The following is a 57,671-nucleotide window of genomic DNA, read 5'->3' as shown; positions in this document are numbered from 1 at the left end:
GCGCAGCACGCCGTCGATCAGCCGCAGGCACGTCTTGTAGTCGTCCAGGTTGTGGCGTTCCTCGCGGGCCAGCAGCTTGTCGATGAAGTTGACCACGCCGACCGACTCGTCCATCAGGAACGCCAGCGGGAACTGCCGGTCCCGTTCGGAGCGGCTGAGCTTGTGGTAGAAGTCGGTGAGGAAGCGCCGGTTCTCCGCGAGCTGGAACGGCAGCACCTGCGTGACCAGCCGTTCCAGCAGGCGCAGTTCCCAGCGGTCGAAGCTGATCGGCACGGCGCAGCCGTGGGTGAAGAACCGCGACCACTCCTGGCCGTTGTCGCCGCGGTGGCGCTGCGGGTTCACCGGGTCGAGCACGGACCGACCGTCCACGGTGAACCGGTACCGGTGCACCTGGCCCTTGCCGACCCGCACGGTGACCGCCCACAGGCCCGTCGGCTCGTCCAGGAACCGCACCCGGCGCAGCGGCAACGGGGTGTGCAGGTCGCCGAACGTCCCGACCACGCCCACCTCACCCGCCTGGTCGTCGCGGTGCACGAACGTGACGTCGTTGAAGCGGTAGGACGTCTCCGCCGACGCGCCGTCCCAGTGCGTGTCGACCACCGGCAGGTGGAACGGCTCGGCCACTTCCCCGGTGTCGCGGGCCAGGAAGCGCGTGGTGTGGTTGAGCACGTACTGGTCGTCTCGGGCAACCTGCACGACGGGCATGGCCTTCACCCACTTGATGAGCACGCGGGCCGCGAGAGCCGGCCCGGTCGCGAATGGACGCTGCGGGTCAATTCCCCCGCACACCCGGGACGTCGTGTCGGGTGGGGAGCGGGTTAGCGCGCCACGGCCGGATTCAGCGCTACGGGTGAATCCCGCGCTTCCGCCGTAACGAATTTCTTTCACGTCGACGGAGGGCCGGCCGTTCTTGTCGGTGCCCTCCGCCATGATGTCGGTCGACCGGATCTTGGGGGGAAGGAGTACCGCGGTGCGGACGCTGATGAGCGGGGCGGCCAGGGTGGACTACGGGCAGCTCTACGTGGAGAGCGGCGAGCAGTCGTCGGACCTGGGCGAGTGCTTCGGCGGCCAGGTCAACGGGCTGTGCGGCGGCGCGGTCCCCGGCACGTTGTTCCTGATGGCCGGCACGAACGTCGGCGAGGTCCACTTCACCGTGGAGCTGCACGACCAGCCGCCACCGGTGGGTGCCGAGTGGGAGGACGTGGTCGAGGTGTCCTTCCGGCCTTCGGGACCGGTGGCCCTCTACGTCTGGGCGCACGAGGACTTCTGGTCGTTGGACGAGTTGGAGCCGATCGACTACCGGGTCCGCTACTGCGCGGTGGGGATGGACGAGGCGCGCGAGGTGGATTCCTCGACGTCGTCGCGCGACCGCTACGTACTGCAGTTCTGGCCGGCACCGCCCGAGCCCGACCGGATCGTCCGGCAGACCAGCGAGCACGCCGCCTACTGGCACGCGTACGCCCGCAAACAGCCCCCACCTCCCACGCCGGAGGAGAAGGCCGAAGCCGAACGCCTGGCGCGCGAGAAGCGGGAACGGGCCGCCGCGCAAGCACGCCTGGAAGCGGAGGAACGCGAGTGGGGCGGCCGGCTGCCCGGCGAACGGCTGAGACAACTTCGCGGCTCGGCGCTGAACCTGGCGCCGCTGGACCGACCGCTGGTGGACGCGCTCGCCGAGGCCGAGCCGACCGTGCAGCGACAGGTGGCGCGTTGGGCGATCAGGCGTGCGTTCACCGAAGGGGGCCTGGCCGACATCGACTGGATCGCACCCGCCCTGGCCGCGATGGACCGCGGCGAGCCCCTGCCACCGCCGTTCGAGGACGACCGCCGGCCCTGGGACCTCCTGTTCGCCGACGAACGGGTCCCCCAGACGGTCGTGACCACCCTGAACGGGGTACACGACAACTTCAGCCAACAGGCCATGGCCCTGCCCGCGATCTTCGCCGAACTGGAGCAGGACCCACTGGTGGCCGCCTTCGACGCGGTGTGGTCGGCTGTCGCGACCTACGGCCGTGGTCGACACGGCGAGCTGTTAGCCGAACTCCGCTCGGCCTTTCCCGTGCTCGGGTGACGTACGTACGTCGAGATGCGTACAGCGGACACGTAACGAGGTCGATGCGACCGGGTCGCGTGGGTTTCTAGCTTGGCTGTCGTGCGAAACCTGCTGACACCGTTGTCGTTGATCGTCTCGACCCTCTACGTCTGGGTGGCCATGGTCGCCTTCGGCGGGATCCTGGTCGAGACGATCGTCATCTACCCCAACGTGTTCCACGACCCGCCGACGTCACTGGCGCGGTCGGTGGAGTTCTTCGAGGTCACCGGGCCGGCCGACCTGTTCCCGCCGATGGGCGCGCTGACCGTGGCGCTGGCCGTGGGCAGCGTGGCGCTGCTGTGGCGGGTCCGGGCGGCACGGCCGTGGGTGCTGGCGAGCCTGGTGTCGCTGGTCGTCGGGGAGTTCCTGTTCTCGGTGGTCTACTTCTGGCCGCGCAACGAGATCATGTTCGACCAGGGGATCGCGGTGCACTCGGCGGAGGTGCTGCGGCAGGCGGCGGTGGAGTTCGAGACCGGGCACTGGGTGCGGTTGGCCATGAGCGGTGTGACGGCCGTGCTCGCGTTCACCGCCTACCAGCGTTCGCGCCGGACCGGCGGCGGGTCGGTGGTCGAGCGCGGCTCGGCCGGATAGTCGGCTCGGTGGTTTCTTCCGGCTCGGTGGTTGAGTTCGGCTCGATTTGACATGGGGCCCCTTACGGGCACTCCAGGCAGGCCAAAGCCGGGCAGGCCTGGCGGATAAAGCGCCCGCCAAGCCTGTCCGGCTTCGACCAGCCTAAAGCACCCGAACCCCACGTAAAATCGGGCCTCTGCGGTTGGGCTGCGGGTCCGTTGGGGTGTCGCTCGATTGGGCGATAGATGCAACCTTTGACAACCCAAATCGCATTTCTCACGTTAGCCGGAGAAAACGGCCGGCCCGGCGGCGGGGAGGCGTGGGCGAGGTGGCTGGGGTGCGTGAACAGGTAGCGATTGGGGGCATCGGTGGAGTCGGGTGGGCGGGCGGTGGTGGTCGACACGGCGCTGGCGGTGCTCGTGACGGTGGTGGTCGGCGCGACGATCGCCGCCAACATCGGCGACACGGCATCACCGCACCCGGCGGCCTACGCGTTGGCGCTGGTGCTGGGCGGGGCGATGGTCGTCCGGCGGCGGTGGCCGGTCGGCACGCTGGTGGCCACCATCGCCGTGCTGTTGGCCTACTACACGTCGTCGTTCCCGCCGGTCGGGTTGGCCGTGCCCGTCGCGGCGGCGTTGTACTCGGCGGCCGAGCTGGGGCGGGTGCGGTGGGCCGTCGGCGCCTCGGCGGTGCTGCTGGTGATCTCCACCGCCGTCCGGGCGCGGGAAGGCGACGACCTGGCCTTCCTGCTGGGCTACGAGTTCGTCGGCTCGGCGGCGCTCATGGCCAGTGTCATCGCGCTGGGTGACGCGGTGCGGTCTCGGAGGCGATGGCGGGCGGAGTTGCGCAGGCAGGCGCAGGTGGCCGAGCTGGAACGCGAGCGTGAGGCCGCGCGGCGGGTCGAGCGGGAACGGGTGCGGGTGGCGCGCGATCTGCACGACCTGCTGGCGCACACGGTGTCGGTGATCTCGCTGCACGCCGACGTGGCGCGTGAGGCGCTGGTGGACGACGACCGGGAAACCGCCCAGCGGTCGCTGGTGGCGGTCCGCGCGGCGTGCGGTGACGTCGTACGTGAGCTTCGGGCAACCGTGCGCGCGCTGCGTTCGCCGGACGACCACGACCCCGTACCCGGGCTCGACCGGTTGGACGACCTGGTCGCCTCGACCCGTGCGGCCGGGTTGGACGTGCGGGTGGAGGTCACCGGCCCGCGCACCCCGCTGCCCGCCGTGGCCGACGCCGCCGCGTACCGGGTCGTGCAGGAGTCGTTGAGCAACGTGCTGAGGCACGCCGACGCCCGGGTCGTCCACATAGGATTGCGGTACGCCGGGGACGGGCTGCGCCTGTCGATCCGCGACGACGGCCGGGGCGGTGGCCGGTCGGGCGGTGGGCCGTCGAGCGGGGGGTGGGGCATCGTCGGCATGCGTGAACGGCTCGCGCTGCTCGGTGGCACGTTGCGCACGGACAGCCCGGCCTGCGGCGGTTTCGTGGTCGAGGCGGAGTTCCCGCGGGTGGAGGTGTCGTGATCAGGGTGGTGTTGGTGGACGACCAGCCGCTGGTCCGGGAAGGTCTGCGTGCGCTGTTGGGCCGGGCAGAGGACATCACCGTGGTCGGCGAGGCGGCCGATGCCGCGGGCGGGGTGGCGCTGGTCCGCCGGGAGCGGCCCGACGTGGTGCTGATGGACATCCGCATGCCAGGCGGTGACGGCATCGGGGCCACCCGCCGGATCGTCGCCGACCCGGACCTGCGGCACGTCCACGTCGTCGTGCTGACCACGTTCGACACCGACGAGCACCTGTTCGACGCGGTGCGCGCCGGTGCGGCGGGTTTCCTGCTCAAGGACACGTCACCGGACGACCTGCGCAACGCGGTCCGGGTGGTGGCCGGCGGTGACGCGCTGCTGTCCCCCGCCGTGACGCGGCGCGTGATGCGGGCGGCGGCGGCCCGTCCCGCGCCCCGGTCCGCCGACCGGCTCGCCGTGCTGACCCCGCGGGAACGGGAGGTGCTGGCCGAGGTGGGCACGGGTCGGTCCAACGCGGAGATCGCCGAGCGGCTGGTCATCAGCGCGGCGACGGCGCGCACGCACGTCGGCCGCCTGCTGACCAAGCTCGACGCCCGCGACCGCGCCCAACTGGTCGTGATCGCCTACGAGACGGGCCTGGTCTCCACCGGCCACGCGTGACCGGGCGGCGGCGTCCACCGAGTGCGCCCGGCCCGGCTTCGGCTACAAACTGGACCGGGAGGTGGTGGTCCGGTGAGGACCCGAACGGCCGCGATCGTCGTCTGCTGCGCCGCCGCGCTCGTGGCGAGCCTGCTGCTCTTGCGCCGATCCGGCCCGGACGCGCCACCGCCCTCCGAGGCCACCGCCGAACCGCAGGTGGACGTCGGCGTCACCGTCAGCGGTCGCGATGCCGGCGAGGGCTGGTTCCTGATGGCCTCCGAGGAGGTCGCCCACCGGACCCCGCCCGACGACGTCGCCGACTGCCGCGCCCTGCACGCCTGGGCGTTGGGCGAGGGCGCGCTGCCGGTCGGCGACACCACGCACACCATCACGTTCTCGGCGAACCGGCGCGCCACGATCGAGAGCACCTACGTGCGGGTCGTCCCCGATCCGACGCCCTATCCGGCCGCCGGCGGCGCACCCGTCGTCCGCCTCCGGTGCCTGCCTGAAGCCGACGCCACGCCACCGTTCCCCGGCCCCGAAGACGTCGACTTCCGCGTCAACGGCGACGCCCGGCCGCGGACCTTCGGCGAACAGCACCACGTCGGCCCCGGCAGCGACGCCGGGTTCGACGTCGTGGTCGACCTGACCGGCACCACCGGCCCGTTCGCCTACCGGGTCGAGGTCGGCATCGCGGAGGGCGGCGCGTTCCGCATGCTCCCGGTGAACGGCGGCGACGACGTGTTCTTCGCGACCGAGGACGGCGGCGGCATGGGCTACTGGCCCGCGACGACCACGTGGACGATGAGCCCCACCCGCACCAGCACCCGCTGCCCGGCGGTGTCCGACCCCGGGCCGGACCAGCAGGTCGGGTGCGTGAACTGACGCCGTAACGAGGTGTCGGCGTCCGACGACTTCCTGCACTGGGCACGCATCACGCGTGGCGCCGTGCTGGAGGTGGGCCATGGCTCTGTTCCCGAAGTACTCCGTCTACCACTCCGCCGTCCTCGACGCCGATCCCGACGAGGTGTGGGCGCAGGTGCGGGACATGATGGTGCTGCTCGACATCGTCTTCGGCGAGGGCGTCGAGAACGCGCACTGGACCGACGGCGGCTCGGCGAAGAAGGTGCCGTCGCGGTTCGAGTTCACCCTGCTGCCCAACCACGACCTGGCCCGCGAGGAGGTCGTCGGCCGCTCGGAGACCGACCGGTCGCTCACCTACCGCTCAGTCGACCAGGTGTTGTTCATCGTCGACTACCTGGCCACGTACCGGGTCCGGCCGGTGACGAACGAACCCGGCCGCAGCTTCATCGACTGGCAGCGGGAGTTCCGCGTGGTCGCGGGTGCGCCCGCCGGGTTCCTGGACGACCTCGAAGCCCTCTTCGCGCAGGAGATCGCGACCCTGAAGGCGCACTTCGCGGCGTGAGCGGGCCGGGACGGAGCGGGTCACGGCCGCCGGGATGACACGTCGGTTCGTTCGCGCCACAATCGGCGATCGTCGGTTCGGCACAGGGGGTGACGTGGTGGAGTTCGAGGAGCACGTCAGGGCACTGCTGGTGGCGCCGACCTTCTGGCACCTGGCCACGGTGAACGCGGACGGCGCGCCGCAGGTCACGCCGATGTGGGTGGACCTCGACGGCGACCACGTCGTGTTCAACACCGCGATCGGCCGGGTGAAGGAGGAGAACCTGCGCCGCGACCCCCGGCTGTCGCTGTCGTGCACGAACCCCGACAACCCGTACGACCGGGTCGAGATCCGGGGCCGGGCGGTCCGGTTCGTCGTGGGCGACGAGGCGGAACGCGGCATGGACCGGCTGGCGAAGAAGTACGTCGGCACCGAGCGCTACGAGTGGCGGATCCCCGGCGAACGGCGGGTGATGGTGCTGGTCGAGCCGACCCGTGTGCGGCACGTCGTCGGTGTCGAGCCGTTCCGGCCGGGGATCCTGCCGCCGAACTGAACCGTCCCAGCCACGGTCCGTCACGCACGCGCTAGCCTTCCGGGTGATCCACACACCGTCCCGTGGGAGAGGTGGACACCCTTCGTGACCTACGCCGCCGAGATCAGCCGCGCCAACCCGTCCTGCTTCGTGTTCCTGGTCGACCAGTCGGCGTCGATGACCGACCCGATCGGTGGCGGGCGGCAGCGCAAGGCGGACGTGGTCGCCGACGCCATCAACCGGCTGCTCGCCGAGCTGAGCGTGAAGTGCGCGAAGGAGGAAGGCGTCCGCGACTACTTCCACGTCGCCGTCATCGGCTACGGGCACGCGGTCGGCTCGGCGTTCACCGGCCCGCTCGCGGGGCGCGACCTCGTGCCGCTCAGCCAGGTGGCGGACCGGCCCGCACGGGTGGAGAAGCGGACCAAGAAGGTGCCCGACGGCGCGGGCGGGCTGGTCGAGACGACGACCCGCTTCCCGGTCTGGGTCGACCCGGTCGCCCATGGCCCGACGCCGATGTGCCGTGCGCTGGAGTCGGCGGAGGCGCTGGTGACGGACTGGGTGGCCCGGCACCCCGACAGCTTCCCGCCGATCGTGCTCAACCTGACCGACGGCGACTCCACCGACGGTGACCCGGCCGGCGCCGCGTGGGCCGTGCAGACGCACGTCACCGCCGACGGCGCCGCACTGCTGTTCAACCTGCACGTCTCCGCCACCAACGCCGTCCCGGTGACGTTCCCCGACACCGACGTCGCGCTCCCGGACGCCTACGCGCGCACCCTGTTCGGCATGTCGAGCCTGCTGCCGCCGCACATGCGGTTCTACGCGTTGCAGCAGGGCGTGCCGGCCGGTGACCTGGCGCGCGGGTTCGTCTACAACGCCGACATCACCTCGCTCGTGCAGTTCCTGGACATCGGGACACGTGCCACGGACCTGCGCTGAGCCGTGGTCACCTTCTCCCTCCGCGTGCCCAAGCAGGGCAACACAGTGCGCGAGTGCGAGGACGCCTCCCGCGTCCTGACCGACGGGCCGGTGTGCGTGGCCGTGGCCGACGGCGCGTCGGAGAGCCTGCTCGCCGGAGAGTGGGCGGACCTGTTGGCGCGCACGCTCACCGAGGCCGCGCGGGACGACGACTGCGTGCTGCGCGACGTCGACAGCTTCGCCTCGGCGCTGGTGCGTGCCGGGGAGGCGTGGAGCGGGTGGCTCGCCGACTACGTGGCCACGCGAGAGGCCGACGGCCGTCCGATCGCCTGGTACGAACAGCCCAAGCTGGACCGGGGCCCGCACGCCGCCGTGGTCGCCGCGCGGTTCGACACCGATCCGTCTGGCGTCACCCAGTGGGATGTCGCCGCCTTGGGTGACAGCTGCCTGTTCCACACCCGCGGCGGCCGGCTGCTGCACGCGTTCCCGATCGAGTCGGCGGAGGCGTTCCACAACTCGCCGGGGCTGGTCAACGCGTTCGACCGCGACCACGCCCTGCTCGCGCGGCACGTGCGGACGTTGTCGGGCACCGCCGAGCCCGGTGACCGGTTCTTCCTCGGTACGGACGCGCTCGCCGCGTGGTTCCTGCGGGCGGCGGACCGCGGTGACCGACCGTGGGACGTCCTGGCGGACTTCACCCGGTCCAGCGATGGATTCACGGAGTGGGTGGCGCGGGCACGGGCGGAGGGGTTGATGCGCAATGACGACGTCACCGTCGTTCTTGTCGACCTCGGGTGACGAGCCCACGCGCCCTTTCCCGTCCGGTGCGACCTACGTGGAGGCATTGCAGGACACCGCGCTGTGCTTCCGCGGCACCGACCTCGCCGGTGCCGACGTGCGGGTGGACGCGTTGGGCAGGCCGCGGGCGATCTCGGGCAACTTCGCGAGCGTCTTCTCGGTGACGGTCGCCGACGGCACCCGTTACGCGATCAAGTGCTTCACCCGCGAGGCGTCGGAGCAGGCCGCCCGCTACCGCGCCGTCGGCGAGCACTTGGCGGATCGGGACGACGACTGGGCCGTCGGCTTCGACTACCTCGCCCACGGCATCCTCGTGGAGGGCGCCTGGTACCCGGTGTTGCGGATGGAGTGGGTGGAGTCGGTCAACCTGCTGCGCTGGCTCGACCGGCACGTGGACGACTCCGGTGCCGTGGCCGCCCTCGCCGACCGGTTCGCGCGGCTGGTCGACCGGCTCGCCGCGGCGGGGGTCGGGCACGGCGACCTGCAGCACGGCAACCTCCTGGTCACCGACGACGGCTCGCTGAAGCTGGTCGACTACGACGGCGTGTACGTGCCGGCGCTGGCCGGGCTGCCCGCGGCCGAGACCGGGCACCGCAACTACCAGTCGCCGGACCGCACCGCGGCCGACTTCGGCCCGGAGGTCGACCGGTTCTCGGCGTGGGTCGTCTACCTGTCGCTGGTGGCCCTGGCGACCGATCCCTCGCTGTGGCAGCAGCTGCGCGACGAGGACGCCGAGCACCTGCTGCTGGCCGAGTCCGACTTCGCCGACCCGGCGGGCTCGTTCCGCCTGGCCACCCTGACCGGTCACCCCGACCCACGCGTGCGCGGGCTCGCCGAGCGCTTCGCGGGGATCCTGCTCCACCACCGCGCCGCTCCCCCGCCGCTCGAACCGCTCGGCGGCGTGGAGCTATCCGACCGCGTGGAGCTATCCGGTGACACGGCGCCGGCCGCCCCCGGCCTGCCGTCGTGGTTGGCGGAACGCCTCGAACCGCACATGCCCGCGCCACCGCCCCTGGTGCGGTTCAGCCACCGCTCCCCCGCCTTGGCCGCGCTGACGTGGGCGCTGGCGGTGCTGCTGCCGTTCGGCGTGCCGGCGGCAATCTTCCTGGAGGAGGCGGTGGCCGTCGCCGACGTGGCGGCGGTGCTGGCGTGGACGGCGTTCACCGCGGCGGGCTACCGGCGCCAACCCGAACGTGAACGCGCCCGTGCCGCGCGGGCCGAGCGGAACCGGCTCGTGGACGCCAGGCAAGCCGCCGAGGCCGAAGCCGCACGGGTCGACCAGGTCACCCGGCAGGTCGCCGAGGCCGCGGCACAGGCCAAGGCCGAGCAGGACCTCCGCCGTCGGGCGCTGCGGGACCGGCACGACGAACGCCTCCGCACGCACCAGCGGGCCGTCAAGCAGCGGCTGGACCGGATCGACCGCGAGCGGCAGAGCTCGCTGGCCCGGCTGCACCTGGACGAGCAGCGGTTGCTGGTGCGGCGGCAGAAGGCGCACCTGCGGGAGGAACTGGCGAAGTTCCGCCTCGCGACCGCCGGCGTCGAAGGGGTGGGACCGACGCAGGTCGCCAACCTCGCGGCGGTCGGCCTGCGCACCGCGGCCGACTTCGTCGGCGTCCGCTACGAGGTCGACGGCCCCGACCGCGTGGCGGTGTTCGTGCTGGTCGACGGGCGTGGCGTGAGCGCGGCCGGTGTCGGCGAGGTGTCCGCCTTGCTCATCGACCAGTGGCGGGAACGCCTCACCGCCGACGTCGAGACCAGCCAGCCCACCACGGTGACGCCCGTGGAGCAACAGGCGTTGCGAACCCGGTTCGCCGAGGAACGGGCCCGCCTCGACAACGAGCACCAGCGGGTGCTGGCGGACGCCGAGGTGGCGATCCGCGAACTCCGTGCGACCCAGCGCTCCGAACAACTCGCGCTGGCGGAGGAGATGAAGACCGCCAACACGGTCACCGCCCACACCCGCGTGGACCACGACCGCGCGGTCGCCGAAGCCGCCGTGCGCCTCGAACGCGCCCAGCGCGCCGCCGCCGAAGGCATCACGCGGGCCAACGCGTTCCGCCCCATCACCTACCGCGGTTACCTGCGCCACCTGCTCACCGGCAAGGACTGAGCACACCTCACGGCTCTTCGGCCGCCGTTCGCGCGGCATTCGCCAAGTGAGACCGCGAACTGAACCGGCACGCCCGGATTCATTGACATGTTTCGACGCACTACTCGAAACTTTAGGCCAACGGTATCGACAGCTTTCGGTGTTGCCGTCTCCACACCACCCAGACTCAAAGGAGAGCCCTGGTGATCATCAGTTCAGGCCGCTTGAAAGTGCGTTCGGCGGTGCTCATGTTCGCGGTCGCGGTGTTGGCGCTGGCCGGGACGCTGACGGCGGTGGCGCGGTCCACGACCGCGAGCGCCGCGGTGGGTGATGTCGTGGCGTTGGCGGGTGTCGAGGACGACGGCGCCGACTGTCCGGTGAGCCCGCCGGGTTCGTTCCCGTCGAACTCGCGCCTGCCCGATCCGTTCACCAGGCTCAACGGTGCGCGGATCACGTCGAAGTCGGACTGGCGCTGCCGCCGGGCCGAGATCCGGGAACTGGCCGAGCGGCACGTCTACGGCGACAAGCCGGCCAAGCCGTCCAGCGTGACGGGCACGGTGTCGAGCAGCAACATCACGGTCAACGTCTCCCACAACGGCCGCAGCTCCAGCTTCTCCGCGAGCGTGTCGCTGCCCAGCGGCACCGGCCCGTTCCCGGCGGTCGTCGTCTACGGCGGTTTCGGCGCGGACACCGCCGCGATCCGGGCCGCGGGCGCCGCGGTCGTCAACTTCGACCCCTACACCGTCGGCCGTGAGGGCACGCCCCGCAACAACAAGCAGGGCGCGTTCTACAGCGTCTACGGCAACACCAGCAGCACCGGCCTGCTCATGGCCTGGGCCTGGGGCGTCTCCCGGATCATCGACGTGATCGAAGCCTCGGGCGGCACCATCCTGCGCGCCGACGTGGGCGTCACCGGCTGCTCCCGCTTCGGCAAGGGCGCCTTCGCCGCGGGCGTGTTCGACCAGCGCGTCGGCCTGACCATGCCGATCGAGTCCGGCACCGCCGGCGTCCCGATCCACCGCGGCATCCCCGGCGAGGGCGCGCAGTCGCTGTCCAGCGCCTACGGCGAACAGCCGTGGTTCGGCGACGCGTTCAGCCCCTACACCGGCAACCCCAACAGCGCACCCATCGACACCCACCAACTCGTCGCCATGGTCGCCCCACGCGGCCTGCTCATCCTCGACAACCCCCACATCGCCAACCTCGGCCCCCGCTCCGCGAGCGTGGCCGCACTCGGCGGCGCCGAGGTCTACAAGGCGTTGGGCGCGGGCACCAACATCACCTACCACTCCAACGTCTCCGACGGCACCCACTGCGCCAACCGCTCCGAATGGCGCACCCACATCACCCAAACCATCCAGAAATACCTCGCCAAAACCGGCAGCCACAACGGCACCATCACCATGCACACCAAAGCCACCGGCAACCTCTCCCAGTGGCGCGACTGGACCACCCCCACCCTGACCGACAGCCCCACCACCACGACCACCACCACCGGCAACACAACCACCACCACCACCACGACGTCGCAGCAGCCCGGTGGCTGCACGGCGAGCGTGTCGCTGAACCAGTGGACCGGCGGGTTCGTGGCCACGGTCAAGGTCACCGCGGGCTCCACGCCGCTCAACGGCTGGACGGTCGCCATGACCCTGCCCTCCGGCGCCACCATCACCAACGCGTGGAACGTCAACCGCAGCGGCAACACCGGTGCGGTGAACTTCACCAACGTCAGCTTCAACGGCAACGTCGCCGCCGGCCAGTCGACCGAGTTCGGCTACCAGGCCACCGGCAGCGGCGCCGGCATGACGCCCACCTGCGCCGCCAGGTAGTCGTCCCCCGCCCTTCGAGCCCGGTGCGCAGGTCACGAGCCCGCGCACCGGGCCCGAGCCAGGTCTCACCGCGGTACCGGGATGACAGCGGGGCGTGGGAGCGTTCACCCTGGTGGACATCCATCGAGACCGAGAGCGGAGCGACCACATGGCTACCGTGACCGAGAAGGCCGTCCTCGCGGGCGGGTGTTTCTGGGGCATGCAGGATCTGTTCCGCCGTCACCCCGGCGTCGTCTCCACCCGCGTCGGATACAGCGGCGGCGACGTCACCAACGCGACCTACTACAACCACGGCAGCCACGCCGAGGCGATCGAGGTCGTGTTCGACCCGGCGCAGCTGAGCTACCGGCAGATCCTGGAGTTCTTCTTCCAGGTCCACGACCCGACGACCCGCAACCGCCAGGGCAACGACATCGGCACCAGCTACCGCTCGGCGATCTTCTACACCGACGACGAGCAGAAGCGGGTCGCGGAGGCGACGATCGCCGACGTGGACGCGTCCGGCAAGTGGCCGGGCAAGGTCGTCACCGAGGTCGCCCAGCTCGGCGACTTCTGGGAGGCCGAGCCGGAGCACCAGGACTACCTGGAGCGTTACCCGAACGGGTACACCTGCCACTGGGTGCGACCGGACTGGCAGCTCGGCGAGCGGTGAGCACGGCCGTCGAGATCGGGGCGCCGCACGGGTCACCGGTGCACGCCCACGAGGGACGGCCCGGCGACGGACCACGGCCCGAGCCCGCCTGGCGCGACCACGTCGTGGTCCGGGCGGGCCGGGGCCTGGTCGGCGACCGCGGCGACCACCGGCCCGCGCACCTCACGGCCGCCCGCTCCGCCTCGGTCGCGCCGCGCTGACCACCTGACCGGCCCCGGCCGAACCGCGACCGCCGCCCGCCTGACCCTCTTCCTGGAGGCGGCCCACACGCCCGAACTACAGGAGGCCCTGTCCCGTGGGCGCGCGGCCATGGAGGCGGTCGGCGTCGTCGCGCTCGCCCGGCTCGGCGCCCGCGACCCGCAAGGTGCCGCCACCGCGCTCGCGGCCTGCTTCGAAGGCCACGTCCTGCACCGCATCGCCCGCCACGACCCGACCGACCCGCGCCCCACCTTCGAACTCCTCGTCACCGCCGCACTGCCCGGCCACCGACCCGTTTGAGGGGAGCCGTGCCCCCACGAGTGCGACATTCCGGTCACGGCTGCGGCGGACCCCCGATGATCCCCGCCACCACGTCCGCCAGCCGCTTGAGCAGCCCCGGCGAGGCCGCGTTCTTGACCACGTGGAAGGAGAACTCGGTCTTGCCGTCCTTCCGGGACACCTTGATGTCCACTTTGGTCTGCAGCCAGCCGACCAGCGCACCCAGCACGACCGCGGTCGACGCGGCGACCTCGACGCTCATCTGGTCGTCGGTCGGTGGATCGGCGAGCACCTCGCGGGCGATGCCGGCGGTGTCTTCGTCGCGCAGCACGTGGTCGAGCAGCCGTCGCCCCGCGGCGACCGGGTCGGCCGGCGCCACCGGTCCGCCGGGCCCTCCGGCGGAGGAGAACAACGCGCCGAGGAGTTCGGCCGCTTCCTGCTCGTCGGCCACCACGCGGTCGGCGTTGATCGCCTCGGTGACCTCCTGCAGCGACAGCAGCACCGAGCGGTCGTCCATCGTGGTCAACTACTACCTCCAGTCTCCGGTCAGCACCAGCGGCGCCCAGTGGTACGGGTGCGCCAGCCACGGGCGGGTTTCGTCGGTCAGGAACGCCCGCTGCGCCAGCCACAGCGCCCGCCACAGCGGCAGGCCCGACTGCCACCCGCGGTAGGTCTCGCGCAGCAGTTCGCCGGAGCTGTGCTGGTCGACGTTCCACAGGGCGGTGAGCGTAGCCGCGGCGCCGGCACCGAGCAGGGCCCGGCTCAGACCGCTGAACTCGTCGCCCGCGTGCTCGGGAGCCAACCGCCCGCTCGCGCACGCGCGCAGGGTCACCAGCCGCACCGGCTCGCGGTGCTGGGCCACGTCCGCGGCGCGCAGCACGGCGCGACGACGTTGGCGCAGTCCCAGGTCATCGGTGAACTTGGACGGCCGGTCACCGTCGTCGGCGAGCACGAGACCGGACTCCAGGTGGTCGTGCGGGTGGAGGTACCCGTGGCAGGTGAGGTGGACCAGGTCGTGCCGGGCCAGTTCCGCCAGCACCGCGGGTTTGGTGGCCGCGGCACCGCTGAGGTCGGTGACCGCCCAGCCCGCCTCGCGCAGGATCCGGGCGTCGTCTTCGAACACCTCGGGGCGCGTGTCCTCGCGAGCCGCCACGGCCGCGACCAGGGCCCGTCGCGGGCGATGGGGCGGCCTCGACAGCGCGTGGGCGAGCAGGCTGAGACTGGGCGCGTGGACGACCGCGCTGCGTTCGACCAGCCGCACACCCGTCGCGTCGGGCAGCGCGTGCACCGGCAGCAGGTGCAGCGGACCGTGCGGGACGACGCACAGCAGCGGCGTGCCACCCAGGTCCGCCGGCAGCAGTCGCGGGCCGAGGGCGTCCAGGTCGCGCAGTGACCGCCGGTGTGGCCGGCGAGGGTGGATGGGTCCCAGCGGCGGGAAGGCGCGCGGGGCGCCGTTGAACGTGCGTGCCAGGCCCTCGACCACCGCGGTGAACTCGGCCTCACCGACCGGCGCCCGGTGCACCCGCGGCTCGCCGTCGGCGGAGGACAGCGTGAAGCACGTCGTGGTCTTCCGACCGCAGAAGTACGACACCACCGTGACGCCGCCCTCCGGGGCGTGCCGGGCCAGCAGCTCGCGCACCTCGGCCAACGTCACCGGCAGGGACTGCCTCATCCGCGCGTGCTCGGGCGCGAACGGCGTCATCGCCCGGTGCACGGCCGCCAACTGCTCCGCGACGGCGTCGAGCCGGGCCAGCCGGGTCCGCAGCGCCCCGCCTTGGAGCGCCGGGAGGTCCCGCCGCAGGTCCCGGCGTTCGGCCAGCAGTTCGGCCTCCCGTCGGGCCAGGTCGGCGGGCACCGACGCGGGCGCGAGGCCGGGCAGGTCGGCCAGGCCGGCGAGGAATGAGCGCGCCCTCGCCTCCTCGTGCAAGTCGAACGCCTCCGCAACGTCCTCCCGGCTGGGCGCGGCGTGGCCCACGAGCAGGTCGATCAGCTGCTCGTGGACGTCGATGAACTCGGCGGCGATCTCACCGCTGCGGCGCTGGTCGGGCGAACGGGTCAGGTGGTTCAGCAACGACGCCCGCGCGGTGCGCAGCACGAGCAGCGCCTCGTCCCGCGGTAGCAACCGCGCGAGCCGGACCCTGGCTCGCACGCCGTCGATGAACGCGCCGCGCCGGTCCGCCTCGGCCACCACGCCCCGCAACAACTCCACGGCCTCGGCCGGATCGCCGTGCCGCTCGAGGTACGCGGCCAGCGCCAGGGAAACCTGCAACCGAACCACCCACCGCTGTGCGGCGCCCGGCGCGGCGAGCATGTCGCGCAACAGCCGCTCGTCCTCCGGGGAGGCTTGCTCGCCGACCACACGCGTCGCGTACACCGCGACCGCGGAGACCTGGTCGCCCGCGGCCATCCCGGTGGCGAACGCCATCCGGTAGAACACCGAACCGCCACCAGCCCGCTCTCTCGCCACGTCACCCAGCCCGAACAGGCTGGTCATGGCGCTGGTGGTCATCGCCCGCCCCTGCAGTTCCAGTGCTTCGGCGTAGCGGCGCGCCGCCTCTTGGAGTTCGCCCACCTCCAGGCACGCCTGCCCCAGGTTGTTCAGCGCCGCCGAGAGGTGGCCCTGGTCGTCCTGGTCGCGCACCCGCTGGTGTATCTGCCGGAAGACCCGCAATGCGGCGTGCGGTCGGCCCGCCTTGGCCAGCGACGCGGCGTAGTTGGTCCAGCTCACGAACTCGCGGTGCTGATCGCCCTGCCGGGCCGCCTCGGCGCCGGCCGACTGGTGGTCGGCCGCGCCGTACTCGTAGCGCCCGTTGTCCTCGTGCAGCAGGCCGCGCAGCGACAACAGCTCGGAGATCGCGGGGTCCCGCCACGACGCACTCTTCGGTCGTGCCCTCTCGGAGCTCGAACCGCTCGCGCAGCGCCTCGGCTCGCAAGCGGTGGAAGGCGAACCGGTCGTCGCGACGCGCGGACCACCGCTCGAACTCGGCCAACCGCGTGCGCGCCACGTCGAGCAGACCGCCGGAGGCGTGCCGCACCGCGACGCGCAACTGGTCCGCGCACTCCGCCGTGTTCCCCACCCCCAACTCTGCCCGCGCCAGGTCTACGCGAGCAGCGACCTCCCCCGGCCGCTGCGCCACCAGCCCGCGCAACACCGCCATGGCCTTGCGCTGCTCCCCCAGCAGTTCCAGGGCCACCGCGAACACGCGGACGGCGGACGGATCACCACCGGCGGCCGACTTGCCCAACCGGGTCAGCAGTTCCTGTCGGCGCCGAGGAGGGGCGGCCTGGAAGTCCTCCAGCACAGCCACCCGCGCCGGGTCCACGAGGTGGGCGTCGCACAGCGGACCCCAGCCCAATTCCGACCGCCCCATGACCCACCTCCATGACCTACCGTAGCCAATCGCGTACCGAGGAGTGATCGGACTCGTCCCGGGTCGTGGGCACACCCGGATCACAAGCCGTGGCTGCGGACGGGGCGAGGTGTCGTCGGACGGCGGACACCACCGACCGGTCACGGTGCTCGCCCGACCGTGGCGGCGGACGGCGTCACCGGCGACTGTCCGTCAGCACGGACGACCCTGCCGGATGAGTGCTTTCACCGGGCCGACTGGCGTTGCCGAAGATCAGGACCTGGCCGCGCCCGATGCCGGCACGCTCGCCCGTGCGCCACATCGGGCGGGAACGGGGGTAGGCCATGCGGTCGAGGGTGCACAGGCATCTGGCTTCGGTGGTGCCGGAGCTGTTCGAGGACCACACGCCGGTCATGTCGGTCCTCTCGGTGGCCGGGTCGCTCGGTGCGGAGGAGCAGCGCCCGGTCCTGCCGCCGGAGTTCAACTGGCGCGACTACACGATCATGCTGCTGCACGTCGCGGCCGAGATCGAGCACTCGCTGATGGTCCAGTACCTGTTCGCCGCCTACTCGATGGGCGGACCGCAGGTGCCCGACGAGCTGAGGGAGGACGTGCGCGGCTGGCAGGAGGTCGTCCTCGGCATCGCGAAGGAGGAGATGGGCCACCTCGTCACCGTGCAGAACCTGCTGACCGCGCTGGGCGGCCCGATGAACCTCGACCGCGAGGACTACCCGTGGGGCTCGGACTTCTACCCGTTCGCGTTCAACCTGCGGCCGCTGAGCGCCCAGTCCCTGGCCACGTACGTGGTCGCGGAGAGCCCCGAGACGTGGTCCGGACCCGAAGCCGACGCGATCAAGGAGGTGGCCGCCGACACCGCCGGGCAGTACGTCAACCGGGTGGGTGCGCTCTACGGCCGCATCGACGCCATCCTGAAGAACCGCGACTTCCTCCCGGACGAGGCGTTCCACGAGGACACGCTGCCGTACCAGGCGTCCTGGGACGAGTGGGGCCGCGGCTACACGCGTGGCGAACGCGGGCAGGAAGCCGGGAACGTGCCGGACGTGAAGTCGCCTGAACTGCTGGTGTTCGGCGTGTTCTCGCGCGATTCGGCGCGCAAGGCCCTGCACGAGATCGGCGAGCAGGGCGAGGCGCCGGAACTGGACGAGCAGGACGAGACGTCCCACTTCAACCGGTTCCTCGGCATCTACCGGGCCCTGACCAAGCTGCCACCCGACCAGCAGGCGCTGGTGGCGCGCCCGATCGCGCAGAACCCGGTGACGGCGCACCGGCTCAACGAGTCGACGTCGGTCGGGTTCGCCTCCGTCGAGGTGACGACCAGTCCGATCACCGACCCGGTCACGGCGCTGTGGGCCCACCTGTTCAACCTCCGCTACCGCACGCTGCTGACCGACATCGCGCACGCGTTCCGGCTGGCAGGCCCCATGGACAACGGCGGCGTGCTCACCGGGCGCGGCGCGCTGGTGCACCGGGCGTTCGCCGAGATGTACAACCTGCGCGCCGTGGCCGGGCGGCTGGTGGAGCTGCCGCTGGAGCGGGACGTGCCGGACGGGCGGCTGGCCGGGCCGCCGTTCGAGATGCCGTACAGCCTCGAACTGCCCCACCACGACCACGACTGCTGGCTGCTGCAACGCGACCTCGTGCAGGCGTCCCAGCTGCTCATCGAGCAGCTGTACGAAGCCGACTCGTCCTACGCCGAGGACCCCTACCTGATCGCGCTGCGCGAGTCCGACCGGCGGGCACTGGACCAGATCGAGCACATCCTCAGCCGCAAGGGGTGCCCGCGATGACGACCATCAAGGAGCTGCGCGTCCTGCCCCCACTGGCCATCGGCCGGCTCGGCGCGGCCACCGAGCCGATGGACAACTACACCTGCGAGGTCGACCCGGAGCAGCCGCTGGCGCCACGACAGCTGCGCCCGGCGCCGACGTTCCTGGTCGATCCCGACTCCGGCGCGATCACCGGCGCCGACACCCCGGACGAGCTGCGGTTCACCGACGGCAACGGCAAGGTCAAGCCCGTCGCGCCGTTCCTGGAGGTCTGGGCGCTCACGTCCGACGACGTGCTCCAACCCCTCACCCTCGACCTGCTGTCGGCCAACGACCTGACGCCCGACGCCGTGCAGTGGCGCGTCGAGGTCGGCAACCACAAGATCCAGCGCCGCACCTACGACGAGAACGACAAGATCGACGCCGACACCGACTGGTTCAGCGACCACGCCCCGCACGCGTTGACGGGCCTGTGCCCCAACTTCCTGGACGACCGGTTCCTGCCGCTGGGCCACGCCCGCTACCTCAAGCCGACGCCGGAGTTCCCCGGCATCCGGTTGCGCTTCACGCCCGCCGCCGGGTACGTCTACGGCTCCAAGCGCCCCACGGACGACATCGAGGACGACCCGAACGTGGTCGACTTCCTCTACGACGCCGCGAAGGGCACGTGGCGCGGACACGCGGACCGGGCGGGCGACCCCCGGCTCACCATCCCGGCCAACATCTACGCCGGTGACGACGGCCCGAACGACACCTGGGTCAGCCGGGGTTACCTGGACGACGAGTGCGACGGCCTGGTGCGCGTCAAGCTCGAAGTGGACGGCCACGTGCTGACCGCGTTCGGCCGCATCGGCGCCGGTCCGCCCGCCTACGCGCCGGACTCCATCCCGATCCGCACGATCGCCGACGAACTCGACCAGGCGCTGCTCGGGCCCCTGGTGAGCCACCAGGACACCCTGGAGCACGCCCGTGACGTGGCCGAGGAGGTGCTGCGCCGCGCCACGGAGTCGGTGCGGCTGATGAACACCGAGGTGATGAACGGCAACACGGTGGACGGGCGGATCGACGCGGCCAGCACGATGGTCCGGCAGGACACGGCCGACACCGGCCGGCTCTACGAGCCGATCATGGCGCCGTCCCTGGTGGACTCGGCCGCGGTCCTGGCCCTGCACCAGAACGTGCTCGCCGCCCTGCGCAGCGGCACCGCGCCGTGGTTCGCCGACGTGCTGCGCGACTACGACGAGGTGGGCGACCTCACCGCCAAGGGCAGGCGCAAGATGCCGGCGCTGATGCGCGGCGCGGACGGGCGGTACCTGGCCTTGACCCGCCGCCAGGTGGACCTCGTGCGCCTGGCCGCCAGGCAGGAGATCTTCCGGCAGGACGACGAGTCCGGAGAGCAGCGATGAGCGACGACAGCATCGACCCGATGAACCTCACCGCGCAGCTGCACTACAACGCCGCCGGCAACCCGCCCAGCACGTTGCCCGAGTCGGCGATCTCCAACGCCTACCCCGGCCTCGAGTTCGACATCCGCAACATCTGGCGCAGGTTGCTGGTCGGCATCGAGCTGCACGAGTCCGACAACTACGTCGTGGACGCCGACCCGGCTCACGAGAACCTCGTCGGCCGTCGGCTGCTCAGCGTCGGCGACCACGACGTCATCGGCACCGTGGTCGGCCCGATCCGCCCCGGCGCCGGGTCCGCCCCGCTGACCTCGGCGAGCAACCCCGACGGCGTGATGATGCTGGAGTGGTCGAACTCCCTGGCCGACGTGCTGGCCGACCACGTGGGCCAGACCGTGCCGTGCCTGTTCACCGTCGACCCGGCGCCGAACCCGGTCGGCAAGCCCGCGACGCTGCCCGACCCGCGGTTCCAGGTGGTGGACCTGGAGGTCAGGCCGCTGTTCGCGGGCAGCGCGGCGACCAGCGGGTACCTGCCGGTGATCGCCGAGGAGCTGGCCGGGCCGGGCGACCTGACCCGCGGCCTGTGCTCGCCCTGGCAGAACGACTACCGCGAGTGCGCCTGCTACTACTGGGCCGCCAGCCGACCGGACTACGTCAACGTCGAGGACACCGCCGCGGGCACCACCACCGGCAACCACTGGTTCGCCATCCACCGCGAGCCGCGCGAGTACGTGCTGGACAACCGGTTCGACTCGCGGTTGGTCAGCTACGACGACCTGTTCCAGGACTGGCAGGGCAGGCTGCGGTTCATCGTGGGCGGAAACGACGCGCCCGAGTACCGCGACGCGGAGACCGAGTCGAAGGACGACGGCCGGTGAGCACCCTGTTCGAGGCGTCCGCCCCCGTCCACCCCGACGTCCACCTCCTGCACACCGACGCCGGGCCGCGCGTGCTGCTCGCCAACGGCAGCCGCCTGTTCGGTGTCGCCCAAGCCCTCTTCGACCGGGTCGACGCCGCCCGCCGCGACCCCGACCCGCGGGTGCTGGACGCGCTCCTGGCCGACGTCGGGCTGGACGCGCCGCGGCAGGTCGACGACCTGGCGCCCGACCCGCCGCCGGTGCGTGCGCTGTCGCTGGCCGTCGCCCAGAAGTGCAACCTCGGCTGCACGTACTGCTACGCCCAGCAAGGCGACTTCGGCGGACCGGCCAAGAACATGCCGGAAGCGACCGCGTTCGCCGCCGTCGACACGCTGTTCCGCGACGCCGCCCCCGGCGAACGGGTCAACCTCGCGTTCCTCGGCGGCGAGCCGATGATCAACCGACCGGTCGTGCGTTCGGCGACCGAGTACGCCGTCACCGTGTCCGAGCGGACCGGCATCCCGGTCACGTTCTCCATCACCACCAACGGCACCCTGCTCACCCCCGAGGACGGCGAGTTCTTCGAGGCGCACGGCTTCGCGGTCACGGTCAGCCTCGACGGCATCGGCGCACGCCACGACCTGCTGCGACCCCACCGCGACGGCCGGGGCAGCTACCGAAGGGTGATGGACCGGGTCGCGCCCCTGTTGGCGATGCAGCGGCGGATGCAGGTCTCGGCCCGCGTCACGGTCACCCCGCTCAACCTCGACCTGCCGCGCACGCTGGACGAGTTCACCGCCGCCGGTTTCCACGGCGTCGGCTTCTCACCCATGCTCAGCTCGCCCACCGGGCAGGGCGAGATGGCGTCGGCGGACCTCCAGGTGATGTTGGACCAGATGACCGAGTGCGGCGAGGAGTTCGTCCGCCGGGTCCTGGCCGGGCGGCGCTACCCGTTCACCAACCTGGTCACCGCCCTGCGCGAGATCCACCGCGGCACGCACCGGCCCTACCCGTGCGGCGCGGGCGCGGGCTACCTGGGCGTGTCGGCCGACGGCGACCTGGCGGCGTGCCACCGGTTCGTCGGCGACGAAGACGGCGCCATGGGCGACCTGACCGGCGGCGTGGACGACGTCAAGCGCGCCCGCTGGCTCACCGACCGGCACGTGCACCGACAGGAGCCGTGCAACGGCTGCTGGGCCAGGTACCTGTGCGGCGGCGGCTGCCACCACGAGGTGATCCGGCGCGGCAGGCCCGCGTGCGACTACATCCGCGGCTGGTTGCACCACTGCCTGTCGGTCTACAGCCGCGTGCTCGCGGCACGTCCGGATTACTTCACCGGATGACCGCTGTCGACGTCGGCGTGATCGGCGGTGGTCCGGCGGGCTCGCTGTGCGCCCTGCGCCTGGCCCGCCTCGGCCACCGCGTCGTGCTGGTGGAGCGGCGCCCGTTCCCCCGTCCGCACGTGGGCGAGGCGCTGTCTCCCGGTGTCCGGCCGCTGCTGGACGTCCTCGACCTCGGGCACGCTCTGGACGGTGCCCTGCCATCCCAGGGCACCCTGGTGCGCTGGGAGGACACCACGACCCACCTGGTCCCGCCCGACCCGCGTGCCGTCACCGTCGACCGGGGCCGGTTCGACCACGCCCTGTTGGCCGCCGCACGGGCCGCCGGTGTCGAGGTCCGGCAACCGGCGCGTGCCGGGCGTCCTCGCCGTGTCGCGTCCGGCTGGGAGATCCCGTTGCGCCACGACACGCTGCACGCGCGGTTCCTGGTCGACGCGAGCGGACGGCGCCGCGTCTCGGGCGGCACGACCACCGCCGCCGGTCCCCGGACCCTCGCCCTCCACGCCGTCTGGCCGGGCACCGGTCCCACCAGGATCGGCACCGGACCGCGGACCTGGTGCTGGGGCGCGTCCCTGCCCGGGGGCGGGTTCCGCGCCATGGCGTTCCTCGACCCCGAACACCTTCACCGCGCCGACCCGCACCGCCTCCTGCACCACCTGCTCGACTCGACGGGCCTGTTCACCGACCGACCGTCCACGCTCGACGTGGCCGTCTGCGACGCCACCAGCTACCGCGCCGACTCCCCCGCGACCGACGACTGCGTCAAGGTGGGCGAGGCGGCGTTCACACTCGACCCGCTGACGTCGTCCGGCGTGGACAGCGCGCTGCACAGCGCCATGGCCGCCGCGGTCACCGTCCACACCGTCCTCACGGACGGCGACCGGGCCGCCGCCCTCGCCTTCTTCCGCGACAGCCGGGACCGGACCACGGCCCGGCACACCACCTGGACCGCCGCGCACTACGACCGCCACCGGCCTCACCGCGACCAGCCGTTCTGGCGCCGCCGGGCCGCACGACCGCCCGACACCCGGCCGCCCCGACCACTGACCACCGACGACCTGCACCGGCCCGTGCGGCTGTCCGCCGACGCCGCCGTCGTGCCGACCCCGTGCCCGGTGGGTGACGTCGTCACGGTGCGCCGCGCCCTCACCCACCCGACCCTGGCCACCCCGATCGCGCACGTCGGCGCCACCGAACTCGCGCCGCTGCTCGACTGCCTGGACCACACCGCCTCGCTCGCCGACCTGCTCCGCGCCTGGTCCGCGCACCTGCCGGCGCACCAGGCCGAGGCGACGGCGAGGTGGCTGTTCGAACAGGGCCTGCTGGTCACCGCCTGAACCCGCGGGTCAGGTGTCGAGCAGGGCCTTGGCGTCCAACCGACCCCACCCGAACCGGGGGTTCCAGACCCGGCCCGTGCCCGCGTCACGGCGTGAGCTGATCCGCAGCCGCTGCTGGACGTCCTCGGGCGTCAGCCGGGGTTCGCGTTGCAGCAGCAAGGCGATCAGCCCGGCCACGAAGGGCGTGGCCATGCTGGTTCCCTGGATGGTCACGTACTTCCCGCTGGGGTGCAGGCGGGACGCCAGGCGCGGGTTGTGGGCGAACTCGGAGTCCGCGGCCAGCGCGGCGGTCACGACCTGGCCCGGCGCCGCGACGTCCGGCTTCTGCACACCCACCCGGGTCGGGCCGTGGCTGGAGAACGCCGACAACGCGCCCACGGTCAGGCCGGGCACCGTCCCGACACCGTCCGGGCCCTCGAACTTCGCCCGGCTGACCAGCGAGCCGACCGCGATGGCCCGCTCCTCCGTCGCCGGGATGCCCAGGCTGAAACCGTCCGACCGCGGGAAGACCAGCCGCCCGCCCTGCGTCGCGGTGGCCCACGCGTGCACCTCGCCGTGCACGACGTCCAGCGGCCGGACCCGGATCGACCAGACCTCGCCCACCGTGCCCGCGATCAGCACGGTCAGGTTCTGGTCCCGGTTGAGCGGGTTCTCCACGAACTCGGCCAGGAACGGGCCGTGCGGCGTGGACGTCTCCTCGCCGTCCGGCACGAACCGCTGCCCGCTCGGCGTCTCGACGAACAGGTCCACTTCGTCGCCGCGCGGGATCCACACGTCGCACAGCAGCACGCCGTCGTCCACGACCTTGACCGGGATCACCAGGTCCTGACCGGGCACGAGCCTGCCTTCCGCGTGGACGCCGTCGTCGCCCTCGTTGCCCGCCGCCACCACGACGATCCGACCGGGACCGGACGCCTGCGCGATCTCGTTCTCCAACGCCGACGTGCCGTCGTGCGCGCCCCAGTGCCCACCGAGGCTCATGCTGACCACCGCGGGCCGGTCACCGGCGACCTCGAACGCCTGCCGGATGCCCTCGATCAGGTGCTCGTCCAACAGCGGCTCGCTGCGCACACCCATCAACGACGCACCGGGCGCGACACCCCGGAACCGCCGGTCCGGCAACGCGAACCCGTTGCCCGCCGCGATCGACGCGCAGTGCGTCCCGTGCCCACCCGGGTCACCGACCGGGATGACCGGGCCACCTCTCAACGCCTTGTCGATCGCCTCCGCGTCGAACACCTCGTACGTCGACACGTCGGCGTCGTCGGCCCGGTGCGCGAACAGGAACCGCTCCAGCCGGGTCGCGCCGTCCTCGTCGCGGAAGTCCGGGTGCGCCCAGTCGACCCCGCTGTCGATCACCGCCAACAGCACGCCGTCCCCGGTCAACCCGCTGTGCTCGGGCAGCGCCAGCGCCGCGTCGAGGTTCGTCGCCTCACCCCGCGCGAAGTCCATCCGCGCGAACATCTCCTTCGGCGCCTCCGCCCGCCGCAACCACGGCTGACCGTCCAACCGGGACAGCTCGGCGACCGGCACGTTCGCGATCACCACCGCGTTGCCCGACGACCGCGCATCCGCCGGCGCGGACACCACCCGACCCCCGACAGCGGCCAACCACTCACCCGCCTCCGCCACCGCGTCCGACCGGACCACCAACTTGACCGACGTCTGCTCGGGCGCCACACCCCGCGCCGTCCGCCCGGCCACGTCCAGCGACCGCGCCACAACACCCCGCTCAGCCGGCGGCCGCCGACTCGCGAACGCCGCCGCCCCCCGCAACCTCGCGTCCAGCACCGTGTCCCGCCTGGGCTCCATGACCCGCCCCTTCAGTTGCCCTGAAGCGACCTGAGCGTCCGGGGCGCTTCCACGGCCAGCACCCAGGTCTCCCGACCGATCATGCGCAGCACCTCGGGCGACACGTTGCCGATCACCGACCCGGCCCCGCTGCTCACGACCTCCATGCCGATCGCGACCAACCGGTCCGCCGCCTGCCGCGGATCCGTACCACCGCGGAACCGCACGATCGCACTGCGACGATCATCCGGCCCGGCAGCCCGACCCCACCGCTCCAACTCCGGAGCCACCACCACTCGCCTCGGCTCCATGTCGGCAGGCCACCTCCAGGCACTTGCACCTCTGTTCGGTCTATCCACCACCTCACCGAACGCGTTACGACCCGTTGCTGCACTCTGCCCAGTCGCGACCATCCCAGGGTCGTGACGCCTCCACCCACGCCTCCCCGCCGCCGGGCCGGCCGTTTTCTCCGGCTAACGTGAGAAATGCGATTTAGGTTGTCAAAGGTTGCATCTATCGCCCAATCGAGCGACACCCCAACGGACCCGCCACCCGACCGCAGAGGCCCTCGACCGCGGCCACAACGGACCCGCAGCCAACCCGCGGAGGCCCGATTTTACGTGGGGTTCGGGTGCTTTAGGCTGGTCGAAGCCGGGCAGGCCTGGCGGGCGCTTTATCCGCCAGGCCTGCCCGGCTTTGGCCTGCCTGGAGTGCCCGAAAGGGGCCCCATGTCAAATCGAGCCGGACTCAACAACCCACCCGCTGAACCACTCGACCGGCCTGTCGAACACCGTCGCCCCCAGCCGAGACACCGTTTCCGATCAACTGGAGGTGGCCGGGCGGCCAGGCGGCCAAGTAGCTTCTGGGCGTGTCGGAACGGGACGAGGTCATCGCCGGGCGGTATCGGCTGGTGGAGTTGGTCGGGCGCGGTGCGGCCGGGGTCGTCTGGCGGGCGCGGGACGAGCGCCTGGGGCGGTCCGTGGCGGTCAAGCTGCTCAGCGCGGCCGACTCACCCGCCGCGGTGGAGCGGATCGTGCGGGAGGGGCGGGTCGCCGCCCGCCTGCGGCACCCGCACGCGGTCACCGTGCACGACGTCGTCGAGCACGGCGGCAAGCCCTGCCTGATCATGGAGTACCTGCCCTCGCGAACCCTGGCCGAGCTGGTCGACGAACGCGGACCGCTGCCGGAAGAGCTGGTGGCGGGCGTCGGGTGGCAGGTGGCGTCCGCGCTCGCGGCGGCACACGCCGACGGCGTCGTGCACCGCGACGTCACGACCTACAACGTCCTGCTCGGCGAGGACGGCACCGCGAAGATCGCCGACTTCGGCGTCGCCCGGGCCATTGGCGAGAACACCGTGACCGACGCCCGGCTGGTCGTCGGCACGCCCGCGTTCCTCGCGCCGGAGGTGGCGGCCGGTCAGGACGCCGTGTTCGCCTCCGACGTGTACTCCCTGGGCGCGACGCTGTACGCGGCGCTGGAGGGCCACCCGCCGTTCGGCACGACCGACAACCCGTACGCCCTGCTCCGGCGGGTCGCGGACGGTGAAGTGGCGCCGATGCGGTTCGACGGCCCGCTGGGTGACGTGCTGGCCCGCGTGCTGCGCCGCGACCCGGCCGAACGTCCCACGATGGCCGAGCTGCACGCCCTGCTCGGCGCGGTCGTGGAGGGACGGCCGCTGCCGGGCGCACCGCAGAACGGCGACACCCGCCCGCTGCCCGCACAGCCTCGTGTGCCGTGGCGCCGGATCTCCCTCGTCGCCGGCGCGGTGGTGCTGGTCGCGGCCGGGATCGTGATCGGCAACTCGCTGGCCCGCCGTGACGCGGCCAGCACCGCCGAACCCGCCCCGACGACCACGACCGCGAGCACCCTCATCGAGGCCACCAGCACCACCACCATCGAGGCCACCAGCACCACCACCATCGAGGTCACCACACCGCCACCCGACTGCACGGCCCGCTTCGGGATCACCAACTCCTGGCCGGGCGGCTACCAGGCCCACGTCACCGTGCGCAACGCCGCCGGACGGGCGCTCACCACGTGGACCGTGACCTGGCCCCGACCGGAAGGCCACGCGATCAGCAACCTGTGGAACGGCATCCTCGCCGTGGACGACGACTCGGTCACCGTCACCAACGCCTCGCACAACGCCAAGCTCCCGGTGGACGGCTCCACCACGTTCGGCTTCACCGCGAACGGCTCTGGCGTCCCGGGCCCGGACCTGACCTGCACGAGCGGCTGACCGCGGGGAAAAGGGAGGTCAGACCGGCGCGGAGGCTGGTTTGCTCAACGTTCCGCGCCAGTCTGACCCAGCCAGGCCCAAGGCCGGCCTACCGTGCCGACACGCGTGCACACGGCGCGTCCGGACTACCCCGCACACCCGACCCGTACACGTCGCGCGACGGCACCCGATCCGCGGGAGACGAACCTCACCCCGTCGCCGACCACGACAGCGGCCCGGACGGCGCGCTGTGGCTCGCCCTGGAAACCGGCGCCCTCACCCGCGCTGCCCGCCCCTGATCAGCCATCGCCCGCCATCTCTCTCGCCACCTCCACCTCGCTCACCGTCGCCAACCCGTGCAGCAACGGCACGTAGACGTCGTCCACCAAAGACTCCACGGTCTCGTCGACGGCCGGGAACCCACAGGTCATCGACTCGGTGCGGATCAGGTCGAGCGGCAGCCGCAGCACCCGGGGTGGCAGGTCGACCGGCGGCAGTTCGCCCCGGCGCACGGCGTTGTCCACGATCGTGCGCACGGTCTCGGTCAGCGGCGAGGGGTTGGCCAGGCGCTCGCCGAGCAGGGCGGCGACCTCGGGGTGGCGGAACGCCTCGCCCATCACGCCCGCGACCATCTCGTTCATCATCGTGTCGGCCCGGTGGGCGATGCGGGAGAACAGCGTGTGCAGGTCACCGCGCAACGTGCCGGTGTCGGGCGGCTCGGGTTCGACCGGGAGGTGGCGGGCCCACGCGGCGAGCACCAGCTCCGCCCGACCGCTCCACCGACGGTAGATGACGGGTTTGCTCGTGCCCGCCCGGGCGGCCACCGCCTCCATGGTGAGCCGGGAGTAGCCGACTTCGCGCAGCTCGTCCCAGGCCGCGTCCAGGATGGCCTGCTCCAGCTGCGCGCCCCGTCGGCGCGACCTCGTCCCCGTCACCCTGCCCCTCACCGAGCCCTTACGCCTTTACCGACTCTTTAGATACGTTGCGTTTCTTATCGCACGGGTCTACCTTGCACATGTTAGACACGATCCGTTTCTTATGGGGGAACACCGTTGTTGAGCCGCTTGCTGCGTACCCACCTGCGGCCGTACAGACGTGCACTGACGGTCGTGCTCGTGTTACAGCTGATCGGCACCGTCGCCTCGCTGTACCTGCCGAGCCTCAACGCCGACATCATCGACTTCGGCATCGCCGCCGGCGACACCGGCTACATCCTGTCGACCGGCGGCTGGATGGTCGCCGTGTCCGTCGTCCAGATCCTCGCCTCCGTCGGCGCGGTCTACTACAGCGCCCGCATCGCGATGAGCTTCGGCCGTGACGTCCGCGCGGCCGTCTTCCACCGCGTCGGCGAGTTCTCCGCGCGCGAGGTCGCCACGCTGGGGCCGTCGTCGCTGATCACCCGGACCACCAACGACGTGCAGCAGGTCCAGTTGCTCGTGGTGATGGGCTGCACGATGCTGGTCAACGCGCCGATCATGTGCGTGGCGGGCATCGTGATGGCGCTGCGCGAGGACGTCGGCCTTTCGTGGCTGCTCGTGGTCTGCGTGCCGGCGCTGGCGATCGCGGTCGGCCTCATCGTCATCCGCATGGTCCCGCAGTTCCGGCTGATGCAGGAGCGCATCGACGAGGTCAACCGGGTGCTGCGGGAGCAGTTGGCGGGCATCCGCGTGGTGCGGGCGTTCGTCCGGGAGCGCGCGGAGACGCAGCGGTTCGCCGACGTCAACGGCGCGCTCACCGACACCGCGCTGCGCGTCGGACGGCTCCAGGCGTTGATCTTCCCGGTGGTGATGCTGCTGCTCAACGCCTCCAGCGTGGCCGTGCTGTGGTTCGGCGCGTTCCGCGTGGACAGCGGCGAAGTGCAGATCGGCGCGCTGACGGCGTTCCTGAGCTACCTGATGCAGATCCTCATGGCGGTGATGTTCGCGACCTTCATCTCGATGATGATCCCGCGTGCCGCGGTGAGCGCCGAGCGGATCAACGAGGTGCTCGAGACCGAGTCGTCGGTCCGGCCGCCGACCGCGCCGCTGCTCGAACTGCCCCGGCGGACGTCGGTGGAGTTCCGCGCCGCCGAGTTCCGCTACCCCGGCGCCGACGAGCCGGTGCTGCGCGACATCAGCTTCCGCGCCGAGGCCGGGCAGCGGACGGCGGTCATCGGCAGCACCGGCACCGGCAAGACCACCCTGCTCAACCTCGTGCCGCGGCTGATCGACGTGACCGGCGGCGGTGTGCTCGTCAACGGCGTCGACGTCCGCGAGATCGACACCGACACGCTGTGCGGGCGCATCGGGCTGGTGCCGCAGCGGCCGTACCTGTTCACCGGCACGGTGGCGTCCAACCTCCGCTACGGCAGGCCCGAGGCCACCGACGAGGAGCTGTGGGAAGCGTTGGAGATCGCGCAGGCGCGCGACTTCGTCGAGGAGATGCCCGGCGGCCTGGAGGCGGAGATCGCCCAGGGCGGCACGAACGTCTCGGGCGGCCAGCGGCAGCGGCTCTCGATCGCCCGCGCGTTGGTGCGCAAACCGGACATCTACCTGTTCGACGACGCGTTCTCGGCGCTGGACCTGTCCACCGACGCACGGCTGCGCGCCGCGCTGCGACCGCACACCCGTGACGCCGTCGTGGTGGTCGTGGCCCAGCGCGTCTCCACGATCCTGGACGCCGACCGGATCGTGGTGCTCGACGGCGGCACCGTCGTCGGCATCGGCACCCACCACGAACTGCTCGACTCCTGCCCCACCTACGTGGAGATCGTGGAGTCGCAGCTGACCTCGGAGCAGGCGGCATGAGCGCACCCACCACCAGCCGATCCGCTCCCCCGCCCCGGATGGGCGGCGGCATGCCCGGCATGGGCATGCCGATGGGCAAGGCCGAGAACTTCGGCCCGTCCGCGCGCAGGCTCGTCCGGCGGATGCACGCCGAACGGCTCGCGCTGCTCGTCGTGGTCGCGCTGGGCGTCGTCAGCGTGGCGTTCTCCGTGGCCGGCCCGAAGATCCTCGGCCAGGCCACCGACATCATCTTCAACGGCGTCCTGGGCAGGCTGCGCGGCACGCCTGGCGCGGGCATCGACTTCGGCGGCCTGGCCACCGTGCTGCTGTGGGTGATGGTCCTGTACGTCGCGGCTTCGCTGTTCGGCTGGTGGCAGGGCCGGGTGCTGAACAACGTGGTGCAGCGCTTCGTGTTCCGGCTGCGCTCCGACGTCGAGGACAAGATCCACCGGTTGCCGCTGCGCTACTTCGACGGCCGGCCGCGCGGCGAGCTGCTGTCCCGCGTCACCAACGACATCGACAACGTGTCGACCACGTTGCAGCAGACGCTGAGCCAGCTGCTCACGTCGTTGCTGACCGTCGTGGGCGTGCTGGTGATGATGCTGACGATCTCGCCGCTGTTGACGCTGATCGCGTTGCTGCTGATCCCGATCTCGGTCGTGGCGACCGGGCGGATCCGCAAGCGGTCGCAGGCGTTGTTCGTGGCGCAGTGGAAGCACACCGGCGCGTTGAACGCCCACATCGAGGAGTCGTTCACCGGCCACCAGCTGGTGAAGGTCTTCGGCAGGCAGCGCGAGGCGGAGGCGGAGTTCAAGCGCCGCAACGACGAGCTGCTCGGCTCGGCGATGGGCGCGCAGTTCGTGTCCGGGCTGATCATGCCGATGATGATGTTCCTGTCGAACGTCAGCTACGTCGCCGTGGCGGTGGTGGGCGGGCTGCGCATCACGTCGGGCTCGATGAGCCTGGGCGAGGTGCAGGCGTTCATCCACTACTCGCGTCAGTTCACCCAGCCGCTGACCCAGGTGGCGTCGATGGCGAACCTGATGCAGTCCGGGGTGGCGTCGGCCGAGCGGGTGTTCGAGCTGCTCGACGCCGAGGAGCAGGAACCGGACCCGGCGGAGGCGTCGCTGCCCGCCGAGCGACGTGGCCGGGTGGAGTTCGAGCACGTCAGCTTCTCCTACCGGCCCGAGCAGCCGCTGATCGAGGACCTGTCGCTGGTGGCCGAGCCGGGGCAGACCGTGGCGATCGTCGGCCCGACCGGCGCGGGCAAGACCACCCTGGTCAACCTGATCATGCGGTTCTACGAGCTGGACGCGGGCCGCATCACGCTCGACGGGGTGGACATCACCGCGTTGAAGCGGGAGGACCTGCGTGCTCAGACCGGCATGGTGCTGCAGGACACCTGGCTCTTCGGCGGCACGATCCGCGACAACATCGCCTACGGCAACTCCTCGGCCACCGAGGAGGAGATCATCGCCGCGGCTCGCGCCACCTACGTCGACCGGTTCGTGCGCACCTTGCCGGACGGGTACGACACCGTCATCGACGAGGAGGCGACGAACGTCAGCGCGGGAGAGAAGCAGCTGCTGACGATCGCGCGGGCGTTCCTGGCGAACCCGTCGTTGCTGATCCTGGACGAGGCGACCAGTTCGGTGGACACCCGCACGGAGTCGTTGGTGCAGCACGCCATGGCGGCCTTGCGGTCGTCGCGGACGAGCTTCGTCATCGCCCACCGGCTGTCGACCATCCGGGACGCCGACGTGATCCTGGTGATGGAGTCGGGGCGGATCGTGGAACAGGGCAGCCACGACGAGCTGATGGCCGCCGAAGGCGCCTACCACCGCCTGTACGCCGCCCAGTTCGCCGCCACCGTCTGACCGCGTGGCCTCGGCAGTGGCTTTCGGGCCACTGCCGAGGCACGTCACCTCAGTTCGAACCGTTCGGCGAAGGACGAGAGCTGGTCGCGCTGCTCGGCCGGGTCCGCGCTGGTCGCGCTCACCACGATCCGGGTGACGCCCTGCTCGGCGAACGCCTCCACCGCGTCCTCGGTCAGGTCGATCGCGCCCCACCGCGTGTACTCCAACGCCTCGGCGTCACGGCCCGCCTCGATCGCGGTCGAACGGGCGAGGTCCAACTGGAGTGCGCGTTCGTGGGGCATGAGCATGCCGCCGGGGAAGTAACCGTCGCCTCGGCGGCCGGCGCGGCGGGCGGCGGCACGACTGGAACCACCGACGTGGATCGGGAGGTGCGTGAGGCCGAGTGGTTTCGGGTAGCTGCACAGGTTCTCGAAGGCGAAGAACTCGCCCTCGAAGCTCACGCCCTGCTCGCCGCCCTCCCACAGCAACCGCAACACGTCGATCGCCTCGTCAGCTCGGCGGCCGCGCGTGCCGAAGTCCACGCCGACCGCGCTTGCCTCGCCCGGCAAGGTGCCCAGGCCCACGGTCAGCAACCGCATCCGTCCCTTGGACAGGACGTCGATGGTCGCGAGGCGCTTGGCGAGGATCACCGGGTGGTGGTAGGGCAACAGCAGTACGCCGGTACCGAGCAGGATCCGGTCCGTGGCCGCCGCGACGAACGCCAGGCAGTCGAGCGGGTCGGCGTAGGGCAGCGCGGGTGGGATCTCGTGTGTCCCGACCGTCGCACCGGGGTAGACCGCGATGTGCTCCGGCACGTAGAACGCCTCGAACCCGCACTCCTCGGCGTGCCGGGCGTAGCCGACCATGCGGTCGGGGTCGGTACCGAAGTAGGGGGTGCTGTAGCTGACGGCGAATCTCATGATCGGTGACGGTAGGCGTTGACGCCGACGTCAAGGCAAACCCGGCCCTGCCGCGCGCGGGGCGCGGCAGGGCCGGATCGTCAGCCGACCAACAGCAGCGGACGCGACGCCACAGCCACCTCCTCCGCCTCCGCGGGGAAGTCGTACAGGTCGAGCGAGCCGACCACGCCGGCCCCGTGCAGGACCTGGCGGATCAATGGGGTCACGACCACGTGGAGCCGGACGTCCCGGCTCGCCGACGACAGCACCGCCGCGCCGGCCGCCGAGAAGAACGACACCTCGCTCAGGTCGACCACCACATCACCCGCCACCACGTCCAGGTGCTCCCGCAACACCGGAGCAGTCCGTCCGTCGACACAGCCTCGCACCACCAGCACCGAGGCCGACCCCAGCCGCTTGAGCGACACGACCACATCGTCACCGGCAATCTGCAGACTCATTCCGCCCCTCGCCCATCACGGCAGTGCCCAGCACAGGAGATCACCGGCGGTCGCCGGTCACGTACCGGTTCCCTGCTTCGTCGACCGGCAAACCCTCCGCGTGCGGCATCACGCACCACGGCCGGGGTCGGGCATGATGCCCCAGGGGCTCAGGCCAGCGTGATCGCGTACACCTCCACACGTGGATCGTTCGGCAGCGTCACGGAGTGCACGGCCTTGGCCGGGTCGAGCGCCAGGGACAGCCCGAACAAGCGCACCGGCGGCCCGTCCACGCCCTGCCCCGCCTTGATCCGGTGCGGCATCTCGACCAGGACCGTGCCGCCGGAGCCCGCCCAGTCGCCGACCGTCAAGGGCACCTCAGCGGTACTGCCGTCGTTGTACCGGACGGTCACGGCTGCGGTCACCGGGCCGTTGTGCGAGGCCGCGACGAGCCGCAGCGCGCCGTACTTCCCGGAGGGCAGCAGCATCGCCTGTCCCCGTGCCTCGACGAAGTTCGCCGCCGTCCCGGACGCGTCCGGTGCCTGATAGGTCACGCCGCCCAGTACCACCGGACCGGCGGCGGGCAGCAGCGCGGCGTCGTAGCTCCAGCCCGAGCCGTCGAAGTTGCCCTGGTCAGGCGCCGAGACCGTGGCCGTGCCGTCGTGGTTCAGCTCGCCCGTGAGGTCCACCGCGCACTGCTCACCGGCCACCGCGCACGTCGCTGCCTGCCGCACCTCCACCACCGCTTCACGCACGACGGTGTTCGGCCCGGACACCGTCACCCGCACCGGGTAACGGCCGATCGGCGTACCCGCCGGCACCGTCACCTCCACCGGCACCGTCCGCTGGGTCGGCAACCGACCGGACTTGATCACCAACTGCGGAGTGGTCGTCGCCGACCAGCCGTCCGGGGCGCTCGCGGTCACCCCGACCGGCGCCGTGCCGGGTGCTTGGGCGAGCACGTCCAGGGTCAGCGACACGGTCTGCGGGGTGGTCGCCGTGGGCACGACCGCCGACGCCTGCCGCAGCGACGCGTCGACGTGCCGCCGCCCGTCGGGCTGGGCCCGGTTGATCGACGGCGGCTCGGCGCCCGGGTCCGTGCCCCAGGACGACGGTGTGGTGCCGAGCTGGTGCGCCAACGTGCCGCCGCCCGCGACGGTGTCCCAGTCCAGCCAAGTCTTGCGCACGTCGCGGCCGTTGAACGACACCCGCTGCACGTACCGGTTGGAGTCACTGGCACCCGGCGCGGTGATGGTCAGCGTCCGCTGTCCCGTTCGGACGGTCGCGCCCGGGAACTGAGGGCTGGACAACGCCAGGAAGTCGCCGCCGCTCATGGTCGGGTACAGGCCCAGCGACGAGAACACGTACCACGCCGACATCGTGCCCAGGTCGTCGTTGCCGGTCATGCCGTCCGGCCCGGTGGTGAACAACGTCATCGCCGCGCGCACCACGGTCGCCGTCTTCGCGGGCGTGCCGGTGGACAGGTAGAAGTACGGCGCGAGCAGGTCCGGTTCGTTGTTCGGGTTGTAGGTCGGCTTGCCGTAGTAGTCGTAGGGCTGGGTGATCCAGTCCTCGCGCACGGTCCCGGCCGGGTCGGCGAGCAGCTCGTCGTAGGCGAAGAACGCGTCGAGGCGCTGCTCGGTCGCCCGCCGGCCACCCATGAGCTGCACCAGGCCGTTCGGGTCCTGCGGCACCAGCCACTGGTACTGGAACGCGCCGCCCTCGTGGAACTGGTGGCCCGCGTCGACCGGGTTGTACGGCGTCACCCACGTGCCCTCGGCCGTGCGGGGGCGGAAGTGGCCGGTCGAGGCGTCCCACAGGTTGCGGTACCACTGGCCGCGGTCGGCGAACACCCGGGCGTCCTCGTGCTTGCCCAGACCTCGCGCCATCACCGCCAGCGACGCGTCCGCCGCCGCGTACTCCAGCGTGGCCGACGCCGGGTGCACGCAGTCGTTGTCACCGCCCTTGTGCGCGCAGTCCACGCCCAACTCCAGACCGGACGGGATGTAGCCGCGATCGCGATAGTGCTCCACACCGGACCGACCGTTGTACGGCGAGTCGGCGGGCGGCACGGTGGTGGCGTTGCGCTTGAGCAGCTCGTACGCCTCTTCCTCGTGCCCGGCCAGCAGGCCCTTCGACCACGCCTCGACCAGGAACGGCGTCACCGGGTCGCCGGTCATGATGTTGGTCTCGCTATTGGCCAGCGCCCAACGCGGCAGCCAGCCACCGTCCCGGCCGCTCGCGATCACCGACCGCGCCACGTCCCGCGCCACCTGTGGTTCCAGCAGCTCCAGCAGCTGGTTCTGCGGCCGGTAGGTGTCCCACAGCGACAGGTTCTGGTACGGCGTGAAGCCTTCCGCCACGTGCGGCTTCCCGTCGAAACCCAGGTACCGGCCGTCCACGTCACCGGCCAGGTTCGGGTGCAGCAACGAGTGGTAGAGCGCGGTGTAGAACGCGGTCCGCCGCTCCGGCGTGCCGCCGTCGATCCGGATCGAGTCCAGCCGCCGCACCCACGCCTGGTGCGCCTTCGCCCGGGTCGCGTCGAAGTCGTAGGAGTCGCCGGTCTCGGCGGCGAGGTTCTTCCGCGCGCCCTCCAGACCCGTGTACGACAGGCCGACCTTGAGCACCACGTCCCGGTCGGCGGTCGCGTCGAACGTCACCCACGCGCCGTTGCCGCCCTGGCCCGCCGCGTCCGGCACGCCCGGCGACTTCGTCGTGCCGCGCCACGTGCCGAAGCTCGCGAACGGCCGGTCGAAAGTCGCCGTGAAGTACACCGTGTGCTCGTCGCGCCCGGCGCAGAACCGCCCGGCCTTGACCCGACCCTCCACGGTCCGGTCGCCGACGACGTGCACCTCGGAGTCCAGTACCTGCTGGTTCGCCTTGCCGGTGTTGAACAGGACGTTCGCCTGCGCGCCGGCCGGGAACGCGTACCGCTGCCAGCCGGTGCGCGGGGTGGCGGTCAGCTCGGCGTTCACTCCGTAGCGGGACAGCCCGACGCGGTAGTAGCCCGGTCGTGCCTCCTCGTCGGCGTGCGAGTACTTCGACCGGTACCCGGAGGTGTCAACGTTGTCCACCGGCCCGGTGGTCGGCATGACCGGCAGCTCGCCCGCCACGCCGCAGCCCACGCCGGACAGGTGCGTCTGGCTGAAGCCGTGGATCTCCTGCTGCTGGTAGTCGTAACCGCCCTGGCCGCCGGTGTCCGGGCTGACCTGCACCATGCCGAACGGCAGGCTCACGCCGGGGAACGTGTTGCCGAAGTTCTGCGTGCCGACGAACGGGTTCACCAAGGTCGTCGGGTCCACAGCGGCGGATGCGGTGGGCACGGCGACCACCGGTGTCCCCACGAGGACCAGTGCGGCGGCCAGCAGGAGCGTGTTGCCTCTTCGGAGCGGCATCGGCCGGGGACCTCTCTGGGTGACAACGTTGTCAGGCGATCCGGGTGCCCGATCACCGCCTCGACTCTCGCGCACCACTCCCCCACTCGTCCAGCCCTGGCCTGGACCATGACCGGACAGATTCCGCGCCGGAAGGTCAGTGGTGGTCGCCCTGTCGGCCGAGGGTGTCGACCGGGGGTCGCGCCGGGACGGGTCCACTGCGGCACGGGGCGGCTGGTCGGGCCCCAGGTCGGGTTGCCGTCCGCGTCCGAGCGCCACGACCAGCACGGATCACCACCCTCCGGCCACCCCTCGGGCTTGTCCTCCCACGCCTCGCCGCGACCGTAGGGGGTCAGGTCGAGCAGGCCGAGCGAGGCGTTGACCCGCTCGTTGCCGCGACCGGTGGTGGAGTAGGTCAGGAACGTTCGGTCGCCGTCGCGCAGGAAGCAGGTCAGGTACCCCATGCTGCCACCGACCGGCTCGTCCAGCCCGCGCACCGAGTACCACGGCTGGGTGTAGCCCATGAACTCCACGTAGGACGCCACCTCGTCCCAACGGCCCGTGGCCAGGACGGCGAACGACACACCGCGGGCGTTGAGGTAGACGGCGTCCTTCACGTGCCAGGCCGTGGTGGTGCAGCCCTCGCACTGCCCTTGGTGCGGCGCGCCGTCGTACCACATGTGCTTGTAGGCGACGAGCTCGTCACGCCCCTGGAACAGGTCCAGGAACGGGACCGGGCCGTCGGGACCGACGACCTCGACCGTGCCGTCGAACTCCACCATCGGCAGCCGACGACGGGCCGCGGCGATGGCGTCGCCCTCGCGGGTGTGCGCCTTCTCGCGGACCAGCAGCTCGTCCCGGGCGGCCTGCCAGGTGGCCAGGTCGACCACGGGCGGGCGGCCGGCGAGGTCGTCCGACATGATGTCCTCCGCGGTCTCTTCGGGCAGCGTCACGACCCGACCGAGCCTGCACCCGCCGCACCGGACTGACAAGTCGACCGCACGTCGCCTCGACCCGCCCTCGTCGCGATCACCGATTTCACACCTCCAGGGGGAAGAAACATGACCGAGTACCGCGATTTCGCGCCACGACAACGGTTCCGCTCCAACGTCGCCCTCTCGCCGGACGGCACGTCCGTGGCGTACGCCGCCAACTCCGACGGGCAGCACAACCTGTACGTCGCGCCGGTGTCCGGCGGTCCGGCCCGCCGGATCACCGACTACACCGAGCACGCCGTGCGTCAGGTCGCGTGGTCGCCGAACGGTCGGGAACTGCTCTACACGGCCGATTTCCGGGGCAACGAGAAGTTCCAGCTGTACCTGGTCGACGCCGAGGGAGGCACGCCCCGGCAGCTCACCGACGCCCCCGACAGCCAGCACGTGCTCGGGTCGTCCATCTTCACCTTCGACTGCCCGACGCCGTTCAGCCCGGACGGGCGCAGCGTCGTCTACGCGGGCAACGACCGTGATCCCGCCGTGCAGGACGTGCTGGTGCAGGACCTGGAGACGGGCAGCGTCCGCCGGGTCGAGTCGGTCGCGGGCACGTTGCTGCACGCCGTGTCGGTGTCACCGGACAGCCGTTGGCTGCTCACCGCCGGCAAGCACACCAACACCGACACCGACCTCGGCCTGGTCGACCTGCACGAACCGGACGCGCCGCGGCGGGTCGTCACCGAGGACGCGGCCGGGCGGATGCACGTCGGCGGGCCGTGGGCCGCGGACTCGTCCGGGTTCCTCCTGCTGCACGACCGGGGTGGCGAGTTCCGCGCGCTCGGCTCGTACTCCCTGGCCGCCGGCGTGGTCGAGGACCTGGTGACGCCGCCGTGGGACGTCGAGGCGGTGGCGGTGTCCGGCGCGGTGCGCACGTGGACGGTCAACGAGGACGGCGTCTCGCGGCTGTTCGTGCTGCGGGACGGCGAGCCGGTGACGTTGCCCGAGCTGCCGGCGGGCGTGGTGGAGTCGTTGACCGCGGTGGGCGACGTGGTGGCGAACACCCGGCCCACGCCGTGCATGGGCTCGACGCCCTCGGCGAGCGTCGCGCCACCGGGGTGCCACAACCCACATCCACCGGTAGAGCCCGTATTCCCACCCGGAGAACCGGCCGGGCCGCACCCGCACCGCGGATTCCCGGCCGGACTACCGCTTCGTCACCCGTTGAGCAGCTACTTGGTTTCCCGGAAGAGCCGCTCCGCGTCCTCGCGGTCGCCGTCGGTCGGCGCGTGGTCCAACTTCTTGGCGGCCTTGTAGACCGAGAACTCCTCGGCCGGGGGCCGCTCGATGATGTCGACGATCGGCAGGACGCCCTTTTCCACCGGCTTGGCGAACAACTTGCCGAACAGCGTGATGAAGAACCGGACCGGCGCCGGGAACTCGCCCGCGAAGCTGGTCCGCACGTAGACCGGGTTGAACAGCACGTACTTGATCTTGCCGAGGCCGTGCTGGGCGGCGAACCCGACGCCCAGCAGCTCGTTGGCGCGACGGGTCTGCGCCCACACCTCGCCACCCCGGTGCTTGGCCGTGAACTGCATGTCGTCCCAGTTCATCGCCTTGGCACCGGCACCGATGACGGCCAGGTTGACGATGACCGGAGCGGCGCTGTCGCGCATCAGCGGCGCGAGGCCGGTGCTGAGCACGAACCGGCTCAGGTAGGCCAGCGCAAACGAGTGCTCGAAGCCCTCCGCGGTGACCACCCGGTCCATCCGCAGGTACGCCGCGCACAGCACCAGCGCGTCGACGTGACCGAGCCGCTCGGTGACCTCGGCGACCACGCGCTGGTTCTCGGCGACCAGGGCGAGGTCCGCGGCGATGAAGTGGAACCGGTCACCGGCGTCGGCCTCGCGGGCGAGTTCGGCTCCCTTCTGCGCACTGCGTCCGATCACCACGACGCGGTCGCCCGCGCGCAGGCGGTGCAGCGCGAGCGCACGGCCGATGCCGTCCGTGCCGCCCGAGATGACGATGTTGCTCATGCTTCCCCCGCCCAGGGCTGGGTCGACGCATCCGGAACGTGCGCTCCGCTACGGCGGAGCGTAGCAGAATCGGAACAGGTGCTCCGCTACGCCTATGCTGGCGGCGTGGCCGTCGACTCACAGCACCCTCCACGGCGCCGGCGCCGGGATGCGGTGAACAACCGCAACCAGATCCTCGAAGCCTCCGCGGCGGTGTTCGCCGAGCGCGGGCTGTCGTTCGACGTCCGCGAGATCGCCCGCCGTGCGGGTGTCGGCATGGGCACGCTCTACCGGCACTTCCCGACCAAGGGCGCCTTGCTCGACGCGGTCCTGGACGAGGACTTCACGTCCTGGTCGGCCACGGTGGAGAACGCCGCCGCCGACCCCGACCCGTGGCTGGGCCTCGCCCGCTACCTGGAGGAATCCCTCGAACTGCTGGCCCAGCACCGGGCACTGCTGGACGGGCTGAGCGACCCGCTCGTCAGCACACCCGGCATGGACGAGTGCCGCGACCTCGCCCGACCGCTGCTCACCGGCATCGTCGACCGGGCCCGTTCAGCGGGTGTGCTGCGCCCGGACGTCACCGCGGACGACGTGTCGCTGCTGCTGATCGGGATGGGCCGGATCATCCAGCTGACCGAGGAGGCGCAACCCGGCACCTGGCGACGGCAGCTCAGCGTCGTGCTCGACGGCCTGCGCGCGACACCTCAGCCGTGATCGCGGCGGGGGCGACAACCCCTAGTCTGTCCGGTTCCGGCGACAATTCCCGCTAGGGGTTGCCCGACCTGCCACGTGGGGAAGTACTGCCGGCATGACCAAGTCGGCACTGGCCGCCGAATTCGCGACGCCGGACCGCGAGCAGTGGCTGGGCCTGGTCCAGGGCGTGCTGCGCAAGTCGGGTGCGGACTTGGGGGGTCGCCGACCACCACCACCATCCACAGTGGACGTCACGTGAGTCGGCCGGACGCCGGGTAGCCTGGGAACCTCACCGCGCCGGGAGGGGATGGACGTGCCGGGACTTCGGCGAGCGGCACTGGTCGGGGCTCTGGTGTTGGCGCTCGGCGCGTGCACCGGAGCACCCACTACCGCTCCCCCGACGACCTCGCGCACCCCAACCAGCAGCACACCACCCACCGACCGCGTGTACGTGTCGTTGGGCGACTCCTACGCCACGGGCTACCGGCCGTCGAACGTGCCCGCCGGCGGGCCCGGGTTCGCCTACCTCGTCGCCGAGCGGTCGGACCTCCAGCTGATCAACCTCGCGTGCAGCGGCGCCACGTCCGCCCAGCTGCGGGCCGAACCGGGCTGCGCTCCGGCCAACCGCGGCCCCGGCGCACCCGACCCCGCCGGACGCACCCAGCTGGACGCGGCCGTGCAGGTCCTGCGCGAGCACCAGGGACGGATCGGCCTGGTGACCGTGGTGATCGGCGGCAACGACCTCGCGCCGTGCGCCCAGGCACGCGACCCGTTGACCTGCGCGTCCCAGGCCGTGGCCGACGTCCGCGCCAACCTCGCCGCGACCCTGCCCGTCCTGCGCGAAGCCGCCGGTGACGCACCGGTCGTCGGCCTGACCTACCCGGACGTGTTCCTCGGCGCGTGGGTCTCCCCCGCGTTCCCGAACGGCCAGGACCTCGCCCGCCTGTCGGTGTCGCTGTTCCGCGACTTCTTCAACGCCGCGCTTAAGTCCGAGTACGAGAAGGTCGGCGCGAAGTTCGTCGACGTCACCGCCGCGACCGGCGGCTACGGCCCGCTGACCGAGACGACCCAGGACCCCGCCTACGGCCCGATCCCGACCCCGGTGGCGAAGGTGTGCGCCCTCACCTACTTCTGCGCGCACACCGACGTCCACCCCACCCCCGCGGGCCACGAGACGATCGCCGACGCCGTCCTCACCGCCACCGGCCGCTAACCACGTCCGCCGAACGCACCGCGCAGCCGCCGGCCGGCCAACCGCACCGGCTCGACCACCGACACCCGCACCCACCGCGCCGGCGGCACCACGACGGCCCGCCACACCCGCCCGACCACCCGGCCGATCGGCGTTACCACCACCCGCCAGACCCACCGGACCGGGACCACGACCAGCGTGCGGAACACCCGTGCCAGCACCCGCCACGCCCAAACCAGAGCGTCACCGACCACCCCACCAGCCCACGCCAACCCACGCCCCACCACTCGGAACGCCCAGACCAGCGCACGGCAGAAGAGCCGCACCACCCACCAGACCGCCCGCGCGCACCGCACGACCACTTCCCGCCACAGCCATCGCAGAGGTCGCACCGCGAGCGTCCGCCAACCCCACGCCAGCGGCACGAGCACCACGGCCCACAGCACACGCCCGACCGCCCTCGCCGCCCAGCGCAGGAAGTCGCCCAGAGCCACGTCCACCGCGCGCAACCACGGCCAGACCGGTACGAACAGCCTCCGCAACCCACGACCCACCGGCCGCAGCGCGAACCGCGCGAACGCCTCGAACACCCACCGCAGCCCGTCGCCCAACGCCCCGACCCCGCGCCCCGCGCCCCGCCAACCGCAGCACGGCTCCGATCGGCCTGATCACATAGCGCGCCAGCACCCCGCCGGTCCACCGCAGCCCGTCACCGACCAGACCCACGACCCATCGCAACCCACTGCCGACCGGCGCGAACACCCACCGCCACGCGCACCGGCCCGCCGCGCGGACCACACCCCAGACCCACCGTCCCACCACCCCCAGCGGACGCAGCACGAACCGCCGCACGGCCCGACCGACGGCCTTGACCCACTCCCACGCCAACCGCACCGGCACCACGACCACCACGGCGACGACGCGCGCCACCCACACCGCCCACCGCGGCGGCTCCACTTCGTTCACCCCGATCCGACGCACTCCGACCGCGCCCGGTGCCACGACTCGTATCATTGCCCGATGCTTGATCGGATCCAGGCCAACCCCCGCGCCGCGCGACTGCTGGCGGACGTGTTCGACTTCGACCTCGAACGCACCGATCACGTCGAACCCGCGCGCCCGTCGTGGGACGGCGAGTTCCTGCCCATCGCCGGGGACGCCTCGGGCGGCACGTTCTACCTCTGCGGCGGACCCGTGCTCTACGCGAGCTCCGAAGGCCAGGCCGGTGTCCTCGCCGCCGACCCGACGGCCGCGATCGAGCTGATCATCGGCGTGCCGACCTGGCACGACGTGGTCTCCGCCGCCCCGGACCTCGACGCCATGCGCGCCGCGTTCGAGGCGACGCACCCCGAGCTCGGTCCGGACATCGACCAGCACCAGGCCGAAGTCCGCGCGGAACTCGGGCTCGGCCCCGTGCCCGTTGACGAGTTGCTCGTCCGGCTGCGCGCGAGCGTGACCGAGCTGTCGCCGGAGTACCGGCTGCTCAACGAAGAAGGCGACGAGTACGAGCAGCTCTGACACCCGCGATAAATCCGGCGACGTCGGCCGTGACCCGCACCACAATGGCCGACGTGCCGGAGATCGAGATCGTCGTCGCCCACCGAGAACGCACGACCCTGCGCGTCGGCGACGTGTTCCTGAAGGTCGACTCCGACCAGGCACGCATCGACGTCGAGGTCGAGGCGATGGCCATGGCGCCGCTGCCGACGCCGGAAGTGCTGTGGCGCGAGCCGCCCGTGCTCGCGCTCGCCGCCGTCCCGGGCACGGCACTCGGCCGCCTCGGCGAACCGTCCACCGCGTCGTCGGCGGCCTGGGCCGCGGCGGGTGCCGCCGTCCGGCGGCTGCACGACGCACCGCTGCCGCCCTGGCCCGGTCCCAGCACCGACGAGCTCGCGTCACGGCTCGACGTCGAGTGCGAGTGGCTCGTCACGAACGACGTCCTGCCGACCGACCTGGTCACCCGCAACCGCCGGATCGCCGAAGCCGCGCTCCGGCCGTGGACACCGGTGTTCACGCACGGCGACCTGCAAGTCAGCCACGTGTTCGTGCACGACGACGAGGTCACCGGCGTGATCGACTGGTCGGAGGCGGCCCGGGGCGACGCCCTGTTCGACCTCGCCGTGCTGACGCTCGGCCACGAGGAGCACCTCGATGACGTCGTCGCAGGTTACGGCACCGACGTCGACCTCGACGTGATCCGCGGGTGGTGGTCGTTGCGCAGCCTGTCGGCGGCCCGCTGGCTGGTCGAGCACGGCTTCGACCCGTCCGCGCCGGGCTGCGAGTTCGACGTGCTGAAAGCCGCGCGCTGAACCCGGCAGGTCACGGCATCGACCCGACGACCGGTCCCGGCCGCCGGCCCGCCAGGACCCGAACGGCGCCCGTCCCGCCGACCGAGCACCTGTTCCGGCTGGTCGGCGGCACGCGCCCCCGGTCAGCCCCAGGCGCCGGCCACCTGCTTCGTGGCCGAGTTGAGGCGGTTCCACACGTTGACCGTGGCGATGGCGACCAGCAGCGCCGAGAGCTGCCGCTCGTCGTAGTGCGCCGAGGCCTCCCGCCACACCTCGTCCGACACCGGGTCGGGCCGGTCGGACAGCCGGGTCACGGCCTCGGCCAGCGCGAGCGCCGCGCGCTCCGCGTCCGTGTAGTACGGCGCGTCCCGCCACGCGCCAACCGAGAAGATCCGCTCGTCGGTCTCGCCGCCCTTGCGCAGCGCCTTCCAGTGCATGTCGACGCACACGCTGCACCCGTTGATCTGCGAAGCCCGCAGGTTGACCAGCTCCATCAGCGACTCCGACAGCCCGGCCTGCTTGGCGGTCTCACCCAGCGTGACCAGCGCCTTCATCGTGCCGGGCAGGACCGTGACCGGGTGGTTCATCCGTGCTTGCATGGTCTCTCGTTCTCCTGTCACATCGTGTTCGTCCGATCCGTCATCCCCCTGACGGATCGAGCACGGAGGATGTGACAGTGATCGACAACGACTTTCTCGCGACCCGCTTCGAGGCCGACCGGGGCCACCTCAAGGCGGTCGCGTACCGGGTGCTCGGCTCGATGAGCGAGGCCGAGGACGCGGTGCAGGAGACGTGGGTGCGGCTGCAGCGCTCGGACACCGGGGACGTCGCCAACCTCACCGGCTGGCTGACCACCGTCGTCGGCCGGGTGTGCCTGGACATGCTGCGCTCCCGCGCGTCGCGGCGCGAGGACCCGCTGGACGTGCGGCTGCCGGACCCGATCGTGGACCCGGCGGACGGCGGCGACCCCGAGCACGAGGCGGTGCTGGCCGACTCGGTCGGGCTGGCGCTGCTCGTGGTGCTGGACACCCTCACACCGGCCGAACGGCTGGCGTTCGTGCTGCACGACCTGTTCGCCGTGCCGTTCGACGACATCGCCCCGATCGTCGGCCGCACCCCCGCCGCCGCGCGCCAGTTGGCCAGCCGGGCCCGCCGGCGGGTCCAGGGAGGCGCGCCGGTGCCCGACGACCTGCCCCGTCAGCGCGAGGTGGTGGACGCGTTCACCGCCGCCGCCCGGGGTGGCGACTTCGAGGCGCTGCTCGCGGTCCTCGACCCGGACGTGGTGCTGCGCGTCGACTTCGGCGCCCTGAAGCCGGACCTGACGGCTGTGGTGCGCGGTGCCGAGGAGGTCGCGCGGCGGGCGCTGATGTTCCGGCAGCCGGCGGGCGTCAGCTTCCGGGTCCTGGTCAACGGCGGGATGGGCATCCTCACCGCGCCCGGCGGCACGCCGGCGTCGGTCATGGGCTTCACGGTCAGCGGTGGCCGGATCGTCGCGATCGACGTGCTGGCCGACCCGGAGCGGCTGGCCGGGCTGGACCTGTCGGCGCTCGACCTCCCGGGAGGCCGCTGACGACGGCGCGGCGATCTGCCAACCCGGGCGATCGGACCCGGCGAGCCGGAACGACTAGGGTGGGTGGCCGGACCAGCGACGAGGATCTGCACAGCATGGCGCACTCACCCCACCCGTCCCGGCCGGTCCGCGTGGTCCTGGTGGAGGACCACCACATGGTGGCCGAGGCGATCCGGCTGGCGTGGGCGGGCTCGGCCGACGTCGAGGTCGTGGCCACGGTCGGCTCGGTGGCCGCCGCGCTGGCCGAGACCCGGCGGCACCGCCCCGACGTGGTGTTGCTGGACCGCCGGCTGCCCGACGGCGACGGCCTGGACGCGATCGCGGGCTTCGCGGAGTGGGACGCGCGGGTGCTGGTGCTGACCGGCGAGGCGACGGTGTCCGTCGCCGCCCGGGCCGCCGAGTCCGGTGCGGCGGGGCTGGTGCTCAAGTCGGCGCGGCTGGAGGAGCTGACCGACGCCGTGCTGCGGGTGGCGGCCGGTGAGGTCGTCTTCGACGGCGGCCTGCTCGGCGGGGTGCTGGACAAGCTCACCGGGCGCGCCAACGACGGCCGGGTGGCCCTCACCGTGCGCGAGCGCGAGACGTTGCTGCTCATGGCGGAGGGCGCGAGCACGGAGGAGATCGGCGAACGCATGGGCGTGGCCCGCAACACCGTCCGCAACCACGTGCAGCGCGTGCTGGAGAAGCTGGGCGCCCGGTCGAAGCTGGAAGCGGTGGCCATCGCCCGCCGCGACGGCCTGCTCGACTGACCCCGACGGGCCCGCCTAGTGCAGACGCACCAGTCCCGACGGTGTCCGTGCGTCTGGTCACCGACCGCGCGATACCGCAGAGTGCCACCGTGGACCTCTCGGTGTCTGGCCAGGTAGCGCGGTTCAGCGCGCCGATCGACCGGGGCGCGGCGGGACTGGCCCGCGATTTCGTCCGCAAGACCCTGGCCGACCTGAACTACACCGGTGACCACAGCGATGTCGTGCTCGTCGTGTCGGAACTGGTGTCCAACGCCCTGCGGCACACCGCCACCAACCCGCTGATCCGGCTGGCGGGCGACGCGCGCCGGCTCCGGATCGAGGTCGCCGACGGCAGCCCGGTGCTGCCGCGCCTGCGGCTGTCGGCCACCGTCGGCGGGTGGGGCCTGCAGCTCGTCCAGCAGCTGACCACGGACTGGGGTGCGCACCCCGAGCCCGGCGGCAAGGTCGTCTGGTGCGAGATGACCGCTGAGACCGGCACGCCCTGACGGTGGGGCGCAGGTCCGTGGCACCCCGGCAGACCATGGTGCACAGTGGCGCCATGCCCGCTGATCACCCCGCCGAGCCCGACTTCGAACCACCGGCCCCGGACGCGTACCGCCTGATCGTGGACAGCGTGGTGGACTACGCGATCTTCATGCTGGACCCCACCGGGCGGATCGTGACCTGGAACGCGGGCGCGGAGCGGATCAAGGGCTACCGGCCCGAAGACATCCTCGGCAAGCACTTCTCGATCTTCTACCCGTCCGTCGACCTCGAAGCGCGCAAGCCCTGGTACGAGCTGGAGGTCGCCGCCGAGGTCGGCCGGTTCGAGGACGAGGGCTGGCGGCTGCGCAAGGACGGCACCCGCTTTTGGGCCAACGTCATCATCACCGCCCTGTTCGACGAGTCGGGGCAGCTGCGCGGGTTCGCCAAGGTCACCCGCGACATGACCGAGCGGATGCGCGCCGAGGAGGCGCTGAAGTCCAGCGAGGAGCGGTTCCGGCTGCTCGTGCACGGCGTGCTGGACTACGCCATCTTCATGCTGGACCCGGCGGGCCGGGTGATCAGCTGGAACGCGGGCGCGGAGCGGATCAAGGGCTACTCGGCCGACGACATCCTGGGCGAGCACTTCTCGGTGTTCTACCCACCCGAGGACCTGGTGACGCGCAAGCCGTGGCGCGAGCTGGAAGTGGCCGTGGACTCGGGCCGGTTCGAGGACGAGGGCTGGCGGCTGCGCAAGGACGGCACCCGGTTCTGGGCCAACGTGGTCATCACCGCCCTGTTCGACGAGTCGGGGCAGCTGCGCGGGTTCGCCAAGGTCACCCGCGACATGACCGAACGACGGCGGGTCGAGCAGACGTTGACCGAGCAGCGCAGGCTGGTCGGCCACCTGGTGGAGGCGCAGGAGCTGGAACGGCGGCGCATCGCCTGGGACGTGCACGACGATTCGATCCAGTCCATGGTCGCCGTGGGCATGCGGCTGCAGCTGCTGGCCAACCGGCTGCCCGAGGAGGAGGCCGCGGTCGTGCGGCAGCTGGACGAGGCGGTGCGGGCGTCCATCGGCAGGCTGCGCAACCTGGTGTTCCGGCTGCGCCCGCCCGAGCTCGACCGGCACAGCCTGGTCGAGGCCCTGGACCGCTACCTCACCGACGTCGCCGGCTCGTGGGGCATGACCTACCGGCTGCGGCACGAACTGGACCACGAGCCGCCCGCCGAGTCCGCGATCACGATCTTCCGCATCTGCCAGGAGGCGCTGACCAACATCCGCAAGCACGCCCGGGCGTCCCAGGTCGACGTGTCGTTGACCTCGACGGACGGCGGCACGCTGGTGGAGATCGCCGACGACGGTGTCGGCGTGGGCGACGACGTCGAGGCGCCGTCCGACGACCACTTCGGCGTGATCGAGATGCGGGAGCGCGCGGAGACCGCGGGCGGCTGGTGGTCGGTGGGCAGGAGCCCTCGCGGTGGTTCGGTGGTGAGGTTCTGGATCCCGACCACGCCGAGGGGTGAGCCGTGACGGACCCGAAGCTCAGCGTGGTGATCTCGGACGACGACCCGATGATCCGGGAGGCGCTGCGCGAGGTGCTCGACGCCGAGCCGGACTTCGAGGTCGTCGCGGTGGCTCGGGACGCCGATGAGGCGATCGCGCTGGTCGAGCGCCACGCACCCGCCGTCGTCGTGCTCGACCTGCGGATGCCCGGCGGTGGCGGTGGCCGTGCCGCGCGGGAGATCAGGCTCCGGTCGCCGAACACCGGGATCCTCGCGCTGTCCGCCTTCGCCGACCACGACGCGTTCCACGAGATCGAGTCGGCCGGTGTCGGCGAACACCTCGTCAAAGGGGGGTCGAACCACGACATCGTCGCGGCCGTCCGCCGGTTGGGACGACCGGGACGCGGGTGAACGCGGGGGGCGCGGTGGCGAGTCGACCTGGTAGAACTGAGGACCGACATGTCAGCGCACCGAGGAGTCGTCGTGGCCGAGCCGATGGGACAGCCCTCACCGATCCTCGACATCAACGTCACCCGCACAGGTGACGTGCTCGCCGTCGCCGTGACGGGCGAACTGGACATCGACACCGTTCCCGAGGTCCGCGCCGCGATCTCGTCCGGCCTGTCCGACCCCACGTCCGCCCTGGTGCTCGACCTGTCCGAGATCGGCTTCTTCAGCTCCGCCGGCTTGTCACTACTGCTGGAGACCCGCGGTCGCGTCGGCACCCTGGCCATCGTGGCGACCCAACGTGCCGTGCTGAGGCCGATCCAGTTGACCTCCATCGCGCCGCTGCTGAACGTGTTCGGATCGGTCGACGGGGCATTGGCGTCGATCCCTTCCGTGCAGGGCGCCGGCCAGCCGAAATAGCCATCCACCGAAGGTCGGCGGGGCCGAAAGGGCTGCCCGGACTGCCCTGAAGGGCGCCGTCATGTTGGCATGAACGGGCCAACCTCGACCGAACCCGGCCGTCGCCGCGCGCCCTGACGGTTTCCTGGAGCTTCCGGATCCACCCGGAAGCCAGGGGGAAACACATGACGAAACGTTCACTCGGCGTGCTGGCGGCGGGGGCCGCCGCCGCGCTGCTGCTGGGCGGTCAGCCCGCCGCCGCGGCCGAACCGCGGGCCGTCCCGCTGATCCAACCCGACCCGCTGCTGATGTTCCCGGCGAACCCGGCCAAGACCGACTGGATCGCGGTCGACCGCAACCGCAAGGCGAAAGCCCAGGCACGGCAGCAGCGCACGACCACGCAGACCGCCCTGCCGTACCAGGAGAAGGAACCGGCGGGCACGCAGGGCGCCAACGACACCCCGACGACCGCCGAGCACATCGCGGGCTTCGGCACCCGCGCCAACTCGAAGGTCGCGCTGACCGGCGACATCAGGGCCGACGACACGGTACCGACCGTGCCGCCCGCCGCCGAGACCAACGACGCGATCGGCCTCGCCGCCGACACCGGCATCTCCGGCACCCGCCGCGCGGTCCGCACCAGCGGCACCATCGGCGACGGCCCGCACGGCAGCGCCGGCGACGGCACCGGCGACTTCGACTTCTACCGGCTCGACGGCGGCGCCACCGGCATGACGTTCACCGCGCGCACGTCCACGCCGACCGGCGGCCTCGACACGCTGCTCGCGCTGTGGGACGGCGACGGCGTCCTGTGGGCCCTCAACGGCGACAACGGCGGCTCGACCGACTCGGCCATCACGATGGCCATCCCACCCGGCCGGACCCTGTACCTCATGGTCGGCTCCGACCCCGCCCTGCTCCCGCGTGACCCCGACACACCGGGCACCGGCGGCGGCGTGTTCACCGAGGGCCCCTACGACCTGCTGATCACCAGCGGCAAGAGCGGCGGCGACCTCGACTACTACTCGTTCGACCTGCGCGCGGGCGACGTGCTGGGCGCGTCCGTGGCGGGCGGCGGCACCCGGCTCGCCGTCCACGACCCGGCCGGTCGCGAGGTGTTCGGCTCCTCGCAGGACCTCACCAACTACTTCGCCGTCGACTCGCCCATGCCCGGCGGCGGCAACGCCGTGGTGGACTTCGTCGTCCCGGCGGACGGCCGCTACCGGCTCGGCGTCGAAGCGGGCGAGGGACCGTACGACATCAAGCTCGAAGCGTTCCGACCTGGCACGGAGACCGCGCCGCGCGGCTCGGTGCACACGATCTTCCTGGACTTCGACGGCGCCAGGGTGAACACGTCGATCTTCGGCCTGGGCGGCGGCCTGCGCGACCTCTCCCCCTTGTCGAGCTTCCTGCCGAGGTGGGGTCTCACCGCGGCCGACGAACGCGCGTTGATCACCGCGATCACCGCGACCGTGCGGGAGAACCTGGAACGGGACATGAAGGCCAAGGGCGTCAACCCGCGGTTCGCGCTGCGGGTGCTCAACAGCCGCGACCACGCCGACCCGTGGGGCCGGCCGAACGTCAGCCGGGTCGTGGTCGGCGGCACCATCGCCGAGTCGGGCATCCCGACCGTCGGCATCGCGCAGTCCATCGACGCGGGCAACTTCGGCCGAGAGGAGACCGCGCTGGTGCTGCTCGACGAGATCAGCGCACCGGCCGGACCGGCGGTGTCGTTGAACACCTACGTCGGCCCGGGCAGCGACAAGGTCGCGTTCATCGGCCGCGCGGTCGGCAACATCACCAGCCACGAGGCCGGGCACATGTCGGGCAGCTGGCACACCAGCGGGCTCAACGACGTGCACGGCGTCATGGATCCCGGCGGCAACCCGGCCATCATGTTCGCGGTGGGCCCGGACGGCGTCGGCGGCACGGCCGACGACACCGACCTCGACTTCCACGAGGACCAGCTGAGCCCGGCCGAGGGCTTCACCGGCGTCGAGGACACCGTCACCCGCACCGCCTGGGCGTTCGTCCGGGGCACCGGCTGACCCCGTCGGTGGGCGCGGCCCTCCTGGACCGCGCCCACCATGGTCCCGCGTTCACCCGACGCGGCATCATCCGTGCCGTCACCGGGCGGTCACCGACCGCCGTCCTTACCGTTGGGCCGAACCCGAGGAGGCCCGATGGACCGGCGCGCTTTCCACCGATCACTGCTGCTGACGACCGTCGCCGCGCCTTTGGTGACCGCCGGCCCCGCGCACGCCCGACCGGCACGGGGCGTGCCGCGCCGCACGGTGGTCGAGTGGGGGCTGCCGCTCGCGGAGCAGACGCACGAACTCGTCAAGGTCCCCGGGCTGCCGCTGGTCGTGGTCTCGCAGATGTCCAACAGCCACCTGGTGAAGGTCCGGCTCGACCCGACCGGCGAGCAGGTCGTCGCGGCTCGGGCGCACCCGCTGGGTGAGGTGGACGACATGCTGCACGGCCTGGCGGTGTCGCAGCGCTACCCCGGGCTGGTCTGGGCCACCCACCAGACGGGCAACCGGCTGCTGCTGGTCGACCCCAACGGCCCGGACGTCGACGCACCGCCCCGCGTGGTGCGGACGATCGGCATCCCGGGCGACGGCGTGGGACCGCACTACGTCGGCGAGTACGGCGACGAGCTGTGGGTGAGCCTGAAGGTCAGCAACCACGTGCTGTCGATCGACCACACCGACCCGTCCCGCTTCCAGCTCTACGCGGCGCGCCCGAACCCGATCTTCGTCGCCCGGCACCCCGAGTCCGGCGAGTTCTACGCCAGCCAGGACGACTCCAGCCAGATCCTGCGCATCCTGCCCGGCACCCACCTCGCCACCCAGCTCGACGTACCGCAGGACGCGGGACGCACGCCGGTGGGCTTGGTGGCCGGTCCGACGGGCCTGTGGGTCGCGTTGCTGGGCACCACCGAGCACGGCACCGGCACGTTCGGCCGCATCGACGCCGAGGGCCGGACCACGTGGTTCAAGCTGGTGTCCTCCGAGGTCGCCGACGCGGGCCTGCTGCACATCGCGTTCGACCCGTCGGGCCGGCCGAGCGCGTGGCTGCTCGGCTCGACGATCATCTGCGACGACGTGCTGGACGTGGTCGTGCGGGTCACGTTCGACCCCTCCTACACGCACGTCGTCGGCGAGGAGGTCACCGTCCTGCCGACCCAGCACTGCAAGGCCCACCGCCTGCTGCCGCTCGCCCGCAGCCTGATGGTCACCGAGCTGACCAGCTCCACCCTCGCCCAGCTGTCCACCGAGTCGTGGGACCGCCCCACCGACCCCGCGCCGGGCGACCCGAGCTGACGGACCCGGACGACCCGCCCGAAGTTCGATAGGTTTCCGAAACTTTTCACCGGCACCTCGGCGGCGCCGCGCCGGACAATGGCCGCACCAGCACGGACGCGGTTGAGGCGGATTTGCCCCGACGAATTTTCGCAAGGTTGCGAGAACCCTTTCGCAACCTTGCGAGAATTATTGACAACGCGGCGGAGTCGGCCGAACACTGTCGGCATCGACAGACCCTGAACCGATGTCGATCGGGTCACCCACCCGCGGCCCCGGTGCTGACCGTGAAAGGCAATCGCGGTCGGACATCACGCCGCAGTGTACGACACCGCAGTGCCGCGGCCGCCCTTTCCGGCCGCACTTCCGCCTGCCGGTTTCCGCACGTCGGGTGGCCCCTCGCTGGCCTCAACGAGGAGGAAGCACACCAATGGACGACAACGCCCCTGCGCACCCGATCAGCCGCAGGATGTTCATCGGCGGCGCCGGAGCCTTGGCGCTCTCGTCCGGGCTGATCCTGCCCGGCACCGCCCACGCCCAGACCGTCACCACGAACCAGACGGGTAACCACAACGGTTACTACTACTCGTTCTGGACCGACGCCCAGAACACCGTCTCCATGACGATGGGGTCGGGCGGGCAGTACAGCACCTCGTGGCGCAACACCGGCAACTTCGTGTGCGGCAAGGGCTGGAGCACCGGGTCCCGCCGGACCGTGCGCTACTCGGGCAGCTTCAACCCGTCGGGCAACGGCTACCTGTGCCTCTACGGCTGGACGTCCGGCCCGCTCGTCGAGTACTACATCGTCGACAGCTGGGGCAACTACCGGCCCACGGGCACGCACCGGGGCACGGTCACCAGCGACGGCGGCACGTACGACATCTACCACACGATGCGCTACAACGCCCCGTCCGTGGAAGGCACCAAGACGTTCGCCCAGTTCTGGAGCGTCCGCCGGCAGAAGAGGGTCGGCGGCACCATCACCACCGGCAACCACTTCGACGCGTGGAGCCGGGCCGGCATGCAGCTGGGCAGCTTCCGCTACTACATGATCATGGCGACCGAGGGCTACCAGAGCAGCGGCAACTCCAACATCACGGTGAGCTAGGGAATTCCACGACCGGTGGCGCGGCGGTAGCGGAGCCGCCGCGCCACTTCCCGTTTTCCCACACCGTTTCTTACCCGCCGGCGGCGATCCGTCGGTATCGTCTTCGCCATGACCGTGCCCGGTGACTTACTCGGCGGCGACCCGGCCGAGGTCGAGCGAGGGCTGGACCAGTGGGTCGCCGGATTCGAACGCCGGGCCGAGGCCTACCAGCAGCTCCACCAGCGGGTCGAGGGTGTGCGGATCAGCGCCACCAGCCCGAACGGCGTCGTCACGGTGACCGTGGACGCCGAGGGTTCGCTGGTCGACGCGAAGTTCACCGACCAACTCGGCCGCACCACGCCCGACGAGCTGAGCCGCCAACTGCTGCTCGCCGTCAACCAGGCGAAAGCGCAGATCACCCCGCGGGTCCGGGAGATCGCCGGCGACACCCTCGGCGAGGACGGCGCCGAGCGGATCGCCGGCTACTACGCGCAGAAGTTCACCGCGACCGTCGAACCGCCACCACGCCCACCACGCCCACACCGGCCACCCGACGACGACTCCGTCGAGGACTCGGTCTTCGACAGCGACTGACGGGAGGGATCATGGCCGGCTTCGAGGTGACCAGCGGCGAGCTGAACGCCCACGCGGGCAAGGTCGACGCGCACGCGCAGAGCCTGGGCACCGCGGCGGACGCGGCCGACCAGGTGATGCCCGACGGCGCGTACGGCATCCTCTGCCAGTTCCTGCCGCCGCTGTTCAACGACGTGGAAGCCGCCGCGCACGATGCGCTCACGGCCGCCCGCGACGGCTTGCGGACCGTGGCCGACAACCTGCGCGACACCGCGGCCGACTACGACTCCGAGGACCTCAACACCGTGCGGACCTTCACCGCCATCGAAGGCGGCCTGCGGTGACCGGCAACCCGTTGGTCGCGCCGGAGCAGGACTCCACCAAGTCCTACACGGGCATCGGCATCGCCGAGTCGGTCAGCGACCTGGTGCAGGGCATCGAGAGCGGCAACTGGGTCGACATCGGGCTGGGCGCGGCGGGCACCGGCCTGGAAGCCCTCAGCATCGTCATGGACCCGTTCGGCTCGATCGCGTCCAACCTCGTGTCGTTCATCATCGAGCACGTCGGCCCGCTGCGCGAAGCGCTGGACAAGCTCGCCGGCAACGCCGACGCCGTGGCCGCGCACGCCCGGACGTGGAAGAACATCGCGACCGCGGTCGGCGAGGTGCACTCCGCGTACGGCGCGGAGCACACCGCCGACACCGCCGGCTGGTCCGGCAAGGCCGCCGACGCCTACCGCGCCCGCGCCGCGGACATCGTGGCGGTGATCGGCGCGGCGGCACAGGCCGCCTCCGGACTGGGCAGCGCGGTGGAGATGGCCGGCGTGGTCGTCGGCGTGGTCCGCGAGACCGTGCGCGACCTGATCGCCGACCTGGTGGGACGCCTCGCGGTGTGGGCGGCGGAAGCGTTGACGATCATCGGCCTGCCCGCCGCCGCGGTCCAGGCCTCGGCCGCCGCGGCCAAGTGGGCGGCGCGGATCGCGCAGCTCGTCAAGCAGCTCATGCGCACCATGCAGAAGCTCATGCCGCTGCTGCGCCGCCTCGGCGACCTGTTCAAGCAGATCCGCAAGAAGATGGACGACCTGCGCCGCCGCGGCGGCAACGGCAACAAGCCGCCGGACGAACCCGGCAAGAAGCCGACGCCCAGCGGCGACGGACCCACCGGACCCTCCCGCTCGCCCGACCCCAACGCCGAACCGGGCGGCACGCGCACCGAGATCGACCCGAAGCACGACGCGGACACCAAGCGGTCGCTGCAACGGGAGAACGAGTCCGCGACCACCCTCGCCCGCGCCGGCTACGACGTCGAGCAGAACCCGAACGTCCCCGGCCCCAAGAACCCGGACTACCGGATCGAAGGCCGGATCTTCGACAACATCGCACCGGTCACGGGCAACCCGCGCAACATCCACAGCCGGATCGCGGAGAAGGTCGCCGACGGCCAGACCGACCGGGTCGTGCTCAACCTCGCCGACAGCCCGGTCGACGTGGAGCGGCTGCGGAGCCAGATGCGCGACTGGCCGATCGAGGGACTCAAGGAAGTCATCGTCATCGACCGCAACGGCTCCGTGCTCCACTTGTACCCCTAGGATTGCCCAGTGTCCATTTCGTACAGTCTCGCGCTCGTCACACCGCACCCGGCGGCGCACGTCGCCGACGCGCTGCGCGAGGTCGGTGTCGCCGCCGGGCTCCTCGCCCCGTCGACCACCGGCGAGCGCCTGCTCGGCGAGGACGCGGTGACGTCCGGCGGCACGTGGCTGCGCGTCGTGCCGGACAAGCCCCAGCCGTGGAACCCGGTGCTGGACGTCCTCGGCGCCCCGCCCACCGTCCGCGTCGCCTACCGCCTGGCCAAGACCGACATCAACGCCCAACAGGACGACGTCGTGCGCCTGGCGCTCGGGCTGCTGGCGAAGATCCCGGGTGACGCGGTGCTGCACCACGACTTCGAGACCATCTGGCTGGTGCGACGCGGCGGTGAACTGGTGCTCAGCGAACGGGACGACCTCTGGCCGCCCCACCGCCGCGTCCTGCTGAACCAGCCCTACCGGCGCGAGACCACCGTGTTCCCGGAAGACTGAAACAGCCCGTCGAGCACCTCCGCGAACGCACGGGGCCGCACCAGCGGTCCCAGGTGATCCAAGCCCGGCACTTCCCGCAGCCGTCCCGCCGGCAGTTCGGCGCACGCCGCCGCGAGCGACTCCCCCGTCACCACGACCGACTCCGCACCGCGCAGGAACACCGTCGGACACCGCACGAGCGGCAACGCCTCGCGCCACGGGCACGAGATCGCCGTCCGGAACAGGTGCGCCTCCACCTCCGGCGCACACCGCAACCGCACCCGCCCGTCCGGTCCGTCGGCCAGCCCCGACTCGACGTAGTCCGCGAGCACCTCGGGCGCGAGCAGGGACAGCGGCGGCCGTGCCGACCACCGGGCGAGCGCGTCGGCACGGGACGGGAACACCGCGCGCCGCCGTGCCGCGGCCTCGGCGAACGCCGGGTCGTGGTGGGTCGCGAGGATCGGTTCGAAGCAGATCAGCAGGTCGAACGTGCCCGGCGCACGTGCCTCGGCCAGCAGCAGCGACGTCGCGCCCAACGAGTGGCCCACGCCGATCAGCGGCCCGGGTCCCGCTGCCTTGGTCGCGTCGAGGACGTCGTCGGCGAACACGCCCCAGTCCGCGTCGTCGGCCAGGGGCGGCGCGTCACCGTGGCCGCGCAGGTCGACCGCCACCGCGCGCAACGGTGTCCGCAGGTTTTTCACACACGACCGCCAGACCAGCCCGGTAAAACCCGCCGCATGGCAGAACAATGCCGTCCGAATGGACTCGTCCGTTTGTCGGCGATGATCGAGCGAGTACGGCTTGTACCGGGAAAAAGCGAGGTCCGCGACGTCGTCCACGATTCCCTTCGGTACTCCGATTCAAGGGCTGGTGCACCCGCCGGACAGCATCTACGATCAGCGCCGGTAACGATCCAGTCGCCGCGAGGCGGGTTGTCGTCACCGGTTTTCCGCACGGCAACCACTGATTCACCGCGGTCGATCCCCACCATAGTGGAATGGACGGCCGAAGAGGCGGTCGGCGCGACGCCACCGCTGCGCGCGGGCACCACCCCACCCCTGTCGTGCTCGACCGGCGCACCGACGTGCCGCGTCGGGACGATTCCCATTCGGTGAAGGGCGCAGTTGTGAACCCGACCCCGGTACCGGGCTTGGTCTCGGTCGTCATGTTGGTCCGCAACCGCCTGGAGTACACGCGCCGGGCGTTGGCCTCCCTCGCCCGCGCGTCCGGTGACTTCGAGATCGTCGTGGTGGACAACGGGTCCGACGACGGCACCGCCGAGTACCTGGCCGCGCTGGACCACCCGCACCCGCTGACCGTCCTGCGCCACGACGACGACCGCGGCGGCAGCGAACGGCGCAACGTCGGCGCGGCGGTGGCCCGCGGCGAGTTCCTGTTCTTCCTCGACAACGACGTGCTGGTCGATGACACCGACGTCGTCGAGGTGCTCGCCGCCGAACTGGCCA

Annotated in this window: 55 protein-coding genes and 1 pseudogene (2 of these 56 running past the window's edge); 42 read left to right on the top strand and 14 right to left on the bottom strand. The window is 71.7% G+C overall.

Going from position 1 to position 57,671, the window contains the following annotated elements:
• Positions 1-729: the 5' portion of a gluconate 2-dehydrogenase subunit 3 family protein gene (locus A6A25_RS25950; RefSeq protein WP_198932861.1), read on the bottom strand. The gene continues 291 nt to the left of window position 1, outside the view; only the first 729 of its 1,020 coding nucleotides appear in the window; the start codon lies at positions 727-729; the stop codon falls past the left edge of the window.
• A 241-nt stretch (positions 730-970) separates the two neighbouring features.
• On the opposite strand from A6A25_RS25950, the gene A6A25_RS25945 reads away from it, so the two are divergent.
• The 14 genes from A6A25_RS25945 (at position 971) to A6A25_RS25880 (ending at position 13,538) form a co-directional block, all read left to right on the top strand.
• Entirely contained in the window at positions 971-2,068 is a 1,098-nt protein-coding gene (locus tag A6A25_RS25945) for a hypothetical protein (protein ID WP_073894235.1), read from the top strand.
• An 81-nt stretch (positions 2,069-2,149) separates the two neighbouring features.
• Positions 2,150-2,680 (top strand): DUF1772 domain-containing protein, encoded by a 531-nt coding sequence (locus A6A25_RS25940; RefSeq protein WP_073894314.1) that lies wholly within the window; start codon positions 2,150-2,152, stop codon positions 2,678-2,680.
• A gap of 368 nt (positions 2,681-3,048) precedes the next feature.
• Positions 3,049-4,182, top strand: a complete 1,134-nt coding sequence (locus A6A25_RS25935; RefSeq protein ID WP_241828915.1) for a sensor histidine kinase — start codon at positions 3,049-3,051, stop codon at positions 4,180-4,182.
• Positions 4,179-4,838 carry a response regulator transcription factor gene (locus A6A25_RS25930; RefSeq protein WP_073894231.1) on the top strand — a complete coding sequence of 220 codons (660 nt, stop codon included), beginning with the start codon at positions 4,179-4,181 and terminating at the stop codon, positions 4,836-4,838. Before A6A25_RS25935 ends, A6A25_RS25930 begins: the two co-directional genes overlap by 4 nt.
• 72 nt (positions 4,839-4,910) lie before the next feature.
• On the top strand, positions 4,911-5,702 hold the full coding sequence (locus A6A25_RS25925) for a hypothetical protein (RefSeq protein WP_073894228.1): 792 nt from the start codon (positions 4,911-4,913) through the stop codon (positions 5,700-5,702).
• A 79-nt stretch (positions 5,703-5,781) separates the two neighbouring features.
• Positions 5,782-6,243, top strand: a complete 462-nt coding sequence (locus tag A6A25_RS25920; protein WP_073894226.1) for an SRPBCC family protein — start codon at positions 5,782-5,784, stop codon at positions 6,241-6,243.
• Positions 6,244-6,340: 97 nt separating this feature from the next.
• Positions 6,341-6,775 (top strand): PPOX class F420-dependent oxidoreductase, encoded by a 435-nt coding sequence (locus A6A25_RS25915; protein WP_338013233.1) that lies wholly within the window; start codon positions 6,341-6,343, stop codon positions 6,773-6,775.
• Positions 6,776-6,859: 84 nt separating this feature from the next.
• Positions 6,860-7,693, top strand: a complete 834-nt coding sequence (locus tag A6A25_RS25910) for a vWA domain-containing protein (RefSeq protein WP_073894222.1) — start codon at positions 6,860-6,862, stop codon at positions 7,691-7,693.
• 3 nt (positions 7,694-7,696) lie between these two features.
• The gene (locus A6A25_RS25905; RefSeq protein WP_073894220.1) at positions 7,697-8,470 is read left to right on the top strand and encodes a hypothetical protein; all 774 of its coding nucleotides are present in this window, start codon (positions 7,697-7,699) and stop codon (positions 8,468-8,470) included.
• Complete coding sequence (locus tag A6A25_RS25900) at positions 8,433-10,580, top strand: hypothetical protein (protein ID WP_073894218.1); 2,148 nt, start codon at positions 8,433-8,435, stop codon at positions 10,578-10,580. Before A6A25_RS25905 ends, A6A25_RS25900 begins: the two co-directional genes overlap by 38 nt.
• Before the next feature lie 182 nt (positions 10,581-10,762).
• Positions 10,763-12,388: a glucuronyl esterase domain-containing protein gene (locus tag A6A25_RS25895; protein WP_073894216.1), complete on the top strand. Its 1,626-nt coding sequence runs from the start codon at positions 10,763-10,765 to the stop codon at positions 12,386-12,388.
• Between the two features lie 148 nt (positions 12,389-12,536).
• Positions 12,537-13,040, top strand: coding sequence for a peptide-methionine (S)-S-oxide reductase MsrA (gene msrA / locus A6A25_RS25890; RefSeq protein ID WP_073894214.1), 504 nt, complete (start codon positions 12,537-12,539; stop codon positions 13,038-13,040).
• Positions 13,037-13,240 carry a hypothetical protein gene (locus A6A25_RS25885; RefSeq protein ID WP_073894212.1) on the top strand — a complete coding sequence of 68 codons (204 nt, stop codon included), beginning with the start codon at positions 13,037-13,039 and terminating at the stop codon, positions 13,238-13,240. Before msrA ends, A6A25_RS25885 begins: the two co-directional genes overlap by 4 nt.
• Before the next feature lie 4 nt (positions 13,241-13,244).
• Positions 13,245-13,538, top strand: a complete 294-nt coding sequence (locus A6A25_RS25880; RefSeq protein ID WP_158073823.1) for a hypothetical protein — start codon at positions 13,245-13,247, stop codon at positions 13,536-13,538.
• A 34-nt stretch (positions 13,539-13,572) separates the two neighbouring features.
• On the opposite strand, the gene A6A25_RS25875 is transcribed toward A6A25_RS25880, so the two are convergent.
• The gene (locus tag A6A25_RS25875; protein WP_143193411.1) at positions 13,573-14,043 is read right to left on the bottom strand and encodes a hypothetical protein; all 471 of its coding nucleotides are present in this window, start codon (positions 14,041-14,043) and stop codon (positions 13,573-13,575) included.
• 3 nt (positions 14,044-14,046) lie between these two features.
• On the bottom strand, positions 14,047-16,359 hold the full coding sequence (locus A6A25_RS25870; RefSeq protein WP_073894207.1) for a CHAT domain-containing protein: 2,313 nt from the start codon (positions 16,357-16,359) through the stop codon (positions 14,047-14,049).
• Between the two features lie 864 nt (positions 16,360-17,223).
• Here A6A25_RS25870 and A6A25_RS25865 point away from each other — a divergent pair.
• From A6A25_RS25865 to qhpG, 5 genes are read left to right on the top strand one after another with little or no spacing between them, the layout of a single operon-like run.
• Entirely contained in the window at positions 17,224-18,675 is a 1,452-nt protein-coding gene (locus A6A25_RS25865) for a ferritin-like domain-containing protein (RefSeq protein ID WP_158073820.1), read from the top strand.
• Positions 18,672-20,060, top strand: a complete 1,389-nt coding sequence (locus A6A25_RS25860; RefSeq protein ID WP_073894313.1) for a hypothetical protein — start codon at positions 18,672-18,674, stop codon at positions 20,058-20,060. The genes A6A25_RS25865 and A6A25_RS25860 overlap by 4 nt, the downstream gene beginning before the upstream one ends.
• Positions 20,057-20,935: a hypothetical protein gene (locus A6A25_RS25855; RefSeq protein ID WP_073894202.1), complete on the top strand. Its 879-nt coding sequence runs from the start codon at positions 20,057-20,059 to the stop codon at positions 20,933-20,935. The genes A6A25_RS25860 and A6A25_RS25855 overlap by 4 nt, the downstream gene beginning before the upstream one ends.
• Positions 20,932-22,257, top strand: coding sequence for a radical SAM/SPASM domain-containing protein (locus tag A6A25_RS25850; RefSeq protein ID WP_083668671.1), 1,326 nt, complete (start codon positions 20,932-20,934; stop codon positions 22,255-22,257). Before A6A25_RS25855 ends, A6A25_RS25850 begins: the two co-directional genes overlap by 4 nt.
• Positions 22,254-23,591: a flavin-dependent monooxygenase QhpG gene (gene qhpG, locus A6A25_RS25845; protein ID WP_073894199.1), complete on the top strand. Its 1,338-nt coding sequence runs from the start codon at positions 22,254-22,256 to the stop codon at positions 23,589-23,591. The genes A6A25_RS25850 and qhpG overlap by 4 nt, the downstream gene beginning before the upstream one ends.
• A gap of 9 nt (positions 23,592-23,600) precedes the next feature.
• Here the strand turns inward: qhpG and A6A25_RS25840 are convergent, their stop codons facing one another.
• Together A6A25_RS25840 and A6A25_RS25835 are read right to left on the bottom strand one after the other, a co-directional pair.
• The gene (locus A6A25_RS25840; RefSeq protein WP_143193410.1) at positions 23,601-25,403 is read right to left on the bottom strand and encodes a S8 family serine peptidase; all 1,803 of its coding nucleotides are present in this window, start codon (positions 25,401-25,403) and stop codon (positions 23,601-23,603) included.
• 11 nt (positions 25,404-25,414) lie between these two features.
• A complete protein-coding gene (locus A6A25_RS25835; RefSeq protein ID WP_143193409.1) occupies positions 25,415-25,693 on the bottom strand; it encodes a hypothetical protein in 279 nt (92 codons plus the stop codon).
• A gap of 557 nt (positions 25,694-26,250) precedes the next feature.
• Between A6A25_RS25835 and A6A25_RS25830 the strand changes: the two genes are divergently transcribed.
• Positions 26,251-27,621 (top strand): serine/threonine-protein kinase, encoded by a 1,371-nt coding sequence (locus A6A25_RS25830; RefSeq protein WP_073894194.1) that lies wholly within the window; start codon positions 26,251-26,253, stop codon positions 27,619-27,621.
• A gap of 278 nt (positions 27,622-27,899) precedes the next feature.
• Here A6A25_RS25830 and A6A25_RS25825 read toward each other — a convergent pair whose 3' ends face one another.
• Positions 27,900-28,535, bottom strand: a complete 636-nt coding sequence (locus tag A6A25_RS25825; protein WP_073894192.1) for a TetR/AcrR family transcriptional regulator — start codon at positions 28,533-28,535, stop codon at positions 27,900-27,902.
• 117 nt (positions 28,536-28,652) lie between these two features.
• Between A6A25_RS25825 and A6A25_RS25820 the strand changes: the two genes are divergently transcribed.
• Both A6A25_RS25820 and A6A25_RS25815 read left to right on the top strand, forming a co-directional pair.
• Positions 28,653-30,386, top strand: coding sequence for an ABC transporter ATP-binding protein (locus tag A6A25_RS25820; protein WP_073894189.1), 1,734 nt, complete (start codon positions 28,653-28,655; stop codon positions 30,384-30,386).
• Entirely contained in the window at positions 30,383-32,242 is a 1,860-nt protein-coding gene (locus tag A6A25_RS25815; RefSeq protein WP_073894185.1) for an ABC transporter ATP-binding protein, read from the top strand. Before A6A25_RS25820 ends, A6A25_RS25815 begins: the two co-directional genes overlap by 4 nt.
• 44 nt (positions 32,243-32,286) lie before the next feature.
• Here the strand turns inward: A6A25_RS25815 and A6A25_RS25810 are convergent, their stop codons facing one another.
• From A6A25_RS25810 to A6A25_RS25795, 4 genes and pseudogenes are all read right to left on the bottom strand, one after another.
• Positions 32,287-33,141 (bottom strand): TIGR03619 family F420-dependent LLM class oxidoreductase, encoded by an 855-nt coding sequence (locus A6A25_RS25810; protein WP_073894182.1) that lies wholly within the window; start codon positions 33,139-33,141, stop codon positions 32,287-32,289.
• 80 nt (positions 33,142-33,221) lie between these two features.
• Positions 33,222-33,581 (bottom strand): STAS domain-containing protein, encoded by a 360-nt coding sequence (locus tag A6A25_RS25805; RefSeq protein WP_143193408.1) that lies wholly within the window; start codon positions 33,579-33,581, stop codon positions 33,222-33,224.
• Positions 33,582-33,730: 149 nt separating this feature from the next.
• Positions 33,731-36,955, bottom strand: coding sequence for a GH92 family glycosyl hydrolase (locus tag A6A25_RS25800; RefSeq protein ID WP_073894177.1), 3,225 nt, complete (start codon positions 36,953-36,955; stop codon positions 33,731-33,733).
• Between the two features lie 136 nt (positions 36,956-37,091).
• A pseudogene (locus A6A25_RS25795) lies at positions 37,092-37,854 on the bottom strand (DUF899 family protein).
• A gap of 141 nt (positions 37,855-37,995) precedes the next feature.
• Here A6A25_RS25795 and A6A25_RS25790 point away from each other — a divergent pair.
• Complete coding sequence (locus A6A25_RS25790; protein ID WP_073894174.1) at positions 37,996-39,180, top strand: TolB family protein; 1,185 nt, start codon at positions 37,996-37,998, stop codon at positions 39,178-39,180.
• On the opposite strand, the gene A6A25_RS25785 is transcribed toward A6A25_RS25790, so the two are convergent.
• Positions 39,096-39,899 carry an SDR family NAD(P)-dependent oxidoreductase gene (locus A6A25_RS25785; protein WP_073894172.1) on the bottom strand — a complete coding sequence of 268 codons (804 nt, stop codon included), beginning with the start codon at positions 39,897-39,899 and terminating at the stop codon, positions 39,096-39,098. The genes A6A25_RS25790 and A6A25_RS25785 overlap by 85 nt on opposite strands.
• A 105-nt stretch (positions 39,900-40,004) precedes the next feature.
• Here A6A25_RS25785 and A6A25_RS42445 point away from each other — a divergent pair, with 105 nt between their 5' ends.
• From A6A25_RS42445 to A6A25_RS25775, 3 genes are all read left to right on the top strand, one after another.
• A complete protein-coding gene (locus tag A6A25_RS42445; protein WP_073894169.1) occupies positions 40,005-40,595 on the top strand; it encodes a TetR/AcrR family transcriptional regulator in 591 nt (196 codons plus the stop codon).
• Positions 40,596-40,689: 94 nt separating this feature from the next.
• Positions 40,690-40,833 carry a hypothetical protein gene (locus A6A25_RS44250; RefSeq protein ID WP_158073819.1) on the top strand — a complete coding sequence of 48 codons (144 nt, stop codon included), beginning with the start codon at positions 40,690-40,692 and terminating at the stop codon, positions 40,831-40,833.
• Between the two features lie 186 nt (positions 40,834-41,019).
• Positions 41,020-41,787, top strand: coding sequence for a GDSL-type esterase/lipase family protein (locus A6A25_RS25775; RefSeq protein WP_073894166.1), 768 nt, complete (start codon positions 41,020-41,022; stop codon positions 41,785-41,787).
• On the opposite strand, the gene A6A25_RS25770 is transcribed toward A6A25_RS25775, so the two are convergent.
• Positions 41,784-42,377, bottom strand: coding sequence for a hypothetical protein (locus tag A6A25_RS25770; protein WP_073894163.1), 594 nt, complete (start codon positions 42,375-42,377; stop codon positions 41,784-41,786). The genes A6A25_RS25775 and A6A25_RS25770 overlap by 4 nt on opposite strands.
• A gap of 409 nt (positions 42,378-42,786) precedes the next feature.
• On the opposite strand from A6A25_RS25770, the gene A6A25_RS25765 reads away from it, so the two are divergent.
• Together A6A25_RS25765 and A6A25_RS25760 are read left to right on the top strand one after the other, a co-directional pair.
• Positions 42,787-43,284, top strand: a complete 498-nt coding sequence (locus A6A25_RS25765; RefSeq protein WP_073894161.1) for a hypothetical protein — start codon at positions 42,787-42,789, stop codon at positions 43,282-43,284.
• Positions 43,285-43,313: 29 nt separating this feature from the next.
• Entirely contained in the window at positions 43,314-44,075 is a 762-nt protein-coding gene (locus A6A25_RS25760) for a phosphotransferase family protein (RefSeq protein WP_241828913.1), read from the top strand.
• A gap of 122 nt (positions 44,076-44,197) precedes the next feature.
• On the opposite strand, the gene A6A25_RS25755 is transcribed toward A6A25_RS25760, so the two are convergent.
• Positions 44,198-44,653 carry a carboxymuconolactone decarboxylase family protein gene (locus A6A25_RS25755; protein WP_073894158.1) on the bottom strand — a complete coding sequence of 152 codons (456 nt, stop codon included), beginning with the start codon at positions 44,651-44,653 and terminating at the stop codon, positions 44,198-44,200.
• 77 nt (positions 44,654-44,730) lie between these two features.
• On the opposite strand from A6A25_RS25755, the gene A6A25_RS25750 reads away from it, so the two are divergent.
• The 13 genes from A6A25_RS25750 to A6A25_RS25690 all read left to right on the top strand — a co-directional run bounded on the left by A6A25_RS25750 (position 44,731) and on the right by A6A25_RS25690 (position 56,226).
• On the top strand, positions 44,731-45,624 hold the full coding sequence (locus A6A25_RS25750; protein ID WP_073894155.1) for a sigma-70 family RNA polymerase sigma factor: 894 nt from the start codon (positions 44,731-44,733) through the stop codon (positions 45,622-45,624).
• A gap of 95 nt (positions 45,625-45,719) precedes the next feature.
• A complete protein-coding gene (locus A6A25_RS25745) occupies positions 45,720-46,370 on the top strand; it encodes a response regulator transcription factor (protein ID WP_073894307.1) in 651 nt (216 codons plus the stop codon).
• 101 nt (positions 46,371-46,471) lie between these two features.
• On the top strand, positions 46,472-46,855 hold the full coding sequence (locus A6A25_RS25740; protein ID WP_073894304.1) for an ATP-binding protein: 384 nt from the start codon (positions 46,472-46,474) through the stop codon (positions 46,853-46,855).
• Positions 46,856-46,908: 53 nt separating this feature from the next.
• The gene (locus A6A25_RS25735; protein ID WP_073894302.1) at positions 46,909-48,366 is read left to right on the top strand and encodes a PAS domain-containing sensor histidine kinase; all 1,458 of its coding nucleotides are present in this window, start codon (positions 46,909-46,911) and stop codon (positions 48,364-48,366) included.
• Entirely contained in the window at positions 48,363-48,749 is a 387-nt protein-coding gene (locus A6A25_RS25730) for a response regulator (RefSeq protein ID WP_241828912.1), read from the top strand. Before A6A25_RS25735 ends, A6A25_RS25730 begins: the two co-directional genes overlap by 4 nt.
• Positions 48,750-48,821: 72 nt before the next feature.
• The gene (locus tag A6A25_RS25725) at positions 48,822-49,205 is read left to right on the top strand and encodes an STAS domain-containing protein (protein WP_158073818.1); all 384 of its coding nucleotides are present in this window, start codon (positions 48,822-48,824) and stop codon (positions 49,203-49,205) included.
• Between the two features lie 164 nt (positions 49,206-49,369).
• Positions 49,370-51,232, top strand: a complete 1,863-nt coding sequence (locus tag A6A25_RS44245; RefSeq protein ID WP_158073817.1) for a PPC domain-containing protein — start codon at positions 49,370-49,372, stop codon at positions 51,230-51,232.
• Between the two features lie 135 nt (positions 51,233-51,367).
• A complete protein-coding gene (locus tag A6A25_RS25715) occupies positions 51,368-52,510 on the top strand; it encodes a hypothetical protein (protein WP_073894149.1) in 1,143 nt (380 codons plus the stop codon).
• A gap of 409 nt (positions 52,511-52,919) precedes the next feature.
• The gene (locus A6A25_RS25710) at positions 52,920-53,597 is read left to right on the top strand and encodes a glycoside hydrolase family 11 protein (RefSeq protein ID WP_073894146.1); all 678 of its coding nucleotides are present in this window, start codon (positions 52,920-52,922) and stop codon (positions 53,595-53,597) included.
• Positions 53,598-53,705: 108 nt separating this feature from the next.
• Positions 53,706-54,170: a YbaB/EbfC family nucleoid-associated protein gene (locus tag A6A25_RS25705; protein WP_073894143.1), complete on the top strand. Its 465-nt coding sequence runs from the start codon at positions 53,706-53,708 to the stop codon at positions 54,168-54,170.
• A gap of 11 nt (positions 54,171-54,181) precedes the next feature.
• Positions 54,182-54,493, top strand: coding sequence for a type VII secretion target (locus A6A25_RS25700; protein WP_073894141.1), 312 nt, complete (start codon positions 54,182-54,184; stop codon positions 54,491-54,493).
• Positions 54,490-55,737: a hypothetical protein gene (locus A6A25_RS25695; RefSeq protein WP_073894138.1), complete on the top strand. Its 1,248-nt coding sequence runs from the start codon at positions 54,490-54,492 to the stop codon at positions 55,735-55,737. The genes A6A25_RS25700 and A6A25_RS25695 overlap by 4 nt, the downstream gene beginning before the upstream one ends.
• A 9-nt stretch (positions 55,738-55,746) precedes the next feature.
• Positions 55,747-56,226: a SitI3 family protein gene (locus A6A25_RS25690; protein ID WP_073894135.1), complete on the top strand. Its 480-nt coding sequence runs from the start codon at positions 55,747-55,749 to the stop codon at positions 56,224-56,226.
• On the opposite strand, the gene A6A25_RS25685 is transcribed toward A6A25_RS25690, so the two are convergent.
• Positions 56,190-57,044 carry an alpha/beta fold hydrolase gene (locus tag A6A25_RS25685; protein ID WP_198932859.1) on the bottom strand — a complete coding sequence of 285 codons (855 nt, stop codon included), beginning with the start codon at positions 57,042-57,044 and terminating at the stop codon, positions 56,190-56,192. The two genes, A6A25_RS25690 and A6A25_RS25685, sit on opposite strands and share 37 nt — an antisense overlap.
• A 158-nt stretch (positions 57,045-57,202) precedes the next feature.
• Here A6A25_RS25685 and A6A25_RS46445 point away from each other — a divergent pair, with 158 nt between their 5' ends.
• Positions 57,203-57,671, top strand: partial view of a glycosyltransferase gene (locus tag A6A25_RS46445; RefSeq protein ID WP_083668664.1) — the 5' end (the start) only. 1,373 nt of this gene lie beyond the right edge of the window; 469 of the gene's 1,842 nt are visible here — the first part of the coding sequence; it begins with the start codon at positions 57,203-57,205; the stop codon falls past the right edge of the window.

This window comes from Saccharothrix sp. CB00851 (genome assembly GCF_001905065.1).
Lineage (GTDB): Bacteria > Actinomycetota > Actinomycetes > Mycobacteriales > Pseudonocardiaceae > Actinosynnema.
This window is presented reverse-complemented; position numbering and strand designations above follow the sequence as displayed.

Coding starts and splice junctions, on each gene's coding strand:
- A6A25_RS25800 (WP_073894177.1), bottom strand. CDS start 36,955: ATGCCGCTCCGAAGAGGCAACACGCTCCTGCTGGCCGCCGCACTGGTC.
- A6A25_RS25840 (WP_143193410.1), bottom strand. CDS start 25,403: ATGGAGCCCAGGCGGGACACGGTGCTGGACGCGAGGTTGCGGGGGGCG.
- A6A25_RS25810 (WP_073894182.1), bottom strand. CDS start 33,141: ATGAGATTCGCCGTCAGCTACAGCACCCCCTACTTCGGTACCGACCCC.
- A6A25_RS25755 (WP_073894158.1), bottom strand. CDS start 44,653: ATGCAAGCACGGATGAACCACCCGGTCACGGTCCTGCCCGGCACGATG.
- A6A25_RS25745 (WP_073894307.1), top strand. CDS start 45,720: ATGGCGCACTCACCCCACCCGTCCCGGCCGGTCCGCGTGGTCCTGGTG.
- A6A25_RS25855 (WP_073894202.1), top strand. CDS start 20,057: ATGAGCGACGACAGCATCGACCCGATGAACCTCACCGCGCAGCTGCAC.
- A6A25_RS44245 (WP_158073817.1), top strand. CDS start 49,370: ATGACGAAACGTTCACTCGGCGTGCTGGCGGCGGGGGCCGCCGCCGCG.
- A6A25_RS25765 (WP_073894161.1), top strand. CDS start 42,787: ATGCTTGATCGGATCCAGGCCAACCCCCGCGCCGCGCGACTGCTGGCG.
- A6A25_RS25860 (WP_073894313.1), top strand. CDS start 18,672: ATGACGACCATCAAGGAGCTGCGCGTCCTGCCCCCACTGGCCATCGGC.
- A6A25_RS25700 (WP_073894141.1), top strand. CDS start 54,182: ATGGCCGGCTTCGAGGTGACCAGCGGCGAGCTGAACGCCCACGCGGGC.
- A6A25_RS25715 (WP_073894149.1), top strand. CDS start 51,368: ATGGACCGGCGCGCTTTCCACCGATCACTGCTGCTGACGACCGTCGCC.
- A6A25_RS25815 (WP_073894185.1), top strand. CDS start 30,383: ATGAGCGCACCCACCACCAGCCGATCCGCTCCCCCGCCCCGGATGGGC.
- A6A25_RS25900 (WP_073894218.1), top strand. CDS start 8,433: ATGACGACGTCACCGTCGTTCTTGTCGACCTCGGGTGACGAGCCCACG.
- A6A25_RS44250 (WP_158073819.1), top strand. CDS start 40,690: ATGACCAAGTCGGCACTGGCCGCCGAATTCGCGACGCCGGACCGCGAG.
- qhpG (WP_073894199.1), top strand. CDS start 22,254: ATGACCGCTGTCGACGTCGGCGTGATCGGCGGTGGTCCGGCGGGCTCG.
- msrA (WP_073894214.1), top strand. CDS start 12,537: ATGGCTACCGTGACCGAGAAGGCCGTCCTCGCGGGCGGGTGTTTCTGG.
- A6A25_RS25785 (WP_073894172.1), bottom strand. CDS start 39,899: ATGAGCAACATCGTCATCTCGGGCGGCACGGACGGCATCGGCCGTGCG.
- A6A25_RS25705 (WP_073894143.1), top strand. CDS start 53,706: ATGACCGTGCCCGGTGACTTACTCGGCGGCGACCCGGCCGAGGTCGAG.
- A6A25_RS25790 (WP_073894174.1), top strand. CDS start 37,996: ATGACCGAGTACCGCGATTTCGCGCCACGACAACGGTTCCGCTCCAAC.
- A6A25_RS25735 (WP_073894302.1), top strand. CDS start 46,909: ATGCCCGCTGATCACCCCGCCGAGCCCGACTTCGAACCACCGGCCCCG.
- A6A25_RS25710 (WP_073894146.1), top strand. CDS start 52,920: ATGGACGACAACGCCCCTGCGCACCCGATCAGCCGCAGGATGTTCATC.
- A6A25_RS25835 (WP_143193409.1), bottom strand. CDS start 25,693: ATGGAGCCGAGGCGAGTGGTGGTGGCTCCGGAGTTGGAGCGGTGGGGT.
- A6A25_RS25920 (WP_073894226.1), top strand. CDS start 5,782: ATGGCTCTGTTCCCGAAGTACTCCGTCTACCACTCCGCCGTCCTCGAC.
- A6A25_RS25805 (WP_143193408.1), bottom strand. CDS start 33,581: ATGAGTCTGCAGATTGCCGGTGACGATGTGGTCGTGTCGCTCAAGCGG.